This is a genomic window from Deltaproteobacteria bacterium (genome assembly GCA_016210005.1).
Classification (GTDB): Bacteria; Desulfobacterota; Binatia; order HRBIN30; family JACQVA1; genus JACQVA1.
In genome coordinates this window covers 57,672-113,298 of the sequence record JACQVA010000158.1, presented here as the reverse complement: position 1 = coordinate 113,298, position 55,627 = coordinate 57,672, and the positions used below count along the sequence as shown (strand labels likewise).

Below are 55,627 nucleotides of genomic sequence, written 5' to 3'. Positions count from 1 at the left end.
TAATGGACGAGACGGCTCAGGCCTGGATCGAACTCGACAGCGACCCCGCCGTGCGGGTCATCGTCAACAGCGGCACGGGGCGCGGGTTCAACACCGGCGTCGACGTCAAGGAGATCGCCGCCGACCCGCGCGGAATGAAGCGCGCCACCGACAAGTTGAAGAATTTCGACTTGCGCCTGACCTCCTGGCACTGCGGCGTGCAGAAGCCGGTGATCTGTGCGGTCAACGGCATCTGCGCCGGCGGGGGACTGCACTACGTCGCGGATGCCGATATCGTCATCGCCGCCAGCAACGCCACCTTCATGGATCCGCACACCTCGGTGGGCCAGGTGGTCGCGTACGAGGCCATCGGACTCGCCCGGCGGATGCCGTTCGAGGCCGTCATGCGCATGGCCATGACCGGTAAGTACGAGCGCATGAGCGCCCAGCGTGCCTACGAGCTGGGGATGATCAGCCAGATCGTCGACCCACCGGAGCGGCTTTTTGACGAGGCGCAGAGCTTGGCGGAGAAGATCGCCAAGAACTCGCCCACCGCCCTGATCGCCTCAAAGCGCGCACTCTGGGGCGCGCTCGAAGCCGGCTTGACCGAGGCCATGAAAGCCGGCGGCCGCCACCTGATGGGCATGTGGGATCATCCCGATCAGCTCGAAGGCCCCCGTGCCTTCGCCGAGAAACGCGAGCCCAATTGGGTCGAACCGAAGATCGAGCATTGAGCGCGATGATCAAGCGGCCGGCCGGCTTCGGCCTCCGGCGGAGCTTGCAGACCTGACGGATCAGTACTCGAACAGCACCTTCACTGCGCGCGCTCGGCCTTGGTCCCAGCAGGTCATGAAGGCTTCGCGGTAGTCCTCGAGGCGGTAGCGGTGTGTCAGAACCGGCGTCACATCTAACTGCTTGTTCTGAATGAAGTCGAAGTACCACTGCATCGCGTGCTGGCGCCGGCCGTCGTAGTCTTCGAGGGCGAAGGCGTTCGAGCCGATGATGGCCAGCTCCTTGAAATACAGCGGCGTCCACTCGAAACGTTGCGGAATCTCGACGCCGGTGACCACCAGACGCCCGCGCGGGCGGGTGACGCGGACGCCGACTTCGAGGGCTTCAGCCGAGGCTACCGAGTCATAGACGACGTCGACGCCGCCGTTGAGCATGGGTAGCCCGTGCCACGGCGGCTGGCTCTCGGCGCCGGTGAACTGGCTGACGGCCTGGATGACGCCGGCGGTCGGCCGCCACATGATGACGCGCTCGGCGCCGAAGCGGCGGGCGAGCTCCGCTTGGTGGTCGTAGCGCGCCACCGCGCAAAGCCGGACGCTGGGATAAAGCGCCCGCAGAATCGCAATCGACAACAGCCCCAAGGTGCCGCAGCCGTAGATCAAGGCCGTGCCGCCGGCCACCGGCGGGTGATGCAGGACCGCGTGCAGTGAGACCGAGAAGGGGTCGGCCAGAACCGCCTGCTCGTCGCTAATGCCGTCGGGAATCGGCAGGCACTGCGATTCGTGCGCCGGCACCAGCGGCGCGAAGCCGCCGGTGGCATGGCGGCTGTTGCCGGTGTGAATACCGGGAGCAATCACGCCCCGAGTGAAATTCTCACACTGGGCGTACTCACCTTGCGCGCACCAGCCACACACCGGCGAGACGCCGCGCGGCGCACACGACAACCAAGGATTGAGCACCACGCGCTCGCCCACCCGGCGGGCCGTCACCGCCGGCCCCACTGCCTCGATGGTGCCGACGACCTCGTGGCCCAGCACCTGCGGGAATGAGATCAGCGCGGTCATGGGATTGTCGAGTGCGCCTTTCAGGAACACCTGCTTGTAGTCGCTGCCGCACAAGCCGCACAGGCGAGCGCGGATGGTAACCCAGTCGGGCGCCGGCAACACCGGATCGGCAATCTCGGTCAGCGCCAGCGGCGCCAGCGGCCCGACGTAGGCCCGGGGCGTCAGCGCGGCCAGCAGCCGCGTCGCCGCCAGCCGTGGCAGGCTGTAATAGACCACCAGCGCGCGCATGCCGCGCGCTATAGCAGGCGGCCGGGGTCAGAGGCCAGCGCTCGGAGGCCCGCCCCAGTGCCCGGGTGTGCGACAAATCTGTGGGTAACGTGCAGCCGACCGGGCAAATCCTCACCAGTCTGACAGTACTGTGTACTGTCAGGCCGAGGCCCATGGCGGAAAGGGACGCAATTTGTCATGGCCGAAAGGGACGCAATTTGTCATTCCCGCGAAAGCGGGAATCCACGGCACCGGCTCGCTACGACCCGCCAGCGCTGGCCAGGATGTAAACGCAGAACTGCTTGTCCATAGCGCCAAACTGGATTCCCGCTTTCGCGGGAATGACGGCCCGCTTTCGCGGGAATGACGGCCATAACGCCGAACCACGTTACCCACAGATTTGTCGCGCACCCCTTTGCGGGGGTGGCGGGGCAGCCGCCTAGTCGTATATAACCGCCACTCGGTGGGGCTGACGAGACAGATTGCGGCGGCGGTGCTGTGGCTTGCTGCCGCCGCGACGGCAGCGGAGCCGCTGGCGCCGCGAATCGCCAACTACGAAATCGACGCGCGCCTCGACGTGGCGCAACATACCGTCACCGCCCGCCAGGTGCTGACCTGGCACAACACCAGCACCGAAAACGCGGTTGACCTCTACTTCCACCTCTACCTCAATGCTTTCGCCAACAATCGCTCCACTTTCATGCGGGCGGCGGGTGCCGAGCTGCGGCGCTGGCAGCGGCGCAAGCCCGAGGGCTGGGGTTACCAGGAGATCACGCGGCTGGCGGTCGACGGTGCCGACCGCACCGCTGCCATCGAGTACGTCCATCCCGACGACGACAACACCGACGATCGCACGGTAATCCGTGTCCCGCTGGAGTCGGCGGTTGCCGCCGGTGCGGTGGCGCGCATCGAGATCGACTTCACTGCCAAGCTTCCCAAAGTCTTTGCCCGTACGGGTTACGCCGGGCCGTTCCATTTCGTCGCACAGTGGTTTCCCAAGCTCGGCGTTTACGAAAACGGGACGTGGAACTGCCATCAGTACCACGCGACCACCGAGTTCTTCTCCGACTTCGGCGTCTACGATGTCCGCCTGACGGTTCCGCGCGACAGCGTTGTCGGCGCCACCGGCGTGATCGAAGACGAGCGCGACAACGGCGACGGCAGCAAGACGCTGCGCCTACATGCCGAGGACGTGCACGATTTCGCCTGGGCGGTCGATCCGCGCTTTGTCGAAATCGCCGATCGGTTCGATGACGTGGCGTTGCGGTTGTTGTTGCAACCGCAGCACGCGGCCCAGGCCGGCCGCCACCTCGAGGCGGTCAAAGCCGCGATGGTGCGCTTGCGCGACTGGCTCGGTCCCTACCCCTACCCGCAGTTGACCATCGTCGATCCCGGCCATGGCGGCGGCGCCGCCGGCGGCATGGAGTACCCGACGTTGATCACCGTCGGAACCACCTGGTGGATGCCGGCGACGCTGCGACTGCCGGAGGTGATCGCCATCCACGAGTTCGGCCACCAGTACTGGTACGGCATGGTAGCGAACAACGAGTTCGAGTCGGCTTGGTTGGACGAAGGCATCAACGCTTACTTCGAGACCAAGGTGATGGACGAGCACTACGGTCATCCCGGCAGCTACGCCGACTGGCTCGGGCTGGCGCTCGATGGGGTGTCGGTTAACCGCTGGAGCTACCTGGCCGCCCCGCAGCATGATCCGCTGGCACGTGCGGCGTGGCAATTCCTCGATCGGCGCAGCTACACCGGCGTAAGCTACGCCAAGACGGCGCTGGTCCTGACCACGCTGGAGCGCTACCTCGGCCCCGAGCGCATGCGGGCGGCGCTGCGGCTGTATTTCGAGCGCTGGCGCTTTCGCCATCCGACCGCGCGCGATTTCACCGACGCGCTCAACGAAGCCGCCGGCGAAGACCTCGACTGGTACTTTGAGCAGACGCTCTACGGCACCGGCGTGCTCGACTATGCGGTCACTCGGGTCGATACCGACGAGTTGGCCGACTTCGCCGGCGTACGGGTGCCGCCGGCAGCGGAAGCGCAAGACCCACCGGCGGTGAAGGAACGGCGCTACCGCAACGAAGTAGTGGTGGAACGTCTCGGCAGCGTCCGCATGCCCGTCGATATCACCGTTGGTTTCGAGGACGGGACGGAGACCGCGGAGCGCTGGGACGGACACGACCGCTGGCGCCGCTTCGAGTACCTCGGGCCGCAACGGGTCGAATATGCGTTCATTGACCGCTACGGCAAGCTGCCACTGGATGTGAACCTAATCAACAACTCGCGCATGCGCGCCACCGGGACTCGCGGTGTGATTCGCTTGGCCGGGCGCTGGGGCTTTTGGTTTCAAAACCTGCTGCACTTGCTGACGGGGCTGTGATGGGGCGGGTGCTGGTAGTGGGCTTGGCCGGCGCCGTGCGCCGGTGGCCGGTGGTGCTCTTGCTGTGGGCGGTCGGTGCGCTCTTCGGCTTGGCCTTCAGCATCGCCGCCGGGCACTGGCTCGATCAGGCGCTTGAGGCATCGCTGGCGACGCGCACGCTGTTGCAGGATCTCAGCCTCAACCTTCTGATCGAGCTGTGGCACTATCACCGCGAGTCGTTGACGCTGCTGTTGGCGGTGGGCGCGGTCTTGGGGCTGACTCAGCTCGCGGTCACCATTGCGCTCAACGCCGGCGTCGCCGGCACGGCGCAGGATGCGCGGGCGGCGGTCACCTGGGCTGAGTTCTGGAAACGGGCCTTCGGGCTGTATCCGGTGTTTGCCCGTTTGTGGCTGCTGGCGACGGCTGCTGAGCTGCTGGTGTTGGGCGGCCTGGCGTCGGCCACCTGGCTGGGGGTGCGCTGGTTGGCAGAAAGCCCCGACGAAATGGCGCGCTACTACCTCATCGCCGCCGCCACAGTGGTCGGCGGCCCACTCTTGCTCCTGCTGGTGACGATTCACGATCACGCGCGGCTGTACGCCGCGCGCAAGGGCGGGGGGGCGCTGCAGGCCATGGGCTGGGCCGGGTGGTTCGTGGTCCGGGGCGACGCCCGCGCCTTCTTGCTCGCGCTCGTGCTGGTGGCGCTGGGCGGGGCCGGCTACCTGCTGTACCGCTCGGTGGTGATGTTCGTGCCGGCCACCTCCGCCTTCGGGGTCACCGTGTCTTTGCTGTGGGGGCAGGTGCTGCTCCAGAGCCGCGCGCTGTTGCGGGTGACGGCGTTCGTGGCCGAGAGCGAATTGCAAGCGGAGCTGCTGGAGTAACTGCCCCAGCGCGCGGATTCGACAAGCGTCCCACCGCGGCTTTCGTTGCCGGCGTGATCCGGCTAGAGTGCGCGGCGCGGGAGGAAACGCGCGTGGCCAGGGATATCTCGGTTGGCATTGTCGGTGGATCAGGTTACTCGGGCGGCGAGCTGCTGCGGTTGCTGCTCACCCATCCGCGCTATCGCATCGCCTGGGTGACCTCGCGTGCCGATAAGCAGGTCGAAGCCGTTCACCGCAATTTGCTCGGCGCCGGGTTGCGCTTCGTAAAGGAAGAGGACGCCACCGCCTGTGACGCGGTGTTCCTGTGCATGCCGTCGCGCGAGTCGATGAATCGCGCCGAACGCTACCTGCAGCAAGGGGCGAAGGTCGTGGATGTCGGCTCGGACTTCCGGCTCAAGGACGCGGCCTTGTTCGAGCGCGTATACCAGGCCAAGCATCTCTCCTGGCACTTGGTCGAGGAAGCTCCTTACGGCGCCACCGAGCTGCACCGCCAGGCGATTCAAAAGGCGCGCTTGGTGGCCAACCCGGGCTGCTTCGCTTACACCACCATCCTCACCCTGGCGCCGCTGGTGAAAGCCCGCCTGATCGAATTGGATCGGATCGTGGTGGACGGGCTGTCGGGCAGCTCCGGTGCCGGCGCCGAGCCATCGGTGCCAACACATCATAGCGAGATCAGTAACACTGTGTTTCCCTATAATGTGGTCGAACACCGCCATACCTACGAGATCGAGCAGGAGCTGGCCGGCGTGGCCGGCGCCCCCGTGGCCATCCATTTCACTCCCTACTACTGCCCCTTCACCCGCGGCATCCTCGCCAATTGCCACGGCTTCCTGACACGCCCGGTAGCGCGCGCGGAGGTGCTGGCGCTGTATCGGGACTTCTACCAGGGCGAATACTTCGTGCGCGTCAACACGCTCGAAAAAGATCCCAAGGTGAGCTGGCAATATCTGCCCTATCCGAGCGTGGCCGCGGTCGCGGGCTCGAACTTCGTGCACCTCGGCGTCGATGTCGACGAGCGCCGCGGCCGCGTGGTGGCGTTCGGCGCGCTCGACAACTTGGGAAAGGGCGCCGCCAGCTCCGCGATTCAGAACCTCAACTGCATGCTCGGGCTACCCGAGGAAATGGGCATCGAAGGCGCCGGTTTGCATCCGTAACCGGGCTTGCCCCGGGCACTGTCGGGCGCTGAATCTTGTTGCTGGGAAAAGGCCGGCCCCCGGCATGCGCCAATTCGCTATGCCCGCGGCCGGGCGTCGCCGCGGGAAAAGTTAGCCGGCGTACGCCATCGGCTCGTGGGGCATGGCGTCGCCGCTGATGATTTGCTCCACCGTGGTGACGAACTCGCGCGGGTTGAGCGGCTTGCGCAAGAAGACGTCCGCGCCCAAGCGCAGCGCGAAGCGCTCGACCTCCGGCTCGTCCCGATCGCTGAGCACGATGATGTATGGCCGCGTCGGCGCCGGCAACGGCTCGAAGCGGCCGCACAGTCGGCGGATTACCTCCAGGCCGTTCATTCCCGACAATGCCAAATCCAAGACCACGACGGCGGCACCCTGGTGGCGAACCAAGTCACACGCCTCGATGCCGTCGGCGGCGATCCGCACCGGTACGCCGCGCGTTCGCAGCAAGGTTTCGGCGATGATGCGCGCGTTGACGTCTTCGTCCACAATCAGCACGGTCTGCGTCATGTTGCCCTCCGCATTTTGGCGCCCGAGCGGCGAATACGCCGTCCGTCCCCAGTCCAGTGCGCGTAGCGCGTTACTGACGGGTGCATTGACGTTGCAGGTGTTCCCGACATTCAAACAAAACGGTTACGGACTATGCGAACGCCAGGCCAGGGCGAACCCGAGGCGGGGCCGGCGCTCGCAGGTGGAGGCGGGGTTTGCGGTGGTGTCAGCGAGTTGGCTTAATCGCGCGATTCGTCATTTGCTCGCCACTGCCGCCGCCGCTCACGCGCGCAGCAGCTTGAGCTTGTTCTTGGCCGCCTTGCCGACCTTGGTGCGGCCCTGCTTGTCGGCGAGATGTTCCAACAGCTCGCGGGCCACGGCGGGTTCCTCGTCGCGGCCTTCGGCGAGGTTGAAAGCGACGTAGAACAAGTCATCGGGGCTCAGCGCGCGATCCTTGCGCAGGCGCTCGGCGGTGGGAAAGGTGGTGCCGGCCAGCTCGCGCAGCAGATCGAGAGCAAGATCGTGACGGCGGACCGGGCCCAACACGCGCGGGCGCGCCTTGAGATCGGCCAGCGCCAGGGCGAATTTGGCCTCGGGGTCAAAGGCCGGGGTATCCTTAAGCAGCATGAGCCATCTGGCGGCGACGGCGAAATCCTTCTTGCCGCGGGCGCGCTCGGCGCGGGAGCGAATCTGCTCGGCCAGCCAGGCGTCATCGAGCGTGTTGAGGAACTGGAAGTAAGCGCTGTAGAGCCGGTCTTCGCGCTCTTCCAGCGCGCTCTGTAGCTTGTGCCAGAGCTCCTGCAGCGCGTCGCGCTTCCAGTTGCGATCGTGAGCAAGCAAGACCCCGGCGAGCGTCCACGCTTTGCGCTCGTCGTCGCAGGCGACGAACTCCTTGATCAAGGCGCTGCGGGCGGCCGGCAGCTTCTTCAGCGAGGCCGCGGCTTCATCGCGACGGGCGTAGCTGGCGTCGGTGAGATAGCCGATCAAGGTCTTTACCACGCCGCCCGACTCGAAGGCGCCGAGCTTGTGCACCGCGAACCGCTTCACCAGCGGCTGCGGGCTGTCGGCCAACTGGTTGAGCTGCGGGAGATAAGAACGGTCGAGAGTCTGGTCTTCGAGCAGGTGAATGGCCGGGCGCAGGATGCCGGCTTCGTCGTCCTCGGCCAGTAGCGGCAGCAGCGCGGCGATCTCCGCGGCGGTGAGCGATTGCCCGCGCAGGCACGCCGCCAGCGCCGCCAGGGCGTGGGTGCGCACGGCGTGCTCGTACTTCTTGTCGAGCAGCGGCCGCAGGCGCTTGCGGGCCTTGGCTTCGCTCAGCGCGCCGAGCAGCTTGGCCGCACCGACGAGCGCAGTGCGCGCGCCGTTAGCGCTGGCCGCCACCCGGTCAGCGCGTGCGAACAGATCGGCGCGGGCGCGGGGATCGAGCGCCGGTACGACCGCGATCAAGGCGTCACAGGCAGCGCGGCTGGCGTCGAAATCCTCGCTGGCAATCAGCTCGAACAGCAAGTCGAGCGCGGCGCCGGTGCGGACCCGCGCGCAGACGTCGATGATCGCGTTGAGCCGCCGCCGCGGCGCGTCCTTGACCAGTTTTCGTAGGGCCGTTACCGCCGGCTGGCCGTAAGCGGCGAGAATGCCGGCGACACGCTGGCGCAACGCCTCTTCCTCGCTGTCGAGCAACGGGACGAGATGGCCGACGCCGTCGGGCGGCTGCACCTGTTCGAAATACCCAATCGCAAAGTCGCGTACGACAACGTTCTTGGCGCTGAGCGTGTCGCCGATCGTCTCCACCACGCGCGCCTCGCCGGAGCGCAGATGCGTCAGCACCAGCAGCGCGGCGCACCGCGCTTCTACGTCAGTACCACGGATCAGGCCGACCAGGCCCTTCAGGGTCCCGTCCACGGCTCCTGCCTACCATGAGGGGCCATACCGGCGGAAGCCCGGTCTCTCGACCTGGGAGGAACGCCGAACGCAGGCTGTTAGTGCTTGAGTTCGTCCGCTAAGCGAGCAGCGATGCGCGTGGCTAGCGCCATGATGGTGATCTGCGGGTTCACCTTGCACGATGACGGGAACAAGCTGGCGTCGGCGACGAGCAGGTTGCGGGTGCCGTGAAGGCGGCCGTACGAGTCAACCACGGCCTTGGCCGGGTCCTCACCCATGCGGCAGGTGCCCTGGGGATGAAACGCCATCAGCTCGATATCGGCCGCCTTGCGCGGCCGGTCCGTCAGGGCGCGGGCCTCATCGGCGCTGCCCAGCACCGGCTGCGAATGAATGCCGGAAAAGACCTCGCGGGCGCCGGCGGCGAAGAAGATCTGGGCGGTAAGGCTGATGGCGCGGGTGAGCTTGCGAACATCCTCGGGAACCATGCTGTAAGTCACCAGCGGCCAGCCGCGGCCGCGAGCCCGTACCCGCCCGGCCGAGACATCGGAGATCAGCGCACCGTACGACGCCAAGTTGCGGTAACGGCTCATGCGCTCCGCGTGCACGGTGCCGATCCCCGGCAGGACCGCGGCCGCGAGGCTGGGGGGAACGAACTGGCCTTGAATGAAGATACCTTCGCGGGTGAACTCGTGGACGTTGTACGCTTGCGGCACTTCCTCCCACGCCCGCACCTCTTCGTCGAACTGCGCGCCGACGCGCGTGGCGGGATGGATGTGCAAGTTGCGCCCGCGCCAGCCCGAGGCATCGGGGATGGCGCTGCGCTCCAGCAGCGCCGGCGTCAGCAACGCGCCACAGGCGACCACCACACGGTCAGCGACAACATGCAGCTGGCGGCCGTTGTCGCGCTCATCGGGGCCGACAAAGCCGGCGACCAAGCCGAAGGCGGCGCCGTTGGAGGTGAGCACGCGCTCGGCGCGGCAGCGGGTGTAGAGCGTCGCCCCAGCGGCGAGTGCCTTGGGCACATAGCTCACGTGCGTTGCTTGTTTGGCATCCTGCGGGCAACCGAGCGCGCACACCCCCGTGCCGATACATCCCTTGGCGTTGCGCGGAATGCGGGCGCCGGCAAACCCGAGTGCGTGTACACCGCGCTCGAATAGCCGGCCGTTGTTGCCGAAGGTCGAATCGGTCACGGGCTCGACGTTGAGCTCGCGCTCGACCCGCTCGAAGTACGAGCGCAACTGCGGCTCCGAGACGTCGGCCACGCCGTGGTCGCTTTGCCAGGCTTGCAGGACGTAGTCCGGCGCGCGGTAGCACGTGCCCGAGTTGACGGTGGTGGTGCCGCCGACGCACTTGCCGAGCGGGATCGGAATTGTCAGGCCACCGACCGTACCGGTGAGGCCGCGGTTGCGGTAGAGCAGATCGAGCATGGCGCGCGGCTGGCCGGTGAAATCCTTGCCCCGGTAGTAGGCGCCCTCCTCGAGCAAACACACCTCGATGCCGGCCTCGGCCAGCTCCTTGGCAATGACCGCGCCGCCGGCGCCCGAGCCGATCACGCACACCTGGGTGCGCACATTGAGGTCGCGCTCGACCGTGGCGCCGTCGATGATCATGCCAATCGCGCCCGGTGGAATTCCGCGTTCGGCCCGGCCAGCAGCTTGTCGCGTAGATAGGCGCCGTCGTAGCCGATGGCGGCACAGGCCGCGGGCGAATCGTAGTAGTGCAGCATGACGGCGAGCTTGATCCCGTTGATGAGCTGGCGCCGCAGCGCCAGGCGCGAGGTTTCCCAGCCGCTGAGATAGGCTTCGCGTTCCGGCGCGCTGAGCGCGGAGAAGCGGCGCCGGCGCGGCCCGAACAGGTACGGGGCGAATTCGAGCAGGTACAAGATCGCGCTCAAGGCGGTGCCGCCCAGCGGGTGGAGCCGGGTGAAATACCGCCACACTGCTTGTTCCAACCGGGGTACGGCTGCGCCGTCGGGCACCATGGTGCCGAGCAGTAACCGCAGCAGCTCGGCAACCCGTCCCGCCGGCAAGACCGCCGCTTGCGCCGTTTGTTCCGCCATGCCGAGCCAGAGGTAGCAGCCGAGCACGAGCACAACGATCGAGCCGTCGACGAGGAAGTTGAGCAGATAGAGAAACGTCGCCTGCTGCAACAGGAAGAAGCACAGGCACGTGAACGACGAGGCGAACTTACCGGCGGCGAGCAACGGCATCAGCGCGCGCTGCCCCCGCGGGTCGCCGGCGATGCGCCAGGCCAACAGCGTGACCAGCACCATGTAAGCGAAACCCAGGCTGAGCCAGAAACGCAGCTCCGATTCCGGTGCCGGTGGGAAGACGCGAAAGATCGACCCCAGCGCATTGATGGCCCGCACCGTCGCGTTGGGCGCGGCGACAAAGAGCAGACCGACAACGGCGAAGGTCATCGCCAACAGGCGATGAATCAACGCCACCGTTTGTTCTGGGTGCAGTCTTCGCACGGCGCGGCACGTTAGCCGCGATGGGCCGAAAAGGGAAGGGATGATGACACCTTGCAGCAAGAAGGCGGGCGACTTCGATTGTTCGAGATCCACCTGCCGGCGCTCGCGTAGCCAGTGAGCAGGAGCCTGGTCGAAAATCGCGCTCCGACTCACGCCGCCCGCGACACGTTGAACCTCCCGCAGGAGAATCCCACCTATCTTCCTACCTCAAGCCCGATCGACTTCTCGGCACCCCTGAGCATCCCACAAGGTCACTCACGTTTTGCCGAGCTGACCGCGAGCGTTCATCGCGAGGCGGAACGCGTGCTGCTCGGACTCGGTTGACGCGTTGCACGGTGCGCGGCGGACGCATTGCACCTCTCCCTTGCCGCCGCCCACGCGACGCGTGTGCTGATCACCTGCGATCGGCGGATGCGAACGGCCGCCGAGGCGCTGGGCACCTTCGAACTCCCGGACTGAACCGCGGTCCACCGGCCATTTCGTCCCTCTGGACATTCGGCGGCGACATGAAGCACACTCCGTGTGCCCGATGGACGGGCAAGGCCATGACGCAAGTGACGCGCACCATCCGCCTGTTCGTCAGTTCGACGTTCTCGGACATGAAGGCCGAGCGTGACTTGCTGCAGCGCGACGTCTTTCCAAAACTGCGGCAGCTCTGTCTGTCCAACGGCCTGCGCTTCCAGGCCATCGACCTGCGCTGGGGCGTGCCGGAGGAAGCCGGCAAGGACAACCGCACCATGCGGATCTGCCTGGAGGAGGTCGCGCGCTGCCACCCCTACTTCATCGGCGAGCGCCACGACGATGTGCCCGAACGCATCCCGTCCTTGCGGAGAGAGATCGCATGCTTGGTGCCGTAAGTGATATACAAGAGCAGCGATGCTTCCGCCGCTGAATCAGAACGGGGACCTGCCCACCGGCATGCACCCAGCCAACTGGGCTGAGCTGATGCAGCGATTCGGCACCGGCTCTGAAGCGCGGCAGCGCGCACTGGCCAAGCTCAGGCTCTTACACGATCTCGCGCAACGCACCGGGAAGCTTTCGCGCTTCCTGATCTTCGGAAGCTTCGTGTCGGCTGCGCCGAATCCGCGCGACGTGGATGTGATTCTGGTGATGGCGGCGGACTTCAAACACGAGGCAGCCCCGCGCGAGTCTCAGACCTTGTTCTCGCACGCTGACGCAGAGGCGCGCTTTGGTGCCAGTATCTTCTGGCTGCGCGAGGGGATGCTGCCCGCGGATATCGAGCAAGAGTTCTTCGACACGTGGCAAACGAAGCGAGACGGCACCAAACGCGGCATAGTGGAGGTACGACGATGATCCGTGACGATCAGGAGCTGGCGGTAGCCCGCGAACGGGTTGCACGCTTGGAGAAGCTTCTCGAAGCACTGCGCAAGACCGCGCGGCCGGAGGAGTGGGCGGCGCTGAGTTCCGGGTACCGGCTGGAGATCGAGCGCATGCAAGGCGAGATACTCGACTACCTTGTTCAAGACGTTCCCGCGGGTGGCCGCGGAGCCGCGGCCTGAACACGAGTGCGTCGAGCACATGGGACCGGACGACAAGCCCACATCCATTCGATCGGCGTGTCTAGCACCTGACACGCCGTTGCACCTGGTCCCGCTGACGCTCCACCACCTCAACAATGGCTGAACAACCGAAGCCGAGTGCGGTGACTCAACCACGCGTCATCCGCGTCTTTGTCTCCTCCACCTTCCGCGACATGCAGGCGGAGCGGGACATTCTCATCAAGAAAATCTTCCCGCAGCTGCGCAAGCTGTGCGAAGAGCGCGCGGTGTCGTGGACGGAGGTGGACCTGCGCTGGGGGATCACTGACGAGGAGACGGCCGAGGGCAAGGTGCTGCCGCTCTGCCTGGCGGAGATCGAACGCTGCCGTCCTTACTTCATCGGCCTGCTCGGCGAACGCTACGGCTGGGTGCCGCAGTCAATTCCCGCCGACCTGCTCGAATCGCAGCCGTGGCTGCGGGAGCATCTCAAGCATTCAGTGACGGAGCTGGAGATCCTACACGGTGTGTTGCGCAACCCCGCGATGGCCGACCGCTCGCTGTTCTACTTCCGCGATCCGGCTTTCGTGGACACCGTGCCGGCAGAGAAACGCGGGGACTTCGTCTCCGAGAATGGCGAAAGTCGGGAGAAACTGCGCCAACTCAAAGACGCCATCCGCGCCCGGTTCGGAGTTCCGCCTTCAGGCGGTTCGGGCCGCGTAAACGCGGAACTCCAAACAAGCGAATCCCGAGTGCGCGAGAACTACCCCAATCCCGAGGCGCTGGGCGAGTTGGTGCTGGCCGACTTCACCGCCATCATCGACGCGCTCTATCCGGCGGAGCAGGTGCCGGACCCGCTGGATCAGGAGGCGGCGCGCCACGAAGCGTATGCGCAGAGCCGCCGGCTCGCCTTCGTCGGGCGCGAGGATCTGCTCCGCCGCATCGATGAGCATGCGGCGGCTGCGATCTCGGGAAGGGGTTCCGCTCATGCTTGAGCCTGTCGAAGCATCGGGTGGGGTTCCTCAACAGTCTGCCGAACCGCTAGTCGTTACCGGCGAGTCGGGCTGCGGCAAGTCGGCGCTGCTGGCCGAGTGGGTGGCGCGTTGGCGCGAGCAGCACCCCGACGACCTCGTCATCCAGCACTACATCGGCAGCACGGTGGAAAGCGCCGACTGGCAGGGGATCGTCCGTCGCATCCTCGGCGAGCTGAGGCGCGCCTTCGGCATTGCAGATGAGATACCGATCCAGGCCGACGCGCTGCGGACAGCTCTCAACGACTGGTTCGTCAAGACGGCTGGCTCACGCCGCATCGTGCTCGTTCTGGATGCGCTCAACCAGCTCTCCGGCGACGATGCCGCCGCCCGCCAGCTCGGCTGGCTGCCGGTCGTGGTGCCGCGCAATGTGTGTCTGTTCGTGTCGTCGCTGCCGGGCGAGAGCCTCGAAGCCCTGAAGAAACGCGGCTGGCCGGAGCTGGCCGTGCCGCTCTTCGGCCGCGCCGACATCGCGCCGGCGGCCACGGCCTACTTTGCGGTCTTCAGCAAGAAGTTACCGGAGGAGATCCTCGCCCAGCTCGAGTCCACCTCGGCGGCGTGCAACGCCCTCTTCCTGCGCGCGGTGCTCGACGAGCTGCGCCAGTTCGGCGAACACCGGCGCCTGGCCGAGCGCACCGCCTGGTATCTCTCCGCCCCGGCCTTCCAACACTCTTCGACCGCATTCTCACCCGCTGGCACGAAGACTTCGGGCGCGACCCCGAGCATCCCGACCTCGTGCGCTGCAGCCTCTGCCTCATCGCCTGCGCCCGCTTCGGGCTGTCGGAACCGGAGCTGCTGGACCTGCTCGGCAACGGCGGCGAGCCGTTGCCTCGCCGTCCGTGGACACCCTTGCACCTCGCCGCCGAGAACGCCCTGGCCGTGCGCGCCGGGCTGCTCAACTTCGGCCACGACTACCTGCGCGCGGCGGTGCACAACCGCTGGCTTGAGGAAGCGGACACTGTGCGGCAGTTCCGCCTGCAACTGGCCGGGTATTTCGCGGCGATGACCGAACCCACCAACCGCAAGCTCGACGAACTGCCGGCGCTGCTGCGGGATACTGCTGAGTGGGAGCGGCTGAAGGACCTGCTGGCCGACCTGCCGACCTTCCTCCGACTGCGCTCCACCGAGCGCTGGAAATGGGAGCTGCACGGGCTTTGGTTGGCGCTCAGCGAACGCTACGACCCGTTGGAAGTGTACCGCCATACCGTCGCCGAGGCGGAGCCCAACCTTCCGCCGGACCGGCTGGCGTATGTTCTCAACGAAGCGGCTGTATTCCATAACGACTCGGGACAGTACGCCGAGGCCGAGGCACTTTTCCGGCGCGCGCTCGCGGCAAGTGAGCGGGTTTCGGGCACCGACGATTCCAATACCTTGACGAGCCTGAACAATCTGGCGGCATTGCTGTCAAGCAAAGGGGACTTCCTGGGGGCTGAAGCGCAATACCGGCGCGCGCTCGAAGCGATGGAGGGGCTGCTGGGGCTCGATCATCCCCTCACCTTGACCTGTGTCAACAACCTAGCGGTGCTACTGACGAAGAAGGCGGGCTACGCAGAGGCGGAACTGCTCTACCGGCGTGCTCTCAAGGGGAGGGAACGGGTTCTGGGAGAACATCCCGACACCCTAAGGAGCCTGAGCCATCTAGCGGGGCTGCTGGCGGAGAAGGCGGACTACGCGGAAGCCGAGCCGCTCTACCGGCGCGCGCTCAATGCGACGGAGCGGATCCTGGGGATCGAGCATCCAAACACCTTGGAAACAGTGCGCATCCTCGCGGGACTGCTCGCAAAAAAGGGGGACTACGCGGAAGCCGAGCCGCTCTACCGGCGCGCGCTCAATGCGACGGAGCGGATCCTGGGGAGCGAGCATCCAGACACCTTGGAGACAATGAGAAACCTCGCGGGACTGCTTCAACGCAAGGGGGGCTATGCGGAGGCGGAACTGCTCTTGCGGGGTGCTCTTAAGGGGAGGGAGCGGGTGCTGGGAGCCGAGCATCGTGACACTCTGGTGAGCGTGAGCGACTTGGCGGGACTGCTAGCTGGCAATGGGGACTACGCGAGGGCAGAGCCGCTCTTCTGCCGGGCACTCGGTGCAATGGACAGGGTGCTGGGAGCCGAGCATCCCGAGACCTTAAAGAGCGTGAACAACTTGGGGTTCGTACTTGTAAGCAAAGGAGATTATGCAGCAGCGGAGCCACTCTACCGCCGCGCACTGGAGGGGCACTTGGCAATAAGCAAGTCTATGGGTGGTGAGCATCGGAACTTGCGAGATTCCATAGGAAATTATGAGGCCTGCCTGGCGGCACTCGGCCATAATACTGCCGCGATTCGTGCTCGGATGGAGGAGGTGCTGGGACGCAGCGGCACTGCCACACAATCACGGCGAAAAAGCAGTGCCAGGGATAGGTTGCGCCTGGTGCCAAAACGGTCCTGACACGCGAGGGGGACACGCATGAGAATGCAAAGGCCCCGGTCCTCGCGTACCTGCAACTCAGCGCGGGCTACGCCCGCTGCCCAAAGTGCAAACTCAAAAGTCCAAAGCCAGACACGCTACCGGCCAATCTGATTTGATTGCGCCCCTCGACGATTTTCGGAACTATCGAGTGATCTCGGGCCGCTTGCAGACGGCCGATCGCAGATGGCTGATGGTCAGTGGAGGGCCGACCACCGAGCTATCGCTCTTGATTGGGGGACCTGCCATCGGCCATCAGCCATCAGCGAGAAGATGCTCCTTCCGTCGGTCTGAGGCGGGCTTCGGGAGTATTTTGAAGCCTTGCAAATTCACCACGAACCGGTGAATATCTCCCCGTGATTCGGCGGAGCATCGAAGGCTCGATTCGGCAGGCGTTGGCCGACACGCCGGTGGTGCTGCTCAACGGCGCGCGGCAGACCGGGAAGACCACGCTGGTCCGCGCGATCGCGGAAGAGACCGGGGCGCAATACTTCACCTTCGACGATGCCGCCACGCTGGCGTTGGCGGCCGGCGATCCGGCCGGGTTCATTCGCAACGTGTCTGGCCCGGTCGTTGTCGATGAAATTCAGAAAGCCCCCGATCTGTTTCCCGCCATCAAACTCGCGGTGGACAAGAACCGCCGGCCCGGTCGCTTCCTGCTGACTGGTTCGGCCAATGTGATGACGCTGCCACGGTTGTCGGAATCGCTGGCCGGGCGGATGGAGGTCGTTCCCTTGTTTCCGTTTTCGGTGGGAGAAATCGCAGGCAAACGCGAGGGCTTCTTGAAGCGCCTGTTCGATGGCACGGTCGGCAAGGCGAAATTGGTTTCCGCAAAGAATGAGCTTGCGGTCCGATTGGCTCGCGGCGGTTACCCGGAAGCAGTCGCGCGCAAAGATGAAGGACGCCGGGCGGCGTGGTTCGCGTCCTACATCTCCACGATTCTGCAACGAGACGTGCGCGATCTGGCGCGGGTGGACGCGTTACACGCGCTGCCGAATCTGCTCAAGCTGCTGGCGGCCCGGGCCGCTGGCTTGCTGAACCTCGCCGACGTGGGTCGCGACGCCCGCTTGCCGCACACCTCGCTGACGCGCTACCTGTCGCTGCTGGAAACGGTGTTCCTGGTTCATCGGCTGCCGGCGTGGTCGCCGAACCTCGGCAAGCGTCTGGTCAAAGCGCCCAAACTACATCTGGTGGACACCGGCTTGGCCTGCCACCTCCTCGGCGCGAATGCCCGGCGGCTCACCGAGGATCGCGCCTTGCTGGGGCGAATGTTGGAGACGTTTGTCGTGGGCGAACTCCACAAGCAGATTTCCTGGACGGATCCGCAAACGTCGCTGTGCCACTTTCGCACGGCGACCGGCTCGGAAGTGGATGTCGTGCTGGAAAAGGCCGACGGGTCGATCGCCGCCGTAGAAGTCAAAGCCAGCGCCACGGTGGATGCCTCCGATTTCGCGGCGCTGCGCGCCTTGCGCGATCAACTGCGCAAACGGTTCGCCGCCGGCATCGTGCTTTACTTGGGTGACCAGGTTGTACCGTCCGGCGATCAACTGTGGCTCGTGCCGTTGTCAGCGTTGTGGGCGGAGTGAAACAAGAAGACGTTCGAAGTCAAGATCATGAGCGCAGAACGGAACACGCCCCAAAGCGGAGTGCGGATTTGCGCCTCCCACTCGCCCGGCGCGCACATCGCCGCCGAGCTCGCAGTGGCGGCTGTGCTGGGCCGCGGGCGGGACGCAGGTTGTCCAAACGCTGCTTGAGGCTGACTCTCGATGATTGAAGACGACAACGCACAACCCCGCCGCCGGCCTGTCATTCGAGTCTTCGTCAGCTCGACATTCACGGACCTCAAGCGTGAGCGCGACGCCTTGCAGCGCGACGTGTTCCCGCGCCCGTTCGACTGCGCTCAGGGCAGGTCTGCGGGAGCTGTGTGCACGGCATGGCTGCCGCTTTCAGGCCATCGACCTGCGCTGGGGCGTTCGCGAGGAAGCGGCGCTCGATCATGTGCGCGATTGCTTTCAATAACGGTCGGCCAGTAGAATGCGAAAAGAAGAAGGGCGTCCAATGGCAGACAATCATGGCTCGGTCGTGATGGAAGAGGTCACCGACCCCGCGGAACTTGCGAAAGCGCGGGCACAACGCGAGCGCTTCGATCGCAACGCCGCTTGGCTGCAGGAGCATGTTCCGGAGATCTATTCGCGCTATCGCGGGAAGTACATTTGCGTGGCGGGCGAAGAATTGTTCGTGGCGGACACACCGCAAGAAGCCCGCGCATTAGCCAAGGTGGTGCATCCCGACGACGATGGCAGCTTCGTTCGCTACATCCCGCGTGAGAAGGTGGCCCGGATCTATGCGGGTTAACGGGGAATGGTTGCTCTGCGACGATGGCATCGAGCGGCCAGTGATCCGTGGCGAGGTCGCTACCCGTGACAGATTGTGGTTGGCGGCTGAGTTCCTCGTGGACACCGGCGCTGATCGCACCGTACTCACCGCCGATGTGTTCTCGGCCCTCGCTTTTCCTCCCACCCCTGCCCACGAGCGTATTCAGGGCGTGGGAGGCCTCGTGGACAATGCAAACGCCACTGAGGATGCGATCGACCCGCTCGGGCTGCCGTGGCACCTCAGCCCGTCGACGCCGAGCGCTGACGGCGCACCATCGTCAGCGCGCCTCTGGACAACACGATGCCTGTCTGGGACGCGGCGAGCGGCGAGCGGAACGTGATCCAGGGCACGGGCGACCGCGAGGCGCACGTCGAGGCCATTGCCGCCGGGCCGTCGCGCTTCCCCTTTCGCGCGCTCCGTCGGGGGCCGGAAACGGTCATCGAAGACGCGGCCACCGCAACCTCCGTCGCGCGGTTCCCGGTGCCCCTCGATCATATCTCGACCTTCCCGAACGGTCGCGCCTGGGTCGGGGCGAGCGCGAATCACTTGTACATCATCACGCTCGGAGAGAGCTACAAGCCACAAGCTGAAAGCTCAAAGCCAGACGGAGCATGTCGCTGATCGCAGATGGCTGATGGTCCAGCGAGGAGGCAAACACAGAGTCGCCGAGGAGACCCAGCCAGCGCACGAACTGTCGTCCGTACGATCAGCCATATGCCATCTGCCACAAGCGGGTCCCTTCCGATCGGCTCACCTTGAGCGGCTCCGATATGGGCGCGCACTCGTGGAGGCTGATGCGCGCGCCCAGACCCGAAGGAGAGCCGCGTAGCCAGGGTCGAATCCCTTTGTGAAGTCGATGTACTGAAAGCTTGGCAGGGTCCACGAGAGGCGAGTGACCTGACAAGCCCGGTAGAGGATCGGGACGATCCGGCGCCGGTAACGTGCCTCGCCCAGTGCGTAGAGCAACTCGTGTCTGACCCATTCCGATCGCACCGACGATGGCGAGAGGACCACGGCGAACCAATCGCAGCGCTCAAGGGCCTGGCCGATCTCGTCGTGCCATTGCCGCGCACCGACGATATGCCGCTCGCTGTACCACGGGAGCATCCCATCGGCGCGTAGCCGCTCGGCAAGCCCCGCGACGAAGACGACGTCGCGGGCGGAATGCGCGAGAAAGATCTCAGTGGGCCGCAGCCCGCGCTTCTTTGCCGCGCTCAGTGCCCTGCTCCAGTCGCTTGACGATCGCTCGGGCGGCTCGCTCGATGTTATTGTTGAGCGGGACCATCTGCAGCTGCTCCAGGATCCACGGCAGCTTCCTCGTGGGCCGGATGACGAGGGGAATCAGGCGGTGCGCATAGCGCGGCGACCCGAGTGCGTACTCGATCTCGCGCCGAACTGAATCGGACTCGGCGGCCTGCGGTGACACCAGCACAACCATTGCATCGGAGTCGCGCAGGGCTCCGCTGATCTTCCCAGACCAGTCCTGGCCCGGAAGAACCTCGCGGTTCGGGTCCCACACATCGAGACCCGCGTGGGCAAGCCGCTCACGGAGCTGACTCGCCCACTTGTTGTCGACAGTGGCGTAACTGAGGAAGACCTTCATCTGAACGACATCATAGCCGAGTTCCGCGAGGCGGCTCAAGCACGCGGTGACTGTAGGAGCCGCAGCCCCCGTCGCGCGGTTCCCGGTGCCCCTCGATCACATCTCGACCTTCCCGAACGGTCGCGCCTGGGTCGGACGAGCGTGAATCACCTGTACATCATCACGTTCGAGGGCGGAGAAGACAGCTCAAAGGCGAAAGCTGAAAGTGGAAAGCCAGAGGGAGCATATCGCTGATCGCAGATGGCTGATGGCTCAGCGGGGAGGCAAACACAGAGACACCGAGGACACCGAGCGAGCACGGCGGCTCGGCCTTGCGTCACGCGAGCCCGGTCCAATCCTCGATTGTCAGGCCACGTATTCCGCCGAAGTCAGCCGCGTTTCTTGTGAGGAGCGTGGCGCCGTGGATCAGGACGATGGCGGCGATCTTCAGGTCCATGGAGCCGGTCCTGGGGTGCAGCTTGCGCAGGCGCTGATACTCGACGGCAGCCCGCTCATCAAATTCCAGCAATGGCACCTCGCGAAACGTGCGGACGTGGCGGCTCAGCCGGCTGTAGGCAGCGACTTGCTGCGCCATCGTCCGCGCCTTCGCCAACTGCGCGAGCCAGCCCGCATTTGCTCCTCGAAGGTGATGATGGTCGAGACAACTGACGCGGGGTCCACTCCTCGCAGTCGGGCACGAAGCGAACGTGCGTCCGAACCCGCCCGCCATTCCACCAGGCTAAGATGGTCGGTGTCGAGGACGACCATGATTCTTCGCGCGAGGCTCGCGCCCCTTCGGCCGCAAGGATTCGCGGTATTGCCGTCCGAGCTTCATCGCTTGCTGGTAGACTGGATCGTCTTCAAAAGCTCCAGCGATGCGTTCCCACCACGGGTCGCCCGACCCCGATTTGCCTTGCAGCAGCTGCTTGATCTGGGTGACCTCTCGTTCGAGCGCGTGGAGCCGTGCTTCTATGGTCTGGGCCGGCATCCGTATTCCTCCACTGCCGTTCAAACTATATCACAGAGGTCCGCAACGGACACAGCGCGACGCTTCCAAATGCGTCAACGGGTCGTCAGCGGGGCTGCGGACCAGACGGTGCGGGTGTGGCACGCGGCGAGCGGCGAGTGCCGCGAAGTGATCCAGGGCCGGGGCGACGTCGAGGCCATTGCCGCCGGGCCGTCGCGCTTCCCCTTTCGCGCGCTCCGTCGGGGACTGGAAACGGTCGTCGAAGATGCGGCCACCGCCGCCCCCGTCGCGTGGTTCCCGGTGCCCCTCGAGCACATCAAGACCTTCCCTAACGGTCGCACCTGGGTCGGGGCGAGCGCAAATCATCTGTACATCATCAGCCTCGAAAATAGATCAGAGGACAGGTTGTTAAGGGGTTAGGCTGTTACGCTGTTAGGGCCGTTGCCTGCGACGCGGGCGGGGGCGGGCCGTCTTCGACGACGACCGCATGCGGGCCAGCAATTGGTCGACGGAGAGCGGGCCGAGCGTGCGCTGGCGCAACTCGGCATAGTCGCCGTTGCCACCCTGGGTCTGGATGCTGAACCGCAACGCGCCCGTGGGGCCGAGCTTCTCCACCAAGGCTTCCCACCCGAGGGCGCGGACTTGCGCATCGGTCAATCGCTCACTCTTCATGGGATCCTCCTTCCGAGATGACCGCCAGGGCACTTGCCGGCAAGAGCACTCGCACGTGAAGCATGGCGCGCGCACGCGTCGCCCGCTTCAGCATCCGGTCGTCCGTCGTAACGAGCAGATCCGCTTTTCCAGCTTCAGCGCTGGCGATGTGCAGCGCATCTAATCCGCGCAGGCCAAACTGCTCCAGGGTGCGGGCTCGCAGGGTTACTGAAGCGGAGGCTTTCACCATGGTCTTGGCCAGCCGCAGTGGGGTCGCGATCCGCTGCGCTTGCTCTTGATCAGGATGCTGGCTCAGCTCGAAGACCAAGTACTCCGATGCGACCAGCTCCGCCTGTCGTGCCTCAATGGCGGCGACGACCATGCTCACGGCTTCTGCCTCGTGACGCGCTCGGCTGCGAGACAGATCATCGAACGGCCGGCTCAGCGCGCTCGTGTTCAGATAGATGCGCACAAGGAGTACGGTACCGCCACAATCGGAATTCGGCAAGCTCTCAACGAGTTCAGCTCAACGAGTTCAATCAGCGGCGAGCGGTGAGTGCCGCGAAGTGATCCAGGCCACGGGCGACGCCGAGGCCATTGCCGCCGGGCCGTCGCGCTTCCCCTTTCGCGCGCTCCGTCGGGGGCTGGAAACGGTCATCGAAGACGCGGCCACCGCGGCCCCCGTCGCGTGGTTCCCGGTGCCCCTCGATCACATCTCGACCTTCCCAGACAGTCGCGCCTGGGTCGGGGCGAGCGCGAACCACCTGTACATCATCACGCTGGAGGACAGCTCAAAGCCGAAAGCTGAAAGTGGAAAGCCGGAGGGGGAAGAGAGTCCGAAGTCCAAGGTCTAAGGTCCAAGCTTGGAAGTGGAGTTGCGGACGTACGGCGGGACGAAGGGAGAACAGCTCTGCACCTGCAGCATTCACCGCCAACCAGTCCCGCTGCGGACACTGGAAGCCCGAGGGTGCTTCCAGTATGGTTTGAGTCGGACGGAGGTTCGGATGTCTCGCGTAGAGGAACTCAAAGCTGAAATCGAGCAGCTTCCCGCCGAGGAGCTCGGCGAGCTGTTTCGCTGGCTCTCGGAGAAGGACTGGGAGCGGTGGGATCGGCAGATCGAGGCGGACTCCCAGGCTGGCAGACTCGATTTTCTGATCCGCGAAGCGGGCGACGAGAAAGCGAAGGGCAAACTCAGGGATCTCTGAATGCATCGCACCACCGCGCGCTTCTGGGCCCGCCTGGCTGGCTTGCCCCAGTCAGCTCAGCGAGTGGCGCGAGAGAATTTCGAACTCCTGCGCGCGAATCCTGCCCATCCGTCTCTCCATTTCAAGAAAGTCGGCAAGCTCTGGTCAGTGCGGGCCGGTCTTACCCACCGCGCCCTCGCGGTCGAAGACGGCGCCGACTTCATCTGGGTCTGGATCGGTCCCCACGACGAATACGAGCGGCTGATCAGCCGACAGGGGTGACCCAAGGCGCGGGCGGAGGGACAACAGCTCGACGTCGAAATCGGACTGCGCAAGCCCGACCAGGCGCGGCGCGTCCTGTTTGTCGCGTAAACGCGGAGCTCCGGACGAAGAGGGCCGCCCAAAGACCGGACTCCGCGCCGACGGCACGACGATCGCCAGCGGGTCTGATGACCAGACGGTGCGGGCGTGGAACGCGGCGAGCGGCGAGTGCCGCGAAGTAATTCAGGGCACAAGCGACGTCGCGGCCATTGCCGCCGGGCCGTCACGCTTCCCTTTTCGCGCGCTCTGTCGCGGGCTGGAAACGGTCATCGAAGACGCGGCCACCGGAGCACCAGTCGCATGGTTCCCAGTGCCCCTCGATCACATCTCGACCTTCCCGAACGGTCGCGCCTGAATCGGGACGAGCGCGAATCACCTGTACATCATCACGCTGGAAGACAGCTCAAGGTCCAAAGTTGGAAGTGGAAAGCCAGAGGGGGCATATCGCTGATCGCAGATGGCTGATGGTCAGGAGGAAGCCAACCACAGAGGCACCGAGGACGCCGAGCGTAAACACGGAGGATCGTCCGAACGATCAGCGATGCGCGAGTTCATCGACAAACACTGCACTGCACCGCACCGCCTCAAGCCTTGCCGCCAGCGGCGCAGGCGTGCTACTTCGTTCGCATGAGCACCCTTGCTGAGATCGAAGCCGCCGCCGACGCGCTGCCGGCGGAACAGCAGGAAGAGCTGTTCTTGTTCCTCGCGACGCGGTTGCGCGCGGAGAGTGGCCCGTTGCCGCCGCCGCGTGAGTTCAGCCGCGAGCAAATGGAACGGTGGATCGCCGATGACGAGGCAGGCTACCGCCGTTTCCTTGCCGGACAGTGAAGGTCTTTCTCGACGCAAGCGTACTGCTGGCGGCGTGCGGTTCTGCCAAAGGATCATCGCGCGCGATTTTTCATCTCGCGCCAGCGGCCGGATGGACGCTGGTGAGCAGCGCCTATGCAATCAACGAGGTGATTCGAAACCTCCCCAAGCTGCCCGCTGCTGGGACGGTGGAATGGCTGCGCCTGCGACCGCAGCTCATGATCGTGGATGACATCGTCTCCCTGGATCGCCCAGTGATCTTCGCCGCCAGCAAGGACCGCCCGATTCTCTTCACCGCGCTTGCGTGCTCAAGAACGCTGCTGACGCTGGATCGCGAAGATTTCGCCGATCTTCTTGGCGGCCAGTTCTACGGGCTACGCGTCAGGCTGCCGTATGAGTTTCTGGCAGAAGAGCGGGTCGCGGGACGCTTGAAGATAACACGCCCGTAGCCGCGACTGTCGTCCGGGATTGCCGCCGGGCCGTCGCGCGGTCGACGGAGAGCGTGCCGAGCGTGCGCTGGCGCCACTCGACATAGTCACTGTGGCCACCCTGGGTCTGGATGGCGAACCGCAGCGCGCCCGTGCGGCGATGGCGATGGCCGCTGCGCTGCCGGGTTGCAGAACTTGCCGACCGCAATATCGTGCGTCTCATCATGACCACGAAAGCCGCTGTCGTCCGCCTCAGCCAGACCAAGATCGATCGTGCCCGCCGCATCCTGCGTACCAAGACGCAGCGGGAAACGGTGGAACGTGCGCTCGATCTCGTGCTCGCCGAAGAAGCAATCGTGCGCCCCCACCGTCGCGTGAAGGCCGTCGGTGGATTCACCGACATCTTCGGCGTCGCGTGACGAAGGTTCTTCTCGATACCAGCATTTACGACGAGGAGGACCGACAGAATGCGAGGTTGCTGCGAGACGGTAACCTGAGCTATTCTGTGTGCCGGTCGATGCTTGTGGTGCATGCCTCGATGGCTTTCAAAGGTTCTCAATCGCATTCACACTCTCGCAGCATCGGGCAGCGTCCGGCTAACGGACAAGGCACTCGTGGAGCTGGCGGCGCTCGACCTGAGCCTCGATCCGGACGATGTGTGCCTCGTCCTGTCCGAGCTGACCCGCGACGACTTCGGCGAACGGCTGCGGTCTCAGACCTCACCGGAATGGCTGTACGTCTTCAAACCAGAAGTTGCTGGTATTCCCGTCTATTTGAAGCTCGCCCTTCGTTCCGACTGTGTGGTCATCTCCTTCCATGAAGACGACAAACAATAGGCACAACCGGCGCGGGGCCGGGGGACGCCCCGACGATGACACCTGCCCCTCGTGCGGCACGGCGATGAAGCCGACACGCAGACAGGTACGGCTAGCCATCAACGGTGAGCCGATCCAGGTACGCGACGTCGCTCACCTTGGCTGCCCTCGCTGCGGAGAGGGTCTGTTCACGCTGGCGGAGGCTCGCCTGCTCTTCCGTTCCGCTCAGGCCATCTATCGGCGCAAGCACCGGTTGCTCGCTGCCACGGAGATCGGCGCGCTGCGGAGAGAACTCGGGCTGAGCGCCGCGGCATTAGCACGCGCTCTCCGAGTCAACAAAGACCTCGTCGCGCGCTGGGAAACGGAACGGGCGGTTCAAAGCGTCGCGTACGATGCGCTCTTACGCATCGTGCGCGATGTACCCGGGAGCCTGGACTACCTCCGTTCCAGAGCGGCATAAGCCCGGGGGGTGGTGGCTTCGGCAGCCACGGCAGCGGCTCCTGCCTCGCCTGCTTTGCGGCATGGCGCCTTTGCGCGGGAGCATCCGCTCTTCGGCCTCTTCTCCATTCCACCAGGATAAGGCCAGCGGCGAGTGCCGCGAAGTGATCCAGGGCACGGGCGACGTCGAGGCCATTGCCGCCGGGCCGTCGTGCTTCCCCTTTCGCGCGCTCCGTCGTGGCCTCGAAACGGTTATCGAAGACGCGGTCACCGCAGCCCCCGTCGCGCGGTTCCCGGTGCCCCTCGATTACAGCTCGACCTTCCCGAACGGTCGCGCCTGAATCGGGATGGAACACAGTCCAAAGTCCAAAGTTGAAAGTGGAAAGCCAGAGGGGGCATATCGCTTGATCGCAGGTGGCTGATGGTCAGGAGGAAGCCAACCACAGAGGCACCGAGGACGCCGAGCGTAAACACGGAGGATCGTCCGAACGATCAGCGATGCGTCATCTGCCACACGCGGTTCTCGAGGTTGTCCATCGCCAACGCGTCGTTGACCCGACACTCAACCAGACGTATACGTGATCCATGGCGCATCCGAAGCCGTTCTTGATTGAGACGTCGCCTCCCTCCACGGAAGAGACCGCACGTCTGCTCGGTGTCTCGGCCACGGAGCTGCGCCGGATCCGGAAGCTCGTGGACGCGGTGACCAAGAAGAATGGCGAACGCCAGGGGCGCGGGACCACAGCGCCGCGGTCCCGGTCGCTCGCCCGCAAACGAGCGCGGCCTGCCTGACGCCTGAACCGGCGCCGACTCCTCCCATCGCGGATGACCGCTGGCCCCAAGCGCCGCACCACCGTCTTCCTGAACATCCCCTACGATGCGAAGTTCGAACGCCTGTATTTGGCCTTCATCGCCGGACTGACCGGCCTGGGTCTCGACCCGCGGTGTGTGCTCGAGATTCCGCCGCAGGCGCGGGCATGGAATCGCCTGGATCGGATCGTCCAGTTGCTGCAGAGCTGTGACGCTTCGATTCACGATCTGTCGCGCGTTGAGCGGTCGCACGAGCCGCCGCGCTGCCCACGGTTCAATATGCCGTTCGAGCTCGGGTTGGCCGTCGGCCTCAGCCAGTTATCCGATACGCACCGCTGGTTTGTCTTCGAGGCGAAGGCGTATCGGCTGCAAAAGAGCCTCAGCGATCTGAACGGCTTCGACCCCTTCGTGCACGAAGGGACACCAGAGGGCGTCATGCGTGCGCTGACCAATGCCTTCGTTGCCGACGGCCCGCTGCCCGCGGTCGACGACTTGATGGAACTGTACCGAGCCGTTCGCAGCGTCGCACTGGCCATGAAGCGGCGTGACGGCACCAAGGTGCTCTTTATGGCACGGCACTTCCGGGAATTGGTCGTGGCCAGCCGAGAGATCGCGGCCCGTCGCTCTCACCAAGTCTGATTCGGGAGCGCGGTCGTCAGCGGGTCAGATGACCGGACGGTGCGGGTGTGGGACGCGGCAAGCGGCGAGTGCCGCGAAGTGATCCAGGGCACAGGCGCGAGGCGGACGTCGCGGCCATTGACGCCGGGCCGTCGCGCTTCCCCCTCCGCGCGCTCCGTCGGGGGCTGGAAACGGTCATCGAAGACGCGGCCACCACAGCCCCCGTCGCACGGTTCCCGGTGCCCCTCGACCACATCTCGACCTTCCCGAACGGGTGGCACACGCGCGCGTAGCGGCTGAGGTGCGCCTTGGCTTCACTGAGCGGAATCACTTTCATGGTGCGCAACGAACTCCTTTCCCTGCACGATGAGCGAATTGCCTCGCTTCTCTCCGACGAGGACCACATCGACGATGCCGCGCGCGGCCTCGACATTGAACAGCACGCGGCATTTCCCGAATAGACGCAGCTCTCGCTGCGCCACTGGATTCGGACGGAGGCTCTTCATCTGTCCCGTCTCCGCCAGCGGATCCGCCGTGAGCTGCTTGCGAGCCTCCTTGAGAATCAGGCGCCCCACCTTCCGTCCGAAATACCGGAGATCCTCGATCACGGATTCCCGCAGCGCCGTCAGTTCGGTGTGCGCGATTGCAGCGACGTTCCGCTTCACCGCCGGGGAAATCAGGTTTTCGATCTGCTGCACCTGACTCGCCGGCATCGACCCGGGTAGCGGACACGGTTGCAGCTTCAGGATACGTCCGGGCGTGACAATCACCACGTGGCGCCCGGAACTCGCGGGTGTCGCCACCGCACCGGCCGCCGCGTGAAAAGAATCGCCTCCACATGCGCGCCGGTGTAGCGCGAAGCAGCGCCAACCGGCAACCAGCAGGACGTGCAACGGAATTCCGACGCCTGTGGATGCGCCGTTCACGCGCTGCCACTGCCGCGCTACATTGATGATCACACGAACGGAGATCGACATGGGCATGTACGACACCATCCGTTTCCACGGCGACGATGCGCCGTGGTGTGCCGCGGGACATGTGCTGCGCTCGCTGCAAACCAAGGATCTGGAATGCACGATGGCGGAATATGTCGTCCATCGCGCGCGCCTCTACCGGCCGGCCGAGAGAGATGACGAGACGGTCCACCTCGCCGAGGGGGACAAGCTCGTGCTGTCGGCGCGGCGAATCGCCGATCCCGTCGCGCTGACTGCCGAGGTCACGGCGTACGCGTTCTGCGATCAGTGCCAGCCCGTGTTGTACCTGCGAGACCGTGAGTCTCTCTGGGGTGACTACGTCGACGAGCGCCGGCCGTGGTGCGAGTGGCGGTTCGTCTTTGTGGGCGGCGCCCTCGAACGCTGCGATGCCGTCCGCGTCGAGCCCCGCGTGCTGGTGGCCGAGCAACTGCGGAAGGAGGGGCTGGAAGTGCTCGACGACAGCGACCGACTGGCGCGCCTGCACTTCGAACGCATCGCGAGCCGGGTCCGTTGACGGCAAACACGCGATCGTGAGCGCCGCTCCCGATGTGGCTTGCCGCCGATCAGAGGGTGTTGTAGCCGCTACACTGTGTTGCGCTCGTACGGCCGGCGCGACGGGGCGGCGAACGTGCAAGGGGTTGGTTCCCTCCCGACCGTGCGGCTCGAACGTCGGCTAGGCCAGTTGCCGCGCCAGGCATTGATGGACATCAAGCGCGCCCTGGTGTTTGCCTTGGCCTTGGAAGTCGCTCCGAGTTCTCGCTGACAATCCGCTCGCAGGCCCGGACTGGCCGCTCACGAACCGCTCTTGCGGCGTCGCGCGGCACCGCACGCAGGTGACGTCGCCGTCGGCGCTTGCGTTCGGACGGTCGGCTGAAGTAACAACCGGTCCCACCGGCGGCAATTCCAATCCGCCGGACAAGCGAGGACGGGATGAGTCGCACCAAGCGGTATCCTCACCAAGCCAACAAAGCCAAGGGCAGTGCGCACCGGAATGACCGGGCGGGCGCCGCTGATGACCAAGGGAGCATCCTGGTCGGCGGCGACTTCGTGATCGATCGACACATCTACGAAGGACGCCGGAAGCATTACGGCGATTCGTTGAGCCGCGGCGTGCATGACGTCCGCGAAGTCGGGGGCGCGCGGGTCGTCCACTGCTTGCTGAAGGAACTCCTGGGGCAGAAGGAGCAGGCCGACGGCAAGAAGCAGGCGCCGCCACCAGCGGGCGGATGGGCCTCGTATGAGTCTGTCAAGGAACCTGCACAAGCCGACAGCAGCCACCACGCCTACGCGTTCTGGCGGCCGTTTCCGCAGGACGCTCCGGAGGGCAAGCAGTACTGGCGCGTGAGCGAGGCGATGGGATTCGGTGAAACCGGTGCCACTCTCCCTTCGCCGGTGTGGCCCACGGCGCGGCACTCCGCGGGGTTTCCCAAACAACCCAAGATCATCGTGTTCTCGGAAGGCGGCATGGGGTTTCGCGAGCAGCCCGACTGCTGGAAGGACCTGGAACTCGGCGAAGCCCGCTGGATCGTCCTCAAAACCGCCGCCCCGGTGGCGTCGGGTCAGCTCTGGCGCGATCTGGTCGCGAACCACGCCAAGCGATTGGTGGTGATTGTGTCCGCGCGCGAGCTGCGGAAGTCGGCCGCCCGAATCAGCGCCGGACTTTCGTGGGAAGCGACCATCGAGAGCTTGCTGCGCGAGTTGCGGGAAAGTTCGGACCTGCAGCCGCTCACTCGTTGCCGGCACCTGCTCGTCATCTTCGAATCGGAGGGAGCGGCCTGGCTCGACTTCAGTGAGCGGACCACACCCGCCAACGCGATCGACGCGTGTCGTGTGCAGTTCGTGTACGACGCTGCGGCCATCGAGGGAGAGCACGCGCGCCAGATCAAAGGGACCGCCTTCGGCTTTCTCTCCTGCCTCGCTGCGTCGGTGGCGTGGCAGATGACGCGTAACCTCGAGACCCCAGACTTCGCTGCAGCGTTGGAGCAAGGCCTGTCGGCCATGCGCGATCTGCGCGAAAAGGGCCATGGCTCGGTCAGTCATCCGGGCGCGGGCTTTCCCGCGGAGCGGCTCGCGGCCGTGATCAAGGATCCCGGCTATCGCTTCTCGCGGGCCGAGTTTCCGGGTTCCGCCCCGAAGTCGGCGCCGGCGTCACCAAAATCGGCGGGCATGGGCCCTTCGCAGGCGTGGAGTCTCTTGGTTGACTCGCAGCGCTGCCGCCAAAGGACGGATGACCAGCCCGCCTACGAGCTGGCCCGGCTGGTCTTGCTGAACGGACCGATTGCCCTCTACGACGTTCCGCACGTGGGCATCGGTAACCTGATCGCCGTCCATCGTGACGAAATCGAATCCTTGCGCACGCTCGATCAACTCATCTGTCGTTATCGCGATCACGACAAAGGCAAGCTCCCGCTCTCGATCGGAATCTTCGGTCCGCCGGGTTCCGGCAAGTCCTTCGCGGTGTCGCAGCTGGCAGAGGCGTTGCTGGGCAAGCAACGCTGGCTGGAATTCAACTTGTCGCAGTTCGACACCTTGGCCGAATTGAACGGGGCGTTCCACCAGATCCGCGATCGCGTGCTCCAGCAGCAGTTGCCGGTGGCGTTCTTCGACGAGTTCGACTCACAGCACTATCGGTGGCTGCAGTACCTGCTGGCTCCGATGCAAGACGGCAAGTTTCAGCAAGGCCAACTCACGCATACGCTCGGCAAGTGCATCTTCGTGTTCGCGGGGGCGACGAGCTTGACGTTCGAGACGTTCGGCCCACCGGCGCCTTCGCAGGACGCGCTCGATGACGAGCGCAAGGCTCATCGCGAGTTTGTCCTCGCCAAGGGTCCAGACTTCAGGAGCCGTCTCGATGCCTATCTCGACGTCGTCGGCCCGAACCGCAGAATGGTTGTAGCGCCACCCGACAAGAAGGCCGGCAAATCAAAGCGTGCAGTTTCGAACGGGAATAACGAGATCACTGAAACCATCTCCGGCTACTCTTTCAGGGAAGATCTCGAAGACCTCACCTTCCCTATCAGCCGCGCGCTGATGATTCGTTCCAAGCTCGGCTGCGCGCGAGACGAGAAGCTGGACATCGACGAGGCGCTGGTCCGCGCGCTCTTGCGGGCCGAGAGGTACAGGCATGGCGCGCGATCGCTCGACAAGATCCTGCAACCCTTGCAGGCGGCGCGACCGGGGCGCCTGCAGCGGTCGTTGTTGCCCCCGCGCGGTCAACTCGACATGCAAACCCACGCAACCGGTTTTCTCGCCCAGTGCGACGGAGCCGAACCCGCGCGGACGGTCCCGCCGATGAGCGAGGCCGACGTGGCGGCTGTAGCCCCGGCGATTCATCGGGTCTGGCGCGAACTGGGCCGCAAGGGCGGGTGGCTGAAGCCATGGCTGGACGCTGAGATGGCGGACCTGCCTGCGGCGATTGAGAAGTACAACAAGAAGCAGAAGGACCCGGAAGAAAGAAAGCCGCCTTGGCTCGGCAAGTTCTTGATCGAGTCGAACCGCGAAGCGGCGGGGCGGATGCCCGAGATTCTCGACATCGTCGGGTTGCGCCTTGCCAGCGGCCGCTGGGCGGCAGACGAAGAAGCGGCCGTGCGCCAGCATCTCGAATATCACTTGGAGCTGTTGGCGGAAGCCGAACACCACCGTTGGATGCAGTGGCATCTGCAACAGGGCTGGCGCTACGCGGCCAAGAAGGACGAAGACCACAAGCGTCACGATTGCCTGCTGCCGTTCGCGGAGCTTGCCGAAGTGCAGAAGAACAAGGACCGCGATGCGATCCGCCACTATCCGGATTTTGCCAAGGAGGCCGGAAAGAAGATCGTATTCGCGGCAGCGGACGATCCGCACGCGACCAAGCCGCGCCGATCCGCCGCCAAGCCGTAGCGCTGAGCCATGCATCATCTCTTCCTCTCCTACTCCCGGGCGGACAACGAGAGCGGCTGGGTCACCGCGTTCTACGAGCGGCTGACAGAGCAGCATCGGCGCTACTCCGCACGCGGGCTGGACAGCCGCCGGATCGAGATTTTTCGGCTGCCGCGACTTCGGCCCCTGTTGCAATAGAGCGCCACAGGCGTGCTATGGCATACCGTCGTGAAGCGGTCTGGAAAGTCCGCCCAAGCGCAGCGAGGCCGAACTGATATGCCGAACAAGACCGACACTAAGCCGACTGTCTTCATCTCGTGGCGTCGCCATGAACAAGCGCAGCCTCACGTGGAATGGATACGGGATCGCCTAGCGCGCGCGTTCCCGGACTGGTCGATTGCCATTGATACCTACCAGCGCGGTGGTCCGAAGACCTTCCAGGAATGGATGGCCGAAAACCTGGAAAAGAGCATCGTCTTGCTATGCATCTTCGGTCCAGGCTGGCGCGAAGGAGAGGACCCGGAGCGGCCGGAGCGCCAGCGGGGCCTGGCCGACGCAGAGGACTTCGTGCGTGGGGAACTGCAAAGCGCACTCGATCGGAAGATTCCCATCATCACGGTCCTCATACCTGGGGGCAGGCGACCGCATAAGGAGGAGCTTCCCGAGGAACTGGGAAGGCTGGCAGACCTCATCCCGATCGAGATTCGCGGCGGCCTCGACTTCGAAACTGATATCGATCGGCTCATCGCCGCCATCCGGGAGTCATTCCCGCCGCCCCCACCGCCAGACCAACCGAAAGTGTGGTTGTGGATACTTGTAGCGGTTGCCGCGTTGGTCCTGGTAGCAGCAGCCGCGTACCTGATGCGGGGTGGCCGTGGTCCAGGCCCCCCGCCGTTGGTGACTCCGTCGCCGGTTGCCGCGGATACGCCGACGCACACTCTAAGCCCTACTGGCACGGCGACCGAGACAAGGAGCCCCACCGTAACGGTGACTCCAGCTCCTACACAGGAGGAGCGCGAGCCGACCGTTCCCACAGCGCCCACGGCGGGCGAAGACTCAGGGACGCCCCAGAAGCCGGCATTAAGGAGTGACCGTGCAACCGTCGAACAAGCTGTGGCTGCGGTGGTTACGCAGCCCGGCTATGGTGGGAGCATGAGCAGCCAAAATCTGCCTGGTGTCTGGACGGGGCTCAATGAGAAGCTGCACGGTCGAGAAATACCCCCATTGATCGAATTGCTAAGACAGCCGACGGCAAACGACGTGCCGTGGAAGATCGTCGCCTTGCTCCGTATCAGTCAGCGGGCGGTGGATGACGAGACGACTTTGAAGGCCATCCTCGATGCGCTCTGTGAGCGGGGGCTTGGCGCGGCAAGCCAGGCGGTAAGGGCGGAAGCGCTGTCTGCGATCAGAGAAAGTTCGCTCCCTCCGGAACGCAAGGCGCGATGCCTGATATCCGGTTTCAAGCTTGGAAGTGGGCAGGGCCAGATTGCCGCAGGCCTTGCGCCTCTCCTAGGTGTGATCGATTCCTTGCGGGTACAAGAGGAGGCGACGCGTGCGATGATCGGTCTGCTTCCTGCCGTAGAAGAGACCGAACTCGCGGAGCTACTCCGGGCGCTGTCGACAGTCTCGCCGCCTACCATGCGTTCAGATGTGGGAAACGCGATGGTGAAGCTCATGAAGACGCGCGTGACGGGATCCTTCGGATCGAACCTTGGCGCTGCTCTTGAGAAGCTTGATTTCCGCGAAGCGATTCCAGCACTGCGTGAGAAGCTCAAGATGGCCGACCCGGCCGAGTTCCAATGGGTGGCCAATCTCTTGGTAAAGTGGGGTGATCGTGATGCCGGTGAGGTGATCAAGAAGGCGATCGACCGAATTCGCTATGTCGGCAATTACCAAGTGCTGGGGTTGGTCTCATCGCTCGTCGCGCTCGAAGGGGACCGCTGCGCTTCGTACGTTGCCGATGTTCTCCGCAAAGAGACTCCGTACATTCAAAATGCGCTGATCAAGGGGCCAGTGAAAGAAATGAGAGCAGCCCCCGTAATTGAAGCTGTCCGCCGCGTCCGGGACACGACCAGCGACAAGGACGTGAAGAGCACAGCCGATGCCTACCTTGCCACCGTTCAGTGATGGTTGCGGCTGTGGATTCTTTGTAGCAAGGCACGTAAACGCGCGCGTGGACTTGTGCGGCAGGCTCCGCAACCGTCCGAGTGCTCGGGAAGCTCGCGAGCGGCAAGACGCCGTGACCCACCGCGCTCCGTGATGGCCAACGATAAGCCCACACCGCCACCACCGTGCCGCATCGGCGTCACCGGCCATCGCATCGTGACGGAGATGGACGAGATCACCGCGGGCATCGACGCCGCGCCATCGAGTACCAACGCAAGCTCGCCGAGTGGCGCAAGCTGCCGCTGTGGAGGCGCTGGACCACGAAGCGGCCGGTGCCGCCGAGCGGAATCTGAGAGGGGCAGGTTGTTACGCTGTTAGCGTGTTGGCCGTTAGGTTCAATCTGAGAATCTTTCAGAGGCGTCACGAAGACCGGGAGATTCGGATTCTCCCGCCGCGCACGGTCACGATCGCCTCGGCTTCCAAATCTCCCCAGTGCCGCTTCAACACCTGCGCCATCAATGCGATGCGCACGCCGGCAGGGACGTCGGGTAAGCGCACAACACCACAGTGGCGCGCGCCTTGGGCGAAGACGATTCGTCCGAAGTCCGTATCGATCGTGACGAGTACGCGGCCGTCGTCAGCGGCCCAGTTCAGGATGGCGGCATCGCCAGGGTCGCCGCCGCGCTCGCGGGTCTCGACAACGTCGTACCCTTCGGCACGCAGCCAGTCGGACAGACGGCGGCCGGCACAGCGATCGACGAGGAACTTCACTTGTTTGCCGTCTCTACCGCATCAAGGGAGTCGTGTGCGATGACGGCGTGCGCATACGCGAGGCAGGCACGGATGTCCGCCGACTCGAGGTCTGGGTAGTCGGCCAGGAGCGCTTCAGGCGTCTCTCCCTGAGCCAGCAGACTCAGAATCAGTTCAACCGAGATGCGCATCCCGCGAATGATCGGCTTCCCGCCGAAAATGTCTGCGTTGAACGTAATGCGTCCCAGCAGCGCCTGGTCTGTCATGCGGCTCCTCCTGCTGATGACTTTCATACCACAACTGGCCGCCCACAGCCCGCACCCGGGGCCGGGGATTAGCATGTGCCCGAGCCGCCGCTGGGGCACTGAGAGAGGACCGGTGTCGGGTGTCAGGGGGGGGACCGTCGGAGCCGATTGAGCTGGAGTTTCAAAGGCAGTAGACTGCTCACGCCCGTCGATCGCGACGGTACGAGAGGTGTGACGATGCCGCGGAACAAGCATGCTGCGTTGAAAATCGAGGACACGCTGCTCAAGCGAGCACGCCGAGCGATGAAGAGCTCCAGCGATGTGGAAACGGTTCGCTGCGCGCTCGAGGAAGCCATTGCCAACCGCCAAACAGCAACCGCTCTGCGACGCTTGATCCGACAGGGGCGCGGGCGATTTGCCGATCTGGAGCGGGCGCCGGAGTGAAGTGGCTTCTCGATACCAACGTGTATCTGGAGGCCATGCGTTCCGACGCGGGGCGTCAGGCGTTTGAGCGTCGCTTCTTTCCGCTGCTCTTCAACACCTACCTTTCCGGGGTCGTTGCCGAGGAACTGTACGCCGGCGCGTTGGACAAGGTCGCGCTGGGTCTGGTGGACCGGTACATTGGGACCCTGCGAAGGGTCGGGCGCGTGATTGTGCCGAGCTTTGAGGATTGGAGCGACGCCGGCAAGCTCATCGCGCGAATGACCCGCAAGCAACCGCATGTGAAGGCAAAGACACAGCAACTTCTCAACGACATCCTCATCGCGCTGTGCGCCCGACGCCTCGGGGCGACGGTGTTCACTTTCAATCGCGATGACTTCAACCTGATACGGCGCCGCCACCGTCAGTTCTCACTCGAGGTCTTGACGCCGAGCGCCTGGTGAGCATTGCCGGTTCGCGGCCTGGTAGGCGCTGCCGTTCTGGAAGCGGCTGATCACCAAGAAGCCCGAGCCGCCGGAAGGGATCTGAGTGAAGCAGGGTGTTACGGAGGGAGTTGGCCGAAAGCTATCGCACGCCGACGTCGAGCGCATCGAGATGATGAAACCACCGCCTTGCCGCATCGGCGTCACCGGCCATCGCATCCTGGCGGAGATGGACAAGATCAACGCCGGCATCGACGCCGCGTTGCAACGGATCGAACGCGCGTTCGCTGAACGACCGCTGATCATCGTCTCGCCGTTGGCGGAAGGAGCGGACCGGCTAGTGGCGGAGCGCGTGCTGGCGCGACGCCACGCGCAGCTCATCGTGCCGCTACCGCTCCCGAAGGCGGACTACCTCAACGACTTCGAGGACGCGATTTCAAAGCGCGAGTTCAACGAGCTGCTGAAGCGAGCCGAGCGAGTGATCGAACTACCGCCGTCGCCGTCGCGGCGCGTCGCGTACGACGCGGTGGGCCGCTATGTGCTCGATCAGTGCGACGTGCTGATTGCGGTGTGGGACGGACAACTCGACAACGGTACCGGCCGCGTGGTCACCGATGCTCGCCGCCGTGGCCTGCCGATCGCGTGGGTGCACGCGGGCAATCGTAAACCCGGCACGACGGAACCCACGTCGCTGGGTCATCAGCAGGGTAGGGTGACGTTCGAGAGTTTCTGATGTCGGCCCGGGGAATGAAACCACCGATGAACACGGATGGACACCGATTGCACTGATCGGAGGAGCTATGGAGCACGGATCGTCCGGCAACAACGACTGGCGGCACGGCTGGATGTTTTGGGTCATCACGCTCGGCACGCTCGGAGTGCTGGGGCTCGGGTTTCTCGGACACGCGCGCTACGAGCAGGCCCAGAACGATGGCCACGCGGATTTCGCCTCGGCGACCTATCACGCGCTGCAGTTGCTGATCCTTCACGCGCCCCATCTCGATCACGCTGTGCCGCCCGAGTTGCATGCTGCGCGCGCGCTCAGTGTGGTCGTCGTGTTTCTCGCGGGCTTCTTGGCCTTCCTCGGCTTCTTTCGCCAGGAGTGGCTCCTCGTGCGGCTGCGTCTGCGCTGGTGGCGGGCCTACGTGGTGCTTTGCGGTCTTGGCGACCTCGGCCGGCGATTGCGCTGGTGGGACGACCACGTGGTGATTTGTGGCCTTGGCGACCTCGGCCCGCGCCTGGCGTTGGACGGACGGCGTCGCGGCCGCTTCGTGGTCGCCATCGAGAAGAGCGGCAATGCCTCGGTGCTTGAGCAAGCACGGAGGGGCGGCGTCTTGGTGCTGGAAGGCAACGCGTGCGAGGAGTCGACGCTGCGGCGCGCTCGTGTGGCCGGCGCGGAATGCCTCGTGGCTGCTTGCGCCGACGATCATACCAACACTGCCATCGCCGCGCTGGCCGGGCAGTTGCTTGCCCGGCGGCCGGCGAGCCTCGATCCCCTGCTCGTGCGGCTCCTGATTCGGAACCCGAAGACGCGTGATGTGCTGTTAGGCAGCAAACTCATCCCGACTGGGACCCACCTCGCTCCGCGCGATGATTCGGCGCCGCGCTATCGGGTGAATCTCAGCGATCTCGACTACCACGCCACCGCGGCGCGTCTGGCGCTCAACCACCATGCGTTGGATGTGCGAGACGGCCTCGACACCGAGCCGGTTCGTGAGCACGATGACACAATCGTACACCTGGTCGTGATCGGCTTCGGTCTCATGGGCCGTGCGCTCATGCTCCAAGCCGCGCGCCTTTGCCACTTCGCCAACGAGGTCGGTGAGAACATCTTGCCGCGCATCACGATCGTCGACCACGATCCGTCCAATTGGACGGAGTTCAAGAGCCGACAGAAGCATCTCGACGAGGTTTGTGTGGCGGAATTCCAGACGCACGATCCGAGTGGCACGAGCTTCGCCGACATCATGGCAGCTCTGGGCAACACGCCCAACACGCGTGTCACCTATGCCGTGTGCCTCGAACCGCACAGTGAACCCGACAAGCGTGCCGAGAATGACCGCGTGAATCTTCATCTCAGCATCGAACTGGCCGGTCACGTCGACGCGGCCGTGCAAACGCTGGTGTTCCAATCGACGCGATGCGGATACGCGGCGCTGTTCCCGCCGTCGGATCAGGCGACGGTCCGGCACCTTCATCCATTTGGCATGATCGAGGACATCTACGCGTGGGACGTGCTGCTCCACGAAGCGGAAGACAAGCTCGCCAGCCGCCTGCATCAGTTCTATTTGGAGGGAGAAAAGAAGAAAGCGGATTTCGGAAGCAAACCGGGGCACAAGGCATGGGCCGAGCTTCCTGACTATCTCAAGGATTCGAACCGCCAGGCCGCCGACCACATCCGCATCAAGCTGCGTACGCTCGAGCTGTCAGAGGAAGCCCTGCTCTCAGGGCCGGAACTGTCGACCTCGCAGATCGAGCTACTCGCCAAGATGGAACACGTCCGCTGGTGCGCGGAGAAATGGCTCGACGGCTGGGAATACAGCCCGGACCGCAACAACGACAAGAAGCGCCACGACGACCTGAGAGCCTGGCGCGAGTTGCCGGACACGGAGCGGTGGATCGACCGAGACTTGGTGGCGAAGATCAAGGCAGCCCTGCGCGAGACTGATGGAAAGTCGTGAGGGCGACGGCGGAGAGTCGGATCTTCGGCAAGACGCAGACATGACGGCACGTGATCAACCCCATCGGCAGTTTCACCAGATCGAGCTGGCACAGTGGCCACGTGGGCTCGACCGGGCCGTGGCGGTGCTCCAACTCGAGCCGCCCGATTTGGCGCGGTGCTGTAAGCTGCGTTTTGCCGAAGCCCACGACGGCCTTGATTCCCTCGATGCGGCCGTGCTCCGGATCGATTCCGGAAAGCCGTTTGCGCTGGTCCACCATCGCCGCGCCCCGTCACCCGGCACGGAAGTCTGGACCGCCGCGGATTCGAAGAACCCGTCCCGCGATTTGATCGAAGTCATGGCCGCGCTCGGCCTTAAGCTGCCCGAGATCACCGTACGCCTTAGGCACATGCGCCGACCGCATCGAGCCACGCGTGAACCTGAGCTTTGCCGGCAACGGCGACAACTTCGATCGCAGTCAGGTGCGCCACTCGGCCGAAGCCGACCCGCGTGTGCTCGGCTGGCTCAAGAAGTCGAGCCGCGGTTTTGGCGAGCCGGCGCGAAACGTCTCGTAGAACCCAACCGCCTGCGCTGGATCCGGGAATAGCACCGGTTCATGGTTCAACTGGCTCGGCCGCCAGCGCCTTGCGCAGCTGGCCCGCCAGCTTCGGCGGTACCAACGCGGTGACTTCGACGCGGCCGTCAAGGTATTCGGTGTGCAACACCCGCCCGCGCTGGTGCAGGCGCGCCAGCAGATCACCACGGCTGGCGGGGATGGAGAGGTGGACGCGCTCTTGTGATTGCGCCAACAGGCGGGCGATCTCGTCGAGTAGGGCCGGGACCCCGCGCCCGCTGCGGGCCGAGATCGGCCAGCTGCTGCCGTAGCGTGGCACCGCAGCACCGGCGGCCACCAGATCGATCTTGTTCAACACCAGCAGCGCCGGCGTCTCGGTCACGCCCAACTCGCCCAGCACCCGCTCGACCACGCAAATGTGGTCGGGGGCGTGCGGGCTGGCGGCGTCGACCACGTGTAACAAAATGTCCGCCGTGCGCACTTCTTCGAGCGTGCTCTTGAAGGCTTCGACAAATCCGTGCGGCAGCTTGTGGATGAAACCGACCGTATCCACCAGCAGGGCCGTACCGCCGTCGGGCAGCTTCAGGCGGCGTACGGTGGGGTCGAGCGTGGCGAACAGCTTGTCCTCGACCAGCACGCCGGCGTTGGTGAGGTGATTGAGCAGGGTCGATTTGCCGGAGTTGGTATAGCCCACCAGCGCCACGATCGGATAGGGCACCTGTTTGCGGCTGTCGCGGTGCAAGCCGCGCGTGCGCGACACTTCCGCGATGCGCTTGCGCAGGGTGCCGAGTCGTTCGCGCACGCGGCGGCGGTCGACTTCGAGCTGGCTTTCGCCGGGTCCGCGCGTACCGACGCCGCCGCCCAGACGCGATAAGTGCGCCCACTGCCGCGTCAGCCGCGGCAGCAGGTACTCGAGCTGGGCGCGCTCGACTTGCAGCTTGCCGGCCAGGCTGCGGGCGCGTTGGGCGAAAATGGCCAGAATCAGCTGGGTGCGGTCGATGACCTTGATGCCCAGCGCCTTCTCGAGATTGCGCTGCTGCGCGGGCGAGAGTTCGTCGTCGAAGATGGCGACGTTGGCCCCGATCGTCTGGATCAGCTGGCGCACTTCTTCGACCTTGCCCGAGCCGATGAAGGTGGCCGGGTTAATGCGCTGAATCGCTTGCAGCATCTTGGCCCCGACCTTCAGGGCGGCGGTCTCGCTCAGCCGTTCCAATTCGGCGAGCGACTCCTCACCGGTCAACGCCGCGCGGTCATGGCGCTCGGTGCCGATGAGTACGGCGGTCTCGGGGGACTGCTCGGTGGTCAGCACCCGATACCTCTAGCACACCCGGGCGCTCGACTCACCGGGTGCCAACGATCATCCAAACGATCCGAGCCAGGCAGCACGCGAACAACCCTCGCACAATCAAGCACTACTGCGGGACGCTGAAGACAGGCTCCGCACCGCCTGCGCGAACATGAACACCAGCGTACTTGTAGGGGAAGCCGCGTCGTCCGGGATCACGACGTACGACCAGGGCTTCCCACCCTGCTTCTCGGTGGCGATCTCGCACCAGCGGATCGCGGCCTTGGCCTTCTCCTTCACGTCCTCGGCCCCGAGTTCGTCGCGGGCCTTCACCTCGACCTCGTCGGCCAGGATAGCGCCGCGCGAGAGGGGGGACCGAAAAGCGAACAGGGCGGCCTCAATCTGGTGCGGATTCAGATCGACGGTCGCGTTCAAGAGTGACGGGCCGAGCTTGTCAAGACTATCCGAAGCACTGCGCCGGGTCAGCGCCTGCGCGTAATACTTCGCGTGGTAGTCGGTACTCACTGGGCCTTTGTTCCGATCATCACAATAACGCCACCCGACGCAGCGGCGCGCCGGGCCTACACGAACGACGTCACGCCGCTGCCCAGCACGCCTTCGACGGCCTCGATGAGGCGGTCGCTGGGGGCGACGCGCAAGCCCGACGGCAGCGCGATCACCGTCTCCGTCCGGTCGGGTAACAGCAGGTGTAGATAGGCCGGACACGGGCCGCGGTGCTGGTTGAGGGTGTCGCGCAGGCGGTGCAGGAGGGTTTCGTCGATGCGGTCGGCCAGCAGCGCGAAGTGTACTTGCTTGATCCCTTGCTCGCGTGCCGCCGTCAGCGGCAGGACCTCGTCGGCGATGATCTGACAGCGCTCCTCGCTCACATCGAGTGATCCGCAAACCACGACCGGGTCCTCGCCGTGGATGCTGGCCTCGTGCTTGCGGTAGGCCTCGGGCCACACGATGACCTCGACCACGCCGGTCTTGTCTTCAAGGTTGAAGGTGGCGTAGCGATCGCCCTTCTTGTTGTTCTTTAGCTTCAACGAGTGGACGACGCCGCCGACGCGCACCTTCTCGGCGCTGGTGCGCCCGCGCAACGCCTCGGTGCTGGCATCGGTGAAGCGGCGTAGGTCGCGCTCGTACTTGTCGAGCGGGTGGCCGGTGATGAAGAAGCCGGTAGCCTCGCGCTCGGCGCGCAAGAGTTCCTTTTGCGGCCATTCCGCGACGTCGGGGAGCCGGGGTGGGGCATCGACCGTCGCCGCCAACGCGGTAGCGGCGAACAGACCGATCTGGTTGGCGTGCTCGGGGCGGTTGCCTTGACCGGCCCACTTCAGCACCAGGTCGAGCCCCTCGACCATGCGCCGGCGGGGCACGCCGGCAAAGTCAAAGGCGCCGCACTTGAGCAGGCTTTCGATCACGCGCTTGTTGACCTGCTGGCTTTGCACCCGCTTGCAGAAGTCGCCGAGATCGCTGAAGCGGCCGACTTGACGCGCGGCGACGATGGCTTCGACCGCCTTGGCGCCTACCCCGCGCACGGCCGCCAGCCCGAAACGGATCGCGCGTTCGCCGCCGTGCATCACCACGGTGAAGTCGGCCTGGCTCTCATTTGCGTCCGGCGGCAAGATCGCGATCTTGTGCTCGCGGCACTCGGCGATGTTCTTGTACGCCTTGTCGCTGTCGTCCTTCTCCAGCGTCATCAACCCGGCCATGAACTCCTCCGGGTAGTGCGCCTTGAGGTAGGCGGTCTGGTAGGAGATGAGCGCGTAAGCGGCCGAGTGCGATTTGTTGAAGCCGTAGGCGGCGAAGGTCTCCATCTGATCGAAGATCTCGCCCGCCTTGGCCTCGGCCACGCCCTGGCGCACGGCGCCGGCGACGAAGCGCAAACGCTCCTTGGCCATCTTCTCGGGGTCCTTCTTGCCCATCGCGCGGCGCAGGTTGTCGGCGTCGCCCAGCGAATAACCCGCCAGCACCTGGGCGATCTGCATCACCTGCTCCTGATAGACAATGACACCGTAAGTGTCCTGCAGGACCGGCTGCAGCTTGGGGTGGAGGTACTGCACCTCTTCCTTGCCGTGCTTGCGCTTGATGAACTGATCGACCATGCCGCTGTCGAGCGGGCCGGGGCGGTAGAGCGCGAGCACCGCGATCACCTCTTCGAAGTTCGACGGGCGCAGCTGTGTCAGCACGTTGCGCATGCCCCCCGATTCCATCTGGAAGACGCCGACGGTGTCGCCCTTGGCGATCAGGCGGTAGGTGGCCTTGTCGGTGAGCGGCAGCGCGGCGGGATCGAGCAGCTCGCCCCGCCCTTGGCGGATGCGTTCGACGACTTTGGCGATCAGGGTCAGCGTCTTGAGGCCGAGGAAGTCGAACTTGATCAAGCCGATGGCCTCGACCTCTTCCCAGCCGAATTGAGTCATGACGTTGCCGTCTTTGTCTTTGTAAAGCGGCAGCGACTCGACCAGCGGGCGATTGGCGATGACGATGCCGGCGGCATGTTTCGAGGAATGGCGCAGCAGGCCTTCGAGCTTGAGCGCATAGTCGAACAGCTTGCCCTCGCGCTCGCCGCCTTCGCGCAGGTGCTTGAGCCGGGGCTCCATCTCGAGTGCCGCCGCCAGCGGGAAATCCTTGCCCTGCTTGGCCGCCGGGTAGAGCTTGGCGATCTTGTCGGTCTCACCGTAGTTGAAGCCGAGCACGCGGCCGACGTCTTTGATCGCGGCCTTACCCTTGAGCGTGCCGAAGGTGATAATCTGCGCCACCCGGTCGTCGCCGTACTTGTCGCGGACGTAGCGGATGACCTCGTCGCGGCGCTCGAAACAGAAGTCCATGTCGATGTCGGGCATCGACTTGCGCTCGGGGTTGAGGAAGCGCTCGAACAGCAAGTGATAGGGCAGGGGGTCGATGTCGGTAATGCGCAGGGCGTAGGCCACCAAGCTGCCCGCGGCCGAGCCGCGGCCCGGCCCCACCGGGATGGCGCGGCTCTTGGCGTAGTTAGTGAAGTCGGCGACGATCAAGAAGTAGCCGGCGAAGCCCATCTTCTTGATCACAGCTAGTTCTGTTGCCAGCCGTTCTTGGTAGGTGCGCTCGCGCTCGGCCGACCACTGCGCACCAGCGCGCAGCGGCTGCAAGCGTTCCTCCAAGCCTGCTCGCGCCCGGCGTTCGAGATGATCTTCGAGACTCTCGTCCGCCGGGGTCTTGAAGACCGGGAACACGTACTTGCCGAAGGTCATCTCGACCTGGCAGCGGGCGGCGATGTCGACGGTGTTGCGAATTGCTTCCGGCTGCTGCGGAAACGCCGCCAGCATTTGCGCCGGGGTCTTGACGAACAACTGATCGGTCTCGAAGCGCCAGCGGCTGGGGTCGGCGAGGGTCTTGCCGGTCTGGATGCAGAGCAGCACCTCGTGCGCCGCGGCATCCTCGGGCTGCAAGTAGTGGCAGTCGTTGGTGGCGACCAGCGGCAAGCCGAGCTCGCAAGCGAGCCGGACCAGTTCGGCGTTGGCGCGCTCCTGCTGGGGCAGGTGGTTGTCTTGGACCTCGACGTAGTAGCGGTCGCCGAAGATCGCGCGATAGTCGTCGAGCACCTGGCGCGCGCGCGCCGAAGAGCCGGCGGCGATGGCTTGATTGACTTCGCTGGCGAGGCAGCCGGAGAGTGCGATCAACCCGCCGTTGAGTTCGCGCAAAAGCTCCTTGTCGACGCGCGGCTTGTAATAAAAACCCTCCGTATAACCAAGTGTGACCAGGCGGCAGAGATTGCGATAGCCGTCCTGGTTCATGGCCAACAGGATCAGGTGGAAATTGCCGCCGCTCTCGTAGTCGTCGCCGCGCACGGGCCGCTTGTCGTGCCGGCTGCCGGGGGCGACGTAGACCTCGCAGCCGAGAATCGGTTGGACGCCGTGCTCGACCGCGGTCTTATAGAACTCGACCGCGCCGAACATGTTGCCGTGGTCGGTCATCGCCACCGCCGGCATGCCCGCGGCCTTGATGCTCGCGATCAAGGCTTCGATCTTGTTGGCGCCGTCGAGCAGCGAATACTGCGTGTGTAAGTGAAGATGAACGAAGCTCATGTCCTCCCCCACCACTCCTCCCCCAGGTGCACGGTTTCACTCCCACTCGATCGTTGCCGGCGGCTTGGATGAGATGTCGTAGACTACGCGATTGACGCCGCGGACTTCGTTGATGATGCGGCTCGAAAGGCGCGCCAGCAACTCGGCGGGCAGCCGCGCCCAGTCGGCAGTCATGCCATCGAGGCTGTTGACGGCGCGCAGCGCCAGCACGTTTTCGTAAGTGCGTTCGTCGCCCATGACGCCGACGGTCTTCACCGGCAGCAGTACCGCGAACGCCTGCCAGAGCTTGTCGTACCAGCCGGCGGCGCGAATCTCTTCGTCGACGATGGCGTCGGCTTGTTGCAACACCGCCACCCGCTCGGCGGTCACCGCACCGATGATGCGGATGGCCAGGCCCGGGCCGGGAAAGGGGTGGCGGCCGACGATCTCGGGCGGAATGCCGAGGACCTGGCCGAGCTCGCGCACCTCGTCCTTGAACAGCTCGCGCAACGGCTCGATCAGCTCCAGCTGCATACGTTCCGGTAAGCCGCCGACGTTGTGGTGGCTCTTGATGGTGGCGGAGGGGCCTTTGAATGACACCGATTCAATCACATCGGGGTAGAGCGTGCCTTGGGCGAGGAAGCGCACGTTCTTCAGTTCGCGCGCCCGTTGCTCGAACACCTCGATGAAGGTGGCGCCGATGATGCGGCGTTTCTTTTCCGGGTCTTCGACCCCGGCGAGGCGTTTGAGAAACAGCGCCGTCGCATCGACCGCTTCGACCCGGAAATGGAAGCGGTCGCGCAGCAGGCGCATGACCCGCGTCGCCTCGTCGCGCCGCAGCACGCCGTTGTCGACGAAGATGCACGTGAGTTGGTCGCCGAAGGCGTGGTGGAGCAGGGCGGCGACCACGGTGGAGTCGACGCCGCCGCTGAGGGCGCAGACCACGCCGGCATTGCCGACGCGCGCGCGTAGCTGCGTGCTCTCGCGGGCTACGAAGTTCTCCATCGTCCAGTCGTCGCGAGCGTGGCAGATGTTGAAGAGGAAGTTGGCGAGGATTCGGCGGCCGTCGCGGGTGTGCACCACTTCGGGATGGAATTGCAGGCCGAAGAGGCGGCCACTGGCATCACGGCCGGCGGCGATGGGCGCATTGGCGGTGTGCGCCAGGCGGTGCCAGCCCTGCGGCAGGCGCTCCATGCGGTCGCCGTGACTCATCCACACCGGTGTATCGGCCGCCAACCCGGCGAACAGATCGGCGCGGTCGTCGATGCACAGCTCGGCCGGGCCATACTCGCGCCGCTGGGCTTTGGCGACCTCGCCGCCGCGCTGTTGCACCATGACGCCCATGCCGTAGCAGATACCGAGCACCGGCACTCCCAAGTCGAGCAGCTGGGGAGCGGAAATCGGCGCGCCCTCGGCGTACACGCTCGCCGGGCCGCCGGAGAGAATGATGCCTTCCGGCTGCATCGCCGCGATGCGCTCGGGCGAAAGCGAATACGGGTGGATCTCGCAGTAGACCTTGGCCTCGCGCACCCGGCGGGCGATCAGCTGCGTGTACTGGGAGCCGAAGTCGAGGATGAGGATCATCGGCTCCTCGATTGCGGATTTATGTTCTTCAATTTCACCGCCCCACCCCGACCCTTCGAATCCTCATACCGCCTTCCAGCGCCACGCTGCAACCCGCCTTCCAGCGCCACGCTGCAACGGCGCGCCGGCTGCAATCGAAAGCCAACAATCGTAAGCCTGCTCACTCCCGCCGGTAGTTCGGCGCCTCTTTGGTGATGAACACGTCGTGGACGTGGCTCTCCTGGAGCGAGGCGTTGGTGATCTTCATGAAGCGGGCATGGGCGTGGAGGTCGGCGATGGTGCGGCAGCCGCAGTAGCCCATGCCCGCCTGCAGTCCGCCGACGAGCTGATTGACGATGAAGGACAGCGGGCCTTTGTGCGGCACGCGGCCCTCGATGCCTTCGGGCACCAGCTTGAGTTGTTCGGCCTCGTCGTCTTGCATGTAGCGGTTGCGGCTGCCCTCGCGCTCGCGCATGGCTTCGAGCGAGCCCATGCCGCGATAGAGCTTATAGGTGCGGCCCTGGTAGAGGATGGTTTCGCCCGGGCTCTCCTCGGTGCCGGCGAACAGGCTGCCGATCATCACCGAGTGCGCCCCTGCGGCCAGCGCCTTGGTGATGTCGCCGGAGAACTTGATGCCGCCGTCGGCGACCACCGGGATGTCGTAGTCGCGGGCGACCTTCAGGCACTCGGCGATGGCGGTGAGCTGGGGCACGCCGACGCCGGAGATCACGCGGGTGGTGCAAATCGAGGCCGGACCCATGCCGACCTTGATGGCATCCGCGCCGGCGCGGGCGAGCGCGCGCGCGCCTTCCACCGTGGCGACGTTGCCGGCCACGACGTCCACCTTGGGGAAGAGCGCTTTGATTTCCTGCAACGTCTCGATGACGTTGGCCGAGTGTCCATGAGCGGTGTCGATGACCAGAACATCGGCGCCGGCGCGCACCGCGGCTTCGGCGCGGGTTTGCCGGTCGGGTCCGGTGCCGATCGCCGCCCCGACCCGCAGCCGGCCCAGCTCGTCCTTGCAGGCGTTGGGAAACTGCGCCGCCTTCTGAATGTCCTTTACCGTCAGCAAGCCCTTCAGCCGCCCCTCATCGTCGACGATCAGCAGCTTCTCGATGCGGTGGCGATGGAGCAGCTCTTTGGCGGCCTCGCGATCGATACCGGGCTTGCCGGTGATGAGGTTGTCCTTGGTCATGACCTCGGCGACCTTGCGCTCGAGCCGCTTTTCGAAGCGCAGATCACGATTAGTGAGGATGCCGACCAGGCGCCCGTCCTTCACCACCGGTAGGCCGGAGATTTGGTGGCGGTGCATGACCGCGAGCGCGTCGGCGATTTGCTGATCCGGGTGCACCGTCACCGGGTCGAGAACGATGCCGCTTTCCGATTTCTTCACCTTCTCGACCTGGCGGGCCTGTTCCTCCACCACCAGATTGCGATGGATGACCCCGAGCCCGCCTTCCTGCGCCATGGCGATGGCGGTGCGCCACTCGGTCACCGTGTCCATCGCTGCGCTCGCCAGCGGAATCTTCAACGACACCCGGCGCGAGAAGCGGGTCGAGATGTCGGCTTCGCGCGGCAGGAAGGTCGACTCCCCGGGGAGCAGCAAGACGTCATCGAAGGTCAGCCCTTCGGGCATGTCGTAGGTGAACATGGTTACCTCCAAGCCGGGGCCCCGGCACTGGCGCGGAGTAGGAGGCGGCGGCAGGTATGGGGGGCAGCTGCGAGCGCCAACACGCCGTTGGGTGTCGGCTCAGGCGCGGCCGTGCACCTTGGGGCAGCGATAATCTCGGTCGTAATAGGAACCATGCGGTCTCGTAGCAAAACGCTACCGGTGTGGCAAGGGTCACCTTGCCGCCCCAACATCTTGTGGTTGCGCGGTGTGTCCACCCCGCGATTTGTCGCCGCCTGCCTCCATCTGCTAAGCGCAGAGCGATGAACCAGCCGGGGGAGTCGCTCGGCCCAAAGTGGGTGGCGTAGTGCAACGCGGCGGCATGCTGGTGTACGGATATGATCTACCCGTTTGACGGCAAGTACCCGCAGCTGGACGCCAGCGTGTACGCACACCGCAGTGCTTTGGTCATCGGCGACGTGGTCGTCGGTGCGCAGTCGAGCTTGTGGCCGAACGTGGTGGTGCGCGGTGACGTCTACCCGATCCGCATCGGTGCGCGCACCAACATCCAGGACAACTCGACCGTGCATGTTACTGGCGGCCGTTTTGCTACCGTGATCGGCGATGAGGTCACCGCCGGGCACAACGTGGTGCGGCACGGCTGCACCATCGGTAGCTGCTGTCTCATCGGGATCGGAGCGATCATCCTCGACGGGGTGGAGATCGGAGAGAATTGCCTGGTGGGCGCCGGCGCCTTGGTGACGCCGGGGACGAAGGTGGCGGCGCGCCAGTTGGTGCTGGGCAGCCCGGCGAAAGCGGTGCGAGAGCTGAGCGCGGAGGAGGTCGAGAAGCTGCGGCATTCGGCGCAGAACTACGTCGAGCACGCCGCCCACTACCGGGCGCAGGGGCTCTGAGGGCCGGGCCGCGGGGGCACTGGTGCTGGCGATTGCCTTCCGGTATCTGTTGGCAGGAGATTCTGATGGCCAAACGAATTGTGACTAGTTTTTCTCGCGCCGGCTTCCCGAGCTCCGAGCAGATCGATGAAGAAGGCCAGGCCAAGCCCTGCGTCTACGGGGTGCGTTGGGTCAATGTCGACACGATCGCAACCATCCGGCGCCACGGCGGCCGCCGCACTGACCCCAAAGGCAGCCCCCTCCCCGAGCCGGCAAACGACCCGGGCTGAGGCGCAAGATGAGCGATGGGCCGCGGCATTGTCTACTTTGCGGCGGAACGTTGGGCTTGCGCCAGCTCAAGGCGAGTGAGCCGGCACGGCTGGTGTGCGGCGCTTGCGGCTATGTGCACTACCTGGATCCGAAGGTCGCGGCGTGCGTCATTTGCAGTGTTGACGGCAAAGTCGTCTTGTTGCGCCGCGCGATCAAGCCGAGTTACGGCCGGTGGGTATTTCCGGGTGGCTTCATGGATCGGGGTGAACGGGTGGAGGATGCGGCCGTGCGCGAGGCGCGCGAGGAGGTCAACGTCGAGGTTCGCCTGCGCCGTCTGCTGAACGTGTATTCGTACGCCGGCCAGCCGGTTGTGGTAGTGGTCTATGTCGGCGATATCGTTGCCGGCGAGCCGGGGGCGGGCGATGAGGCGCTTGAAGTGCGGGCCTTTGCGGCTAACGAGATACCCTGGGATGAGTTGGCGTTTCCGAGCACGCGGGCGGCGTTGCGGGAGTACTTCGGGTTGTCGCGTGACGGCTGAATTGGCGTACCTGTCAGTGCCGGGATGGCTAGAGCTGACCGGTCTGGTGCACCGCTTCTACGGGCGGCCGGGCGGCACTAGTGCCGGGGCGTTCGCCGGTCTCAACCTTTCGGAGAGCGTAGGGGACGACCCGGCGGCGGTGGAAGAAAACCGCCGGCGGGTGGCGGCGGTTCTGCCCGGCGGCAGCCGGTTGGTGTGGATGCGTCAAGAGCACGGCCAGCGCGTACTGCGCGTCGACGAGCCGGTTGCTGATGCGGGTGCGGCCGATGGCATGGTGACGGCGATGCCGGGCGCCGTCTTGACCATCTTGACGGCGGATTGCGTGCCGATCCTGCTGGTGGCGCGGCGGCGGCGGGTGGCGGCGGTGGTGCACGCCGGCTGGCGCGGTACGCTGGCCGGTATCGTGACGCGGGCGGTCGAGCTGATGCAACAAGAGTTCGGCGCCGAGCGGGCGGAGCTGGAGGCGGCGCTCGGCCCGGCGATCGGGGGCTGTTGTTACGAGGTCGAACGCGAGATTGGCGAGCAGTTCGTTGCCCGCTGGGGCGCCTTGCCTGAGGATGGTTGGCGGCGCGAGGGCGCGCGCGGAAAGTTCGATCTGCGCGCGGCCAACCGCCGGCTCTTGGAGGCCGCGGGTCTGGCCGCGCAGGGCATCCACACCGTGGGTCCGTGCACGCGCTGTGCCGGTGACCGGTATTTCTCGCACCGCGGATCGGGTGGGCGCACTGGCCGCCAGCTCAGTTGCATCGGCTGGGTGGCTTGAGTTGTCAGGCTGACCGCCGCTTGTTACACTCCGCGGCGAAGGGAGATTACGCGATGAAGCGACTAACTGTGACGTTGCTGCTAGCCCTGGCGTTGAGTTCACCGGCCACCGCCGCGTGGGCGGAGGGCCAACCGCTCCCTCAGAGTGACGACTACGACGACTCGCAGGCGCATCCGCTGCGCATCGCCGGGTACTTGCTGCACCCGATCGGCTACACCTTCGAGTGGCTGCTGTTCCGGCCGATCCACCGGCTGGTGTCGCAGCCGGGTCTGGCACAAGTGTTCGGCCATCGCGCCCACGGCGATGACGCCGCAGTGGGCGCACGCTGACAGCTGGGCCCCGGCCGGGCTTTACGACAGCATTTCCAGCTGCGCAAAGCGCTGCAGCAGTTTGCGGCTGCCGCCACGTTCGAACAAGACCGTGAGCTTGCACTGATCGCCGCTGCCTTCGATGCGGCGGATTACCCCCACCCCGAACTCCTGATGACGCACGCGCATACCCAGCCGCAGGCCGTTGGCGGCGCTGGGCCGAGGCGGTAACGGCCGCCGGCTCGTGCGCGTGGCCGCGCCGGTGAGCTGAGAGTAGGAGTAGTCGATCGTTGGTTCGTCGCCCGGCGCCGCGAACTCGCTGCGGCGCTCGCTGCGCTGCTCGAGCAGGCGTGCGGGTATCTCGGTGAGAAAGCGTGAGGGGGAGTTGTGGTGCGTGCGCCCGAACAAGTGGCGCTCGCTGGCGTGGAGCAGATAGAGGCAGCGCCGGGCGCGGGTCATGCCGACGTAGCAGAGCCGGCGCTCTTCCTCGATCGCGTCGGGGCTTTCGAGCGAGCGCTCGTGCGGGAACAATCCCTCCTCGGCGCCGATGATGAACACCACCGGGAACTCCAGCCCTTTTGAATTGTGGAGGGTCATCAGCGTGACGCGATCGGGAGCGGCGTTGAAGCCGTCGAGGTCGGTGACCAGCGCCATCTGTTCGAGAAACGCGGTCAGGCCGGTCTCTGTACTCTGGGCATCGAATTGCTCGGTCACCGTCAGCAACTCGCGGACGTTGTCGGCCCGCGATTCTGCCTCGGGTGTGGCTTCAGCCTGCAGGCGATCGAGGTAGCCGGTATCGTCGATCACCCGGCGCAACAGCGGCGTGACCGCGCCGCGATCGATTTCACGCAGTTGGCGCATCGTGGCGGCGAAGGCGGCGACGCGGGTGGCGGCGGCGGTGGAGAGTCCTGCGGCGGTAGTGGGATCGAGGATGACTTCGAAGAGCGGGCGGTCTTGCGCCTTGGCGGCGTTGGTCAGGGCCTCGACCGTCGTGGCGCCGATGCCGCGCGACGGCGTGTTGATGATGCGTAGCAGGCTGACGGCGTCGCGCGGATTGGCCAGCACGCGCAGGTACGCCAGCAGGTCCTTGACCTCCTTGCGCTCGTAGAACCGCATGCCGCCGACCATGGCGTAGGGGAGGCCGGCGCGCGCCAACTCGTCTTCGAGCGCGCGCGACTGGGCGTTGGTGCGATAGAACACCGCCACGTCGCCAAGCGCGTGGCCGCGGCGGCGCAACTGCCCGATTTCGTCGCACACGAAGCGCGCCTCGCCGCGTTCATCGGCGGCCGAGAACAGCGTCACCGGGCTGCCGGCGCCGTTCTCCGTCCACAGCGTCTTACCTTTGCGGCCGCGGTTGTTGGTGATTACGGCGCCGGCGGCATCGAGGATGGTTTGGGTCGAGCGGTAATTCTGCTCCAGGCGGATGACGCGGGCGGTCGGGAAATCGCGCTCGAAATCGAGGATGTTGCGGATATCGGCCCCGCGCCAGCGGTAAATTGATTGGTCGTCGTCGCCGACCACGCAGGCGTTGTTGTGGGCGGCGGCGAGCTGGCGCACCAAGAGATACTGCGCGCGGTTGGTGTCCTGGAACTCGTCCACCATGAGATAGCGCAAGCGCTGCCGGTAGAGCTCCAGGACCTCGGGGTGGTTGCGAAACAACTCGAGCGTACGCAGGAGCAGATCGCCGAAGTCGAGCGCGGCGTTGGCGGCGAGCAGCTGCTGGTAGCGCTGATACGCCTGCGCCACGCGTTGGTTGAAGGAATCCGCCGCCCGTTGCAGCAGGTCGTCGGGGCTCCAGGCGTCGTTCTTGGCGCGATCAACGGCGTGGAGTAACTGCGCGGGAGGGAACAGCTGCTCGCTCAAGTTCAAGTCGCCGGCGGCTCGCCGCATGACCGCGAGTTGATCGGTGTCGTCGTAGATCGCGAAGTCGCGCGGCAGGCTGAGCCGGTCGGCGTGACGGCGGAGCAGGCGGGCACAGAGTGAGTGGAAGGTTGCCAGCCACGGCACCGACTGGATCTTGAGCAGCTGGCGGACGCGCTCGCGCATCTCCCCGGCGGCTTTGTTGGTGAACGTCACGGCGCAAATCTGCTCGGGCGCGACCCCGGCGCTGCGCACCAGGTAGGCGAACCGGTGCGTGAGCACTCGGGTCTTACCGCTGCCGGCGCCGGCCAATACCAGCAGCGGCCCTTCGGTATGCAGCACCGCCTGGCGTTGGGCGGCGTTGAGCGTATCCAGGTTCATCGTGGCGGCGCACTGTACCAGCCGAGAGTGCCAGTTCAAGGTGACGGCAGGCGCTTGCGCCGATTTCGTGCGCTGGCGGCGAGCTTGAACCGCTCGACCGGATCGGGTTAGCCTCGGCGGTGTGTATCGCCGCAAGGACTCATTCTACACGCGCGCCAAGGCCGCCGGCTATCGCTCGCGCGCGGCCTACAAGCTGATCGAACTCGATCAGCGTTTTCGGCTACTGCGCCCCGGTGATCGGGTGGTCGATCTCGGCGCATGGCCGGGTGGGTGGCTGCAGGTGGCGGCGCAACGAGTCAGTGCGCGGGGTCGGGTGGTGGGCGTCGACCTCAAGCCGATTGACCCGCTGGCGCCGCCGGTGGTGTGTCTGACCGGGGATTTACGCAAAGTCGAAACCCTGGCGCTGATCCGCGAGCGCTGCGGCGGCGCGGCCGACGTGGTGCTCTCCGACATGGCGCCGCAGCTCAGTGGCGTGCGGGAAGCGGACAGGGCGCGTGCCGCCGAGCTGGTCGAGATTGCGCTGGCTGCTGCCGAAGCGGTGCTGCGCCCGGACGGGCGCTTGCTGGTGAAGTTGTTTCAGGGTGAGGAGACCGCTGGATGGCTGCTGCGGCTGCGCCAGCGCTTCTCCTCGGTGAAAGCGACGCGGCCAGAAGCGACTCGATCCGGCTCGGCAGAACTGTATGTCGTTGCCCTCGGCTTCCGTGCCCAGGGGCAGCCGAGCTGAAATTCTAGATTTGCAGACTTGTTCTCGCTCCCGGAGGGGCGAGGCGAAGTGTCGGAATTCGTACACATCTTCGCCAACTTTGTCGTCGCGATGGGAACAGCTGGCCACCGGCACGTGGATTTGTAGCCGGCGGCCGAGTGGCGCGATTTTGGCATTGATCCGGCGGGCGCGAGCGGAGCACCCACTCGCTTTGCGATCTGAGGAGCAGACTGATTGTTGACAAGGCAGATGCGCCCGATCAATACTCCAGCCGGCGATAAAACTTCGTTGTCGCAAAGCTGGTGCTGTGCGGGATTGGGGGTTTGAAGGGGTTCATGGCAACGGGAGCGGACTGGAAGAAACGGATCGGGCGTCTGTTCACGGTCTCTCTGTCGGACCTTAATCCGTTCAAGCGGGAGGAGCAGTACGTCGCTGTCGATATCGGATCGAACACGATCAAGATCGTCGAAGTGCGATCCGGCGCCGGGCAAGTGCAGGTGGTCGCGGCAGGTTCCCTGCCGATGCCGAGTTCAGCGATTCAGAGTAACATGGTCAATGACCCGGCTGCAGTTGCCGAGGTGCTGAGGGCCTTGGTCGAGAGCAAGGGCGTGCGGGGCACCAGGGCGATCACCGCCGTTCCCGGCCCGGCTGTGATTATCAAGCGCGTGACTCTGCCGAGCCAAAGCGCGCAGGAACTCGAGAACACGATTCTGTTCGAGGCCGGTAACTTCATCCCGGAGGACCTCGATAACGTCAACCTGGATTACCAGATCACGGATTACGTTGAAGACGGCAAGCGCATGGACGTGCTGCTGGTCGCGGCCAAGAAGGACATCGTCAGCAGCTACGCCGAGACTGTGCGCGCAGCCGGGCTGACGCCGGTGGTGGTCGACGTTGACTATTTCGCGCTCGAAAACATGTTCGAGCTCAACTACGAGCCGCCGCCCGATCGCGTCATTGCGCTGGTGAACGTCGGGGCGCGGTTCTCGTCGATCAACATCTTGCGCTCGGGTCGATCGACCTTCACCGGCGATGTACCGGTCGGGGGGCGGGATATCACCGATGCGCTGGTGCGCGACTTGGGCGTCGAGGCGGAAGTGGCCGAGCGGCTCAAAGCTGGCGAAGTCGTCGAGGGGATCGATCCGGAACAGGTGGCAGTGGCCATGGGGCCAGCTGCCGACACCTTGATCGACGAAATCCATCACGCCTTGAGTTTCTTCTGGACGGCTGCGACCGATGAAACCATCAACGAGGTCTACCTCAGCGGCGGTGCTGCCCGCATGCCTGATCTGGGGGAGCGCTTGAGTCAGCGCATCGAGGTGCCGGTGGTGGTGGCTGACCCGCTGGCGCGGGTGACACTGACCCCCACGCTGGAGGCGGAGGGGTTCCGCCAGCATGGGCCGGAATTCGCGGTGGCAATGGGACTGGCCGTGCGCCGGCCGGATGACAAATGATCCGGATTAACCTTCTTCCGCTCAAGGAAACCCAGCGCGCGGTTGGGCAGCGCCAACAGGTCTCGCTCGCCCTGCTTACGCTCAGTGTGGCCGTCCTCGTCATGGTCATTCCGGGGGTGTTGCAAAGTCGCAAGCTGAGTCGCTTGAGTGAGCAGATGCAAGGGATCGAGAAGGAAATCGCGCGACTCAACGAGCTGACCCGCGAGGCCAAAGACCTCGATCATAAGAAGCAAGAGCTGCTAGCCAAGCTGAGAGTCATCGATGACCTCAACCAAAAGCGGGTCGGCCCAGTGCACGTGCTCGATGGGCTGAGTGCCGCGGCCCCGGAAAAGCTCTGGCTGGTTGATTTCACCGAGAACAAGGGCGCGGCGTCGATGATCGGCATGGCGCTGGACAACCAGACGATAGCGCTGTTCTTGCGCCAACTGGGCCAGTCGCCCTATTTCTTCAATGTTGACCTGGTGGAGTCCAGCCAGAGTCAGCCGACCGGGGCGGGAGCCGATCCTGCCGCCGGCGGTCTCAAGCGGTTCATTATTCGCGCCAACATCGACTATTTCGGCCGGGCTGGGAAGACCGAGTCCGCCGCCAACGGGGCCGCCGGTAAGCAGCCATGAACGAGTTGCTCGCACGCATCTTCGAGATGCCACCGCGCCAGCGCGTGCTCCTGCTGGTCGGCGGCGTCGGCGCGTTGCTCTTCCTCTACCTTTACTTCTGGTACTGGCCCAAC

The 55,627-nt window shown here is 65.1% G+C and carries 61 protein-coding genes and 2 pseudogenes (2 of these 63 only partly in view); 43 read left to right on the top strand and 20 right to left on the bottom strand.

The window, feature by feature from the left end; genetic code table 11:
- Positions 1 to 713, top strand: the 3' portion of a protein-coding gene (locus HY699_15405; GenBank protein MBI4517191.1) for an enoyl-CoA hydratase/isomerase family protein. It extends 94 nt beyond the left edge of the window; 713 of the gene's 807 nt are visible here — the last part of the coding sequence; its start codon lies off the left edge, out of view; its stop codon occupies positions 711 to 713.
- 60 nt (positions 714 to 773) lie between these two features.
- Here HY699_15405 and HY699_15400 read toward each other — a convergent pair whose 3' ends face one another.
- Positions 774 to 2,000: an alcohol dehydrogenase catalytic domain-containing protein gene (locus HY699_15400; protein MBI4517190.1), complete on the bottom strand. Its 1,227-nt coding sequence runs from the start codon at positions 1,998 to 2,000 to the stop codon at positions 774 to 776.
- A gap of 442 nt (positions 2,001 to 2,442) precedes the next feature.
- On the opposite strand from HY699_15400, the gene HY699_15395 reads away from it, so the two are divergent.
- From HY699_15395 to argC, 3 genes are all read left to right on the top strand, one after another.
- Positions 2,443 to 4,365, top strand: a complete 1,923-nt coding sequence (locus tag HY699_15395; protein MBI4517189.1) for a M1 family metallopeptidase — start codon at positions 2,443 to 2,445, stop codon at positions 4,363 to 4,365.
- Entirely contained in the window at positions 4,365 to 5,222 is an 858-nt protein-coding gene (locus HY699_15390) for a hypothetical protein (protein MBI4517188.1), read from the top strand. Before HY699_15395 ends, HY699_15390 begins: the two co-directional genes overlap by 1 nt.
- 92 nt (positions 5,223 to 5,314) lie before the next feature.
- A complete protein-coding gene (gene argC / locus HY699_15385; GenBank protein MBI4517187.1) occupies positions 5,315 to 6,376 on the top strand; it encodes an N-acetyl-gamma-glutamyl-phosphate reductase in 1,062 nt (353 codons plus the stop codon).
- 111 nt (positions 6,377 to 6,487) lie between these two features.
- On the opposite strand, the gene HY699_15380 is transcribed toward argC, so the two are convergent.
- The 4 genes from HY699_15380 to HY699_15365 all read right to left on the bottom strand — a co-directional run bounded on the left by HY699_15380 (position 6,488) and on the right by HY699_15365 (position 11,387).
- Positions 6,488 to 6,904, bottom strand: a complete 417-nt coding sequence (locus HY699_15380) for a response regulator (protein MBI4517186.1) — start codon at positions 6,902 to 6,904, stop codon at positions 6,488 to 6,490.
- A gap of 261 nt (positions 6,905 to 7,165) precedes the next feature.
- A complete protein-coding gene (locus HY699_15375; GenBank protein ID MBI4517185.1) occupies positions 7,166 to 8,782 on the bottom strand; it encodes a HEAT repeat domain-containing protein in 1,617 nt (538 codons plus the stop codon).
- A 77-nt stretch (positions 8,783 to 8,859) separates the two neighbouring features.
- A complete protein-coding gene (locus HY699_15370; protein MBI4517184.1) occupies positions 8,860 to 10,371 on the bottom strand; it encodes a GMC family oxidoreductase in 1,512 nt (503 codons plus the stop codon).
- The gene (locus HY699_15365) at positions 10,368 to 11,387 is read right to left on the bottom strand and encodes a hypothetical protein (protein MBI4517183.1); all 1,020 of its coding nucleotides are present in this window, start codon (positions 11,385 to 11,387) and stop codon (positions 10,368 to 10,370) included. Before HY699_15365 ends, HY699_15370 begins: the two co-directional genes overlap by 4 nt.
- Before the next feature lie 353 nt (positions 11,388 to 11,740).
- Between HY699_15365 and HY699_15360 the strand changes: the two genes are divergently transcribed.
- The 10 genes from HY699_15360 to HY699_15315 all read left to right on the top strand — a co-directional run bounded on the left by HY699_15360 (position 11,741) and on the right by HY699_15315 (position 19,203).
- Positions 11,741 to 12,091: a DUF4062 domain-containing protein gene (locus tag HY699_15360; protein ID MBI4517182.1), complete on the top strand. Its 351-nt coding sequence runs from the start codon at positions 11,741 to 11,743 to the stop codon at positions 12,089 to 12,091.
- Between the two features lie 19 nt (positions 12,092 to 12,110).
- Entirely contained in the window at positions 12,111 to 12,548 is a 438-nt protein-coding gene (locus tag HY699_15355; GenBank protein MBI4517181.1) for a hypothetical protein, read from the top strand.
- The gene (locus tag HY699_15350; GenBank protein ID MBI4517180.1) at positions 12,545 to 12,754 is read left to right on the top strand and encodes a hypothetical protein; all 210 of its coding nucleotides are present in this window, start codon (positions 12,545 to 12,547) and stop codon (positions 12,752 to 12,754) included. Before HY699_15355 ends, HY699_15350 begins: the two co-directional genes overlap by 4 nt.
- Positions 12,755 to 12,897: 143 nt before the next feature.
- Positions 12,898 to 13,725, top strand: a complete 828-nt coding sequence (locus HY699_15345) for a DUF4062 domain-containing protein (GenBank protein MBI4517179.1) — start codon at positions 12,898 to 12,900, stop codon at positions 13,723 to 13,725.
- A gap of 885 nt (positions 13,726 to 14,610) precedes the next feature.
- Positions 14,611 to 16,188, top strand: a complete 1,578-nt coding sequence (locus HY699_15340; GenBank protein MBI4517178.1) for a tetratricopeptide repeat protein — start codon at positions 14,611 to 14,613, stop codon at positions 16,186 to 16,188.
- A 374-nt stretch (positions 16,189 to 16,562) separates the two neighbouring features.
- A complete protein-coding gene (locus HY699_15335) occupies positions 16,563 to 17,792 on the top strand; it encodes an ATP-binding protein (GenBank protein MBI4517177.1) in 1,230 nt (409 codons plus the stop codon).
- Positions 17,793 to 17,972: 180 nt separating this feature from the next.
- The gene (locus tag HY699_15330) at positions 17,973 to 18,239 is read left to right on the top strand and encodes a DUF4062 domain-containing protein (protein ID MBI4517176.1); all 267 of its coding nucleotides are present in this window, start codon (positions 17,973 to 17,975) and stop codon (positions 18,237 to 18,239) included.
- Between the two features lie 25 nt (positions 18,240 to 18,264).
- Positions 18,265 to 18,561 (top strand): hypothetical protein, encoded by a 297-nt coding sequence (locus HY699_15325; GenBank protein MBI4517175.1) that lies wholly within the window; start codon positions 18,265 to 18,267, stop codon positions 18,559 to 18,561.
- Positions 18,551 to 18,922 carry an aspartyl protease family protein gene (locus HY699_15320; GenBank protein ID MBI4517174.1) on the top strand — a complete coding sequence of 124 codons (372 nt, stop codon included), beginning with the start codon at positions 18,551 to 18,553 and terminating at the stop codon, positions 18,920 to 18,922. Before HY699_15325 ends, HY699_15320 begins: the two co-directional genes overlap by 11 nt.
- Positions 18,883 to 19,203 carry a hypothetical protein gene (locus tag HY699_15315; protein ID MBI4517173.1) on the top strand — a complete coding sequence of 107 codons (321 nt, stop codon included), beginning with the start codon at positions 18,883 to 18,885 and terminating at the stop codon, positions 19,201 to 19,203. Before HY699_15320 ends, HY699_15315 begins: the two co-directional genes overlap by 40 nt.
- Positions 19,204 to 19,332: 129 nt before the next feature.
- Here HY699_15315 and HY699_15310 read toward each other — a convergent pair whose 3' ends face one another.
- From HY699_15310 to HY699_15300, 3 genes and pseudogenes are all read right to left on the bottom strand, one after another.
- The gene (locus HY699_15310) at positions 19,333 to 19,776 is read right to left on the bottom strand and encodes a toll/interleukin-1 receptor domain-containing protein (GenBank protein ID MBI4517172.1); all 444 of its coding nucleotides are present in this window, start codon (positions 19,774 to 19,776) and stop codon (positions 19,333 to 19,335) included.
- Positions 19,763 to 20,224, bottom strand: a complete 462-nt coding sequence (locus HY699_15305) for a toll/interleukin-1 receptor domain-containing protein (GenBank protein MBI4517171.1) — start codon at positions 20,222 to 20,224, stop codon at positions 19,763 to 19,765. Before HY699_15305 ends, HY699_15310 begins: the two co-directional genes overlap by 14 nt.
- Before the next feature lie 277 nt (positions 20,225 to 20,501).
- A pseudogene (locus tag HY699_15300) lies at positions 20,502 to 20,932 on the bottom strand (type II toxin-antitoxin system VapC family toxin).
- 49 nt (positions 20,933 to 20,981) lie between these two features.
- On the opposite strand from HY699_15300, the gene HY699_15295 reads away from it, so the two are divergent.
- Positions 20,982 to 21,551: a hypothetical protein gene (locus HY699_15295; protein MBI4517170.1), complete on the top strand. Its 570-nt coding sequence runs from the start codon at positions 20,982 to 20,984 to the stop codon at positions 21,549 to 21,551.
- Positions 21,552 to 21,563: 12 nt separating this feature from the next.
- Here HY699_15295 and HY699_15290 read toward each other — a convergent pair whose 3' ends face one another.
- Positions 21,564 to 21,803 (bottom strand): hypothetical protein, encoded by a 240-nt coding sequence (locus HY699_15290; GenBank protein ID MBI4517169.1) that lies wholly within the window; start codon positions 21,801 to 21,803, stop codon positions 21,564 to 21,566.
- Entirely contained in the window at positions 21,793 to 22,254 is a 462-nt protein-coding gene (locus tag HY699_15285) for a PIN domain-containing protein (GenBank protein ID MBI4517168.1), read from the bottom strand. Before HY699_15285 ends, HY699_15290 begins: the two co-directional genes overlap by 11 nt.
- Before the next feature lie 94 nt (positions 22,255 to 22,348).
- Here HY699_15285 and HY699_15280 point away from each other — a divergent pair, with 94 nt between their 5' ends.
- The 10 genes from HY699_15280 to HY699_15235 all read left to right on the top strand — a co-directional run bounded on the left by HY699_15280 (position 22,349) and on the right by HY699_15235 (position 27,224).
- The gene (locus HY699_15280; GenBank protein ID MBI4517167.1) at positions 22,349 to 22,636 is read left to right on the top strand and encodes a hypothetical protein; all 288 of its coding nucleotides are present in this window, start codon (positions 22,349 to 22,351) and stop codon (positions 22,634 to 22,636) included.
- 150 nt (positions 22,637 to 22,786) lie between these two features.
- Positions 22,787 to 22,987, top strand: a complete 201-nt coding sequence (locus HY699_15275; GenBank protein ID MBI4517166.1) for a hypothetical protein — start codon at positions 22,787 to 22,789, stop codon at positions 22,985 to 22,987.
- Entirely contained in the window at positions 22,988 to 23,248 is a 261-nt protein-coding gene (locus HY699_15270; GenBank protein ID MBI4517165.1) for a hypothetical protein, read from the top strand. It begins immediately after the preceding gene.
- A 666-nt stretch (positions 23,249 to 23,914) separates the two neighbouring features.
- A complete protein-coding gene (locus tag HY699_15265; GenBank protein ID MBI4517164.1) occupies positions 23,915 to 24,115 on the top strand; it encodes a hypothetical protein in 201 nt (66 codons plus the stop codon).
- Positions 24,112 to 24,543 (top strand): hypothetical protein, encoded by a 432-nt coding sequence (locus tag HY699_15260; GenBank protein ID MBI4517163.1) that lies wholly within the window; start codon positions 24,112 to 24,114, stop codon positions 24,541 to 24,543. The genes HY699_15265 and HY699_15260 overlap by 4 nt, the downstream gene beginning before the upstream one ends.
- A gap of 110 nt (positions 24,544 to 24,653) precedes the next feature.
- The gene (locus HY699_15255; protein MBI4517162.1) at positions 24,654 to 24,941 is read left to right on the top strand and encodes a hypothetical protein; all 288 of its coding nucleotides are present in this window, start codon (positions 24,654 to 24,656) and stop codon (positions 24,939 to 24,941) included.
- A 111-nt stretch (positions 24,942 to 25,052) separates the two neighbouring features.
- A complete protein-coding gene (locus HY699_15250) occupies positions 25,053 to 25,358 on the top strand; it encodes a type II toxin-antitoxin system MqsR family toxin (GenBank protein MBI4517161.1) in 306 nt (101 codons plus the stop codon).
- Positions 25,359 to 25,422: 64 nt separating this feature from the next.
- Positions 25,423 to 25,797, top strand: coding sequence for a type II toxin-antitoxin system MqsA family antitoxin (locus tag HY699_15245; protein MBI4517160.1), 375 nt, complete (start codon positions 25,423 to 25,425; stop codon positions 25,795 to 25,797).
- A gap of 61 nt (positions 25,798 to 25,858) precedes the next feature.
- The gene (locus tag HY699_15240; GenBank protein ID MBI4517159.1) at positions 25,859 to 26,116 is read left to right on the top strand and encodes a hypothetical protein; all 258 of its coding nucleotides are present in this window, start codon (positions 25,859 to 25,861) and stop codon (positions 26,114 to 26,116) included.
- A gap of 484 nt (positions 26,117 to 26,600) precedes the next feature.
- Entirely contained in the window at positions 26,601 to 27,224 is a 624-nt protein-coding gene (locus tag HY699_15235; GenBank protein MBI4517158.1) for a hypothetical protein, read from the top strand.
- Between the two features lie 293 nt (positions 27,225 to 27,517).
- Here HY699_15235 and HY699_15230 read toward each other — a convergent pair whose 3' ends face one another.
- On the bottom strand, positions 27,518 to 27,901 hold the full coding sequence (locus HY699_15230; GenBank protein MBI4517157.1) for a hypothetical protein: 384 nt from the start codon (positions 27,899 to 27,901) through the stop codon (positions 27,518 to 27,520).
- A gap of 277 nt (positions 27,902 to 28,178) precedes the next feature.
- Here HY699_15230 and HY699_15225 point away from each other — a divergent pair, with 277 nt between their 5' ends.
- The 4 genes from HY699_15225 (at position 28,179) to HY699_15210 (ending at position 34,162) form a co-directional block, all read left to right on the top strand.
- A complete protein-coding gene (locus HY699_15225) occupies positions 28,179 to 28,691 on the top strand; it encodes a hypothetical protein (GenBank protein ID MBI4517156.1) in 513 nt (170 codons plus the stop codon).
- A 75-nt stretch (positions 28,692 to 28,766) separates the two neighbouring features.
- Entirely contained in the window at positions 28,767 to 28,940 is a 174-nt protein-coding gene (locus HY699_15220; GenBank protein MBI4517155.1) for a hypothetical protein, read from the top strand.
- 923 nt (positions 28,941 to 29,863) lie between these two features.
- Complete coding sequence (locus HY699_15215) at positions 29,864 to 32,056, top strand: AAA family ATPase (protein ID MBI4517154.1); 2,193 nt, start codon at positions 29,864 to 29,866, stop codon at positions 32,054 to 32,056.
- A 255-nt stretch (positions 32,057 to 32,311) separates the two neighbouring features.
- Entirely contained in the window at positions 32,312 to 34,162 is a 1,851-nt protein-coding gene (locus HY699_15210) for a TIR domain-containing protein (GenBank protein MBI4517153.1), read from the top strand.
- A gap of 399 nt (positions 34,163 to 34,561) precedes the next feature.
- Here the strand turns inward: HY699_15210 and HY699_15205 are convergent, their stop codons facing one another.
- Together HY699_15205 and HY699_15200 are read right to left on the bottom strand one after the other, a co-directional pair.
- Positions 34,562 to 34,912, bottom strand: coding sequence for a DUF5615 family PIN-like protein (locus HY699_15205; GenBank protein MBI4517152.1), 351 nt, complete (start codon positions 34,910 to 34,912; stop codon positions 34,562 to 34,564).
- Positions 34,909 to 35,157: a DUF433 domain-containing protein gene (locus HY699_15200; protein MBI4517151.1), complete on the bottom strand. Its 249-nt coding sequence runs from the start codon at positions 35,155 to 35,157 to the stop codon at positions 34,909 to 34,911. Before HY699_15200 ends, HY699_15205 begins: the two co-directional genes overlap by 4 nt.
- A 216-nt stretch (positions 35,158 to 35,373) precedes the next feature.
- Between HY699_15200 and HY699_15195 the strand changes: the two genes are divergently transcribed.
- The 4 genes from HY699_15195 (at position 35,374) to HY699_15180 (ending at position 38,680) form a co-directional block, all read left to right on the top strand.
- Positions 35,374 to 35,580 (top strand): hypothetical protein, encoded by a 207-nt coding sequence (locus HY699_15195; protein ID MBI4517150.1) that lies wholly within the window; start codon positions 35,374 to 35,376, stop codon positions 35,578 to 35,580.
- 20 nt (positions 35,581 to 35,600) lie between these two features.
- Positions 35,601 to 36,020, top strand: a complete 420-nt coding sequence (locus HY699_15190; GenBank protein ID MBI4517149.1) for a PIN domain-containing protein — start codon at positions 35,601 to 35,603, stop codon at positions 36,018 to 36,020.
- An 85-nt stretch (positions 36,021 to 36,105) separates the two neighbouring features.
- Positions 36,106 to 36,732 carry a hypothetical protein gene (locus HY699_15185; protein ID MBI4517148.1) on the top strand — a complete coding sequence of 209 codons (627 nt, stop codon included), beginning with the start codon at positions 36,106 to 36,108 and terminating at the stop codon, positions 36,730 to 36,732.
- 67 nt (positions 36,733 to 36,799) lie between these two features.
- Positions 36,800 to 38,680 carry an NAD-binding protein gene (locus tag HY699_15180; GenBank protein MBI4517147.1) on the top strand — a complete coding sequence of 627 codons (1,881 nt, stop codon included), beginning with the start codon at positions 36,800 to 36,802 and terminating at the stop codon, positions 38,678 to 38,680.
- Here the strand turns inward: HY699_15180 and HY699_15175 are convergent.
- Positions 38,643 to 38,939: a hypothetical protein gene (locus HY699_15175; GenBank protein ID MBI4517146.1), complete on the bottom strand. Its 297-nt coding sequence runs from the start codon at positions 38,937 to 38,939 to the stop codon at positions 38,643 to 38,645. The genes HY699_15180 and HY699_15175 overlap by 38 nt on opposite strands.
- Before the next feature lie 154 nt (positions 38,940 to 39,093).
- Between HY699_15175 and HY699_15170 the strand changes: the two genes are divergently transcribed.
- A complete protein-coding gene (locus HY699_15170; protein ID MBI4517145.1) occupies positions 39,094 to 39,234 on the top strand; it encodes a hypothetical protein in 141 nt (46 codons plus the stop codon).
- 39 nt (positions 39,235 to 39,273) lie between these two features.
- On the opposite strand, the gene hflX is transcribed toward HY699_15170, so the two are convergent.
- The 5 genes and pseudogenes from hflX to guaB all read right to left on the bottom strand — a co-directional run bounded on the left by hflX (position 39,274) and on the right by guaB (position 47,775).
- Positions 39,274 to 40,503 carry a GTPase HflX gene (gene hflX, locus HY699_15165; GenBank protein ID MBI4517144.1) on the bottom strand — a complete coding sequence of 410 codons (1,230 nt, stop codon included), beginning with the start codon at positions 40,501 to 40,503 and terminating at the stop codon, positions 39,274 to 39,276.
- 351 nt (positions 40,504 to 40,854) lie between these two features.
- Positions 40,855 to 41,043 (bottom strand): annotated as a pseudogene (locus HY699_15160) (DEAD/DEAH box helicase).
- Between the two features lie 56 nt (positions 41,044 to 41,099).
- Complete coding sequence (gene dnaE, locus HY699_15155) at positions 41,100 to 44,582, bottom strand: DNA polymerase III subunit alpha (protein MBI4517143.1); 3,483 nt, start codon at positions 44,580 to 44,582, stop codon at positions 41,100 to 41,102.
- 36 nt (positions 44,583 to 44,618) lie between these two features.
- Positions 44,619 to 46,145: a glutamine-hydrolyzing GMP synthase gene (guaA, locus tag HY699_15150; protein ID MBI4517142.1), complete on the bottom strand. Its 1,527-nt coding sequence runs from the start codon at positions 46,143 to 46,145 to the stop codon at positions 44,619 to 44,621.
- 160 nt (positions 46,146 to 46,305) lie between these two features.
- Entirely contained in the window at positions 46,306 to 47,775 is a 1,470-nt protein-coding gene (gene guaB / locus HY699_15145; protein MBI4517141.1) for an IMP dehydrogenase, read from the bottom strand.
- Positions 47,776 to 48,131: 356 nt separating this feature from the next.
- Between guaB and HY699_15140 the strand changes: the two genes are divergently transcribed.
- From HY699_15140 to HY699_15120, 5 genes are all read left to right on the top strand, one after another.
- The gene (locus tag HY699_15140; protein MBI4517140.1) at positions 48,132 to 48,647 is read left to right on the top strand and encodes a gamma carbonic anhydrase family protein; all 516 of its coding nucleotides are present in this window, start codon (positions 48,132 to 48,134) and stop codon (positions 48,645 to 48,647) included.
- Positions 48,648 to 48,712: 65 nt separating this feature from the next.
- Positions 48,713 to 48,916 (top strand): hypothetical protein, encoded by a 204-nt coding sequence (locus HY699_15135; protein MBI4517139.1) that lies wholly within the window; start codon positions 48,713 to 48,715, stop codon positions 48,914 to 48,916.
- A gap of 8 nt (positions 48,917 to 48,924) precedes the next feature.
- On the top strand, positions 48,925 to 49,434 hold the full coding sequence (locus HY699_15130) for an NUDIX hydrolase (GenBank protein ID MBI4517138.1): 510 nt from the start codon (positions 48,925 to 48,927) through the stop codon (positions 49,432 to 49,434).
- Positions 49,367 to 50,194: a peptidoglycan editing factor PgeF gene (pgeF, locus tag HY699_15125; GenBank protein MBI4517137.1), complete on the top strand. Its 828-nt coding sequence runs from the start codon at positions 49,367 to 49,369 to the stop codon at positions 50,192 to 50,194. Before HY699_15130 ends, pgeF begins: the two co-directional genes overlap by 68 nt.
- Before the next feature lie 53 nt (positions 50,195 to 50,247).
- Positions 50,248 to 50,523, top strand: coding sequence for a hypothetical protein (locus HY699_15120; GenBank protein ID MBI4517136.1), 276 nt, complete (start codon positions 50,248 to 50,250; stop codon positions 50,521 to 50,523).
- Between the two features lie 21 nt (positions 50,524 to 50,544).
- On the opposite strand, the gene HY699_15115 is transcribed toward HY699_15120, so the two are convergent.
- Complete coding sequence (locus HY699_15115; GenBank protein ID MBI4517135.1) at positions 50,545 to 52,743, bottom strand: UvrD-helicase domain-containing protein; 2,199 nt, start codon at positions 52,741 to 52,743, stop codon at positions 50,545 to 50,547.
- A gap of 121 nt (positions 52,744 to 52,864) precedes the next feature.
- Between HY699_15115 and HY699_15110 the strand changes: the two genes are divergently transcribed.
- From HY699_15110 to HY699_15095, 4 genes are all read left to right on the top strand, one after another.
- Entirely contained in the window at positions 52,865 to 53,467 is a 603-nt protein-coding gene (locus HY699_15110) for an RlmE family RNA methyltransferase (protein MBI4517134.1), read from the top strand.
- Positions 53,468 to 53,781: 314 nt separating this feature from the next.
- On the top strand, positions 53,782 to 54,900 hold the full coding sequence (gene pilM / locus HY699_15105) for a type IV pilus assembly protein PilM (protein ID MBI4517133.1): 1,119 nt from the start codon (positions 53,782 to 53,784) through the stop codon (positions 54,898 to 54,900).
- Entirely contained in the window at positions 54,897 to 55,514 is a 618-nt protein-coding gene (locus HY699_15100; GenBank protein MBI4517132.1) for a PilN domain-containing protein, read from the top strand. Before pilM ends, HY699_15100 begins: the two co-directional genes overlap by 4 nt.
- Positions 55,511 to 55,627: the 5' end (the start) of a type 4a pilus biogenesis protein PilO gene (locus HY699_15095; protein ID MBI4517131.1), read on the top strand. The gene runs 501 nt beyond the window's last position; 117 of the gene's 618 nt are visible here — the first part of the coding sequence; the start codon lies at positions 55,511 to 55,513; its stop codon lies beyond the right edge, outside the window. The genes HY699_15100 and HY699_15095 overlap by 4 nt, the downstream gene beginning before the upstream one ends.

What these genes read in the sequence shown, in the direction of transcription:
- HY699_15250 (MBI4517161.1), top strand. Translation starts at nt 25,053, where the DNA reads ATGCCTCGATGGCTTTCAAAGGTTCTCAATCGCATTCACACTCTCGCA.
- HY699_15275 (MBI4517166.1), top strand. Translation starts at nt 22,787, where the DNA reads ATGTCTCGCGTAGAGGAACTCAAAGCTGAAATCGAGCAGCTTCCCGCC.
- HY699_15255 (MBI4517162.1), top strand. Translation starts at nt 24,654, where the DNA reads ATGGCGAACCGCAGCGCGCCCGTGCGGCGATGGCGATGGCCGCTGCGC.
- HY699_15225 (MBI4517156.1), top strand. Translation starts at nt 28,179, where the DNA reads ATGGGCATGTACGACACCATCCGTTTCCACGGCGACGATGCGCCGTGG.
- HY699_15290 (MBI4517169.1), bottom strand. Translation starts at nt 21,803, where the DNA reads ATGAAGAGTGAGCGATTGACCGATGCGCAAGTCCGCGCCCTCGGGTGG.
- HY699_15200 (MBI4517151.1), bottom strand. Translation starts at nt 35,157, where the DNA reads ATGACAGACCAGGCGCTGCTGGGACGCATTACGTTCAACGCAGACATT.
- HY699_15350 (MBI4517180.1), top strand. Translation starts at nt 12,545, where the DNA reads ATGATCCGTGACGATCAGGAGCTGGCGGTAGCCCGCGAACGGGTTGCA.
- HY699_15100 (MBI4517132.1), top strand. Translation starts at nt 54,897, where the DNA reads ATGATCCGGATTAACCTTCTTCCGCTCAAGGAAACCCAGCGCGCGGTT.
- HY699_15380 (MBI4517186.1), bottom strand. Translation starts at nt 6,904, where the DNA reads ATGACGCAGACCGTGCTGATTGTGGACGAAGACGTCAACGCGCGCATC.
- HY699_15235 (MBI4517158.1), top strand. Translation starts at nt 26,601, where the DNA reads ATGACCGCTGGCCCCAAGCGCCGCACCACCGTCTTCCTGAACATCCCC.
- guaA (MBI4517142.1), bottom strand. Translation starts at nt 46,145, where the DNA reads ATGATCCTCATCCTCGACTTCGGCTCCCAGTACACGCAGCTGATCGCC.
- HY699_15355 (MBI4517181.1), top strand. Translation starts at nt 12,111, where the DNA reads ATGCTTCCGCCGCTGAATCAGAACGGGGACCTGCCCACCGGCATGCAC.
- HY699_15180 (MBI4517147.1), top strand. Translation starts at nt 36,800, where the DNA reads ATGGAGCACGGATCGTCCGGCAACAACGACTGGCGGCACGGCTGGATG.
- pgeF (MBI4517137.1), top strand. Translation starts at nt 49,367, where the DNA reads ATGAGTTGGCGTTTCCGAGCACGCGGGCGGCGTTGCGGGAGTACTTCG.
- HY699_15325 (MBI4517175.1), top strand. Translation starts at nt 18,265, where the DNA reads ATGGCAGACAATCATGGCTCGGTCGTGATGGAAGAGGTCACCGACCCC.
- HY699_15400 (MBI4517190.1), bottom strand. Translation starts at nt 2,000, where the DNA reads ATGCGCGCGCTGGTGGTCTATTACAGCCTGCCACGGCTGGCGGCGACG.
- guaB (MBI4517141.1), bottom strand. Translation starts at nt 47,775, where the DNA reads ATGTTCACCTACGACATGCCCGAAGGGCTGACCTTCGATGACGTCTTG.
- HY699_15140 (MBI4517140.1), top strand. Translation starts at nt 48,132, where the DNA reads ATGATCTACCCGTTTGACGGCAAGTACCCGCAGCTGGACGCCAGCGTG.
- HY699_15315 (MBI4517173.1), top strand. Translation starts at nt 18,883, where the DNA reads ATGCCTGTCTGGGACGCGGCGAGCGGCGAGCGGAACGTGATCCAGGGC.
- HY699_15360 (MBI4517182.1), top strand. Translation starts at nt 11,741, where the DNA reads ATGAAGCACACTCCGTGTGCCCGATGGACGGGCAAGGCCATGACGCAA.
- HY699_15270 (MBI4517165.1), top strand. Translation starts at nt 22,988, where the DNA reads ATGCATCGCACCACCGCGCGCTTCTGGGCCCGCCTGGCTGGCTTGCCC.
- HY699_15115 (MBI4517135.1), bottom strand. Translation starts at nt 52,743, where the DNA reads ATGAACCTGGATACGCTCAACGCCGCCCAACGCCAGGCGGTGCTGCAT.
- HY699_15130 (MBI4517138.1), top strand. Translation starts at nt 48,925, where the DNA reads ATGAGCGATGGGCCGCGGCATTGTCTACTTTGCGGCGGAACGTTGGGC.
- HY699_15195 (MBI4517150.1), top strand. Translation starts at nt 35,374, where the DNA reads ATGCCGCGGAACAAGCATGCTGCGTTGAAAATCGAGGACACGCTGCTC.
- dnaE (MBI4517143.1), bottom strand. Translation starts at nt 44,582, where the DNA reads ATGAGCTTCGTTCATCTTCACTTACACACGCAGTATTCGCTGCTCGAC.
- HY699_15320 (MBI4517174.1), top strand. Translation starts at nt 18,551, where the DNA reads ATGCGGGTTAACGGGGAATGGTTGCTCTGCGACGATGGCATCGAGCGG.
- pilM (MBI4517133.1), top strand. Translation starts at nt 53,782, where the DNA reads ATGGCAACGGGAGCGGACTGGAAGAAACGGATCGGGCGTCTGTTCACG.
- HY699_15370 (MBI4517184.1), bottom strand. Translation starts at nt 10,371, where the DNA reads ATGATCATCGACGGCGCCACGGTCGAGCGCGACCTCAATGTGCGCACC.
- HY699_15120 (MBI4517136.1), top strand. Translation starts at nt 50,248, where the DNA reads ATGAAGCGACTAACTGTGACGTTGCTGCTAGCCCTGGCGTTGAGTTCA.
- HY699_15135 (MBI4517139.1), top strand. Translation starts at nt 48,713, where the DNA reads ATGGCCAAACGAATTGTGACTAGTTTTTCTCGCGCCGGCTTCCCGAGC.
- HY699_15175 (MBI4517146.1), bottom strand. Translation starts at nt 38,939, where the DNA reads ATGGTGGACCAGCGCAAACGGCTTTCCGGAATCGATCCGGAGCACGGC.
- HY699_15245 (MBI4517160.1), top strand. Translation starts at nt 25,423, where the DNA reads ATGAAGCCGACACGCAGACAGGTACGGCTAGCCATCAACGGTGAGCCG.
- HY699_15390 (MBI4517188.1), top strand. Translation starts at nt 4,365, where the DNA reads ATGGGGCGGGTGCTGGTAGTGGGCTTGGCCGGCGCCGTGCGCCGGTGG.
- HY699_15210 (MBI4517153.1), top strand. Translation starts at nt 32,312, where the DNA reads ATGCCGAACAAGACCGACACTAAGCCGACTGTCTTCATCTCGTGGCGT.
- HY699_15265 (MBI4517164.1), top strand. Translation starts at nt 23,915, where the DNA reads ATGAGCACCCTTGCTGAGATCGAAGCCGCCGCCGACGCGCTGCCGGCG.
- HY699_15240 (MBI4517159.1), top strand. Translation starts at nt 25,859, where the DNA reads ATGGCGCCTTTGCGCGGGAGCATCCGCTCTTCGGCCTCTTCTCCATTC.
- HY699_15330 (MBI4517176.1), top strand. Translation starts at nt 17,973, where the DNA reads ATGATTGAAGACGACAACGCACAACCCCGCCGCCGGCCTGTCATTCGA.